Consider the following 57671-nt stretch of genomic DNA (forward strand, 5'->3'; position numbering starts at 1 on the left):
CTCGGGCTCGGGCTCGGGCTCGGCAGTCGGAGTCGCCGCGGCCGGCGAGACCGCAGACTGCCACTGCGGGTCGGCTGACTCGTCTCCCCCACCGGTGCCGCCCAGTGCCACGATGCCACCGAGCACCCCGCCGAGCAGCACGGCGGTGAGAATGACTATCGACAGGATCGGGCGGCCGGGGGCGGCTTCCTGCCGCCTGCGACCTCGCGGGGCGCGCTGGGCGTCGGTCACTGGCCCGACCCTACCGGCCACCCGGCCGTTGCGACGACCGCCATCCGGTTGGTTCGCCGCCGTGTCCGGTTGACGGCACCGGGGCACCGCCGACCGCACCATCGCGTACCGCTCGGTGGACCGCGCGGGCGAGCCTCGCGCCCCAGATCGATCGGGGTCCTCCGTACCGTTGCTCCGCCCCGTCCGGTGGACAGAGCAGGGCGACGGCGTCGGTGGCCGTGCCGGTTGCCCGTAGGCCCAGCTCGACAAGTGCCTGGGTCTTCGCCTCGGTCACGGTGGCCACCGCGTTCACCAACGCCGCCTCGCTGAGCCGTTCGGGCAGCACCGCGACGGTGTTGATCGTGCCGACCCGCTGCGGCGTCGCGCCGTCGCCGGCATCCCCCGCCGCCGGATCTCCCGCCGCCAGGATCGGGGTGCCCAGCCCGACGGTCGTCCAGACCCGCACGCCGGATTCGCTCCGATCGACCATCCGCCGCACGTCCACCCCGGTCAGCAGCCCGACGCCGGGTCCGCGCAGGTCGGCCTGGTCGGCCAGCTCGACCAGGTGGGTGTCCGGGTCGTCGCGTCGGTACGACATCGGCACGGTCGCGTTGATCACCCACCAGCGCAGGCCGATGCCGCCGCCGAACGGCGCGGAACTGATCGCCAACAGTGGCTCGGTCAGCGCCCAGCAGACGAACGGCAGCCACCGGCCGTCTTCGGCTCGGGAGGTGAACCAGGGGCGGGCGACGTCGGCGGGCACCGCTCGACGATACGGCGGCCCGACCCGCCCGATGGGATCCGCCAGCCGCACGGCAACGACCGGTCGGCAGATCGGGTGGGGCATATTAACGAGGGATCCACCCACTTGGGTTACGCTCCGGGATCAAGATTCGGAGGGTGCGCATCCGACTGGGGGCGGAGTGCACCTAGACTGGCTGCGCGCGGCAGGTCACGGCTGGGGTGCCGGGAGCAGACGCCGCGTAGGCGGAGGTGCGCGATGGACGAGGTGCTGGCCCGTAGCGGGATCTTTCAGGGCGTGGACCCGGAGGCAGCCGAGGCGCTCGCCAAGGAGATGGAGACGATCGAGGCGCGTAAGGGCGAGATCGTCTTCAACGAAGGCGAGCCCGGCGACAGCCTCTATATCGTGCTGACCGGGAAGATCAAGGTCGGCCGGCGGGCCGCCGACGGCCGGCAGAACCTGATCGCGGTGATGGGCCCTTCCGACATGGTCGGCGAACTGTCCCTGTTCGATCCCGGTCCGCGTACGGCTACCGCCACCGCGGTGACCGACACCCGCCTCGCCCGGCTACGCAAGCAGGCCCTACGCCCGTGGCTGAACAACCGGCCGGAGATCGCCGAGCAACTGCTGCGGGTGCTGGCCCGCCGGCTACGCCGGACCAACGATGCGCTCGCCGACCTGATCTTCACCGACGTGCCGGGCCGGGTGGCGAAGAACCTGCTGCAGATGGCAGGCCGGTTCGGCACCCGCGACGGCGGTGTGCTGCGGGTGACCCACGACCTGACGCAGGAGGAGATCGCGCAACTGGTCGGGGCGTCGCGGGAAACGGTGAACAAGGCCCTCGCCGACTTCGCGTCCCGGGGCTGGCTGCGGCTGGACGGCAAGAGCATCATCATCCTCGATCCGGAGCGCCTGGCCCGCCGCGCCCGCGTCTGACCAGGGGCACCGGCCGGTGCCCCTGGTCAGACCGGTCATCCCCTGGTCAGGAGGTTGTCGCCGGGCGAGCGGCGGTGGCCCGGCACACCGCGTCGACCCGAGTGATCGGCCGTACCTGCCGCCCCAGCGCCTGCAGGAGCGAATCCTCGACGTGAAATCCGTGCACCCACAACCGGTAACGCGGCAGGTCTTCCTCGCTCGGGCAGAGCACCCGGGACACGACGTCGTCGGTCGGCACGTACCGGACCCCGCCCTGTTCCTGCAGGATCACCACACTCACGTCGTCCACCGCGATCACGCTGCCCCGGATGTCCTCGGTGCCGCCGGTGGCCGTTTCCACGGCGGTCACCGTGCTGGGCAGCACCGGTGCGGTGGCCACCGAGTACGACGTCCAGATCATCATGACCATGATGGCGAGTTGTCCGGAGGCGACCAGTGGACGCACCGTCACCGAGAGCACCGGGCCGGTGACCGATAGGGCGAGCAACGGTGGTAGCGCCAGCACCAGCAGGGCGATCCACTCCCGCTGTCCGGCTGCGTCGGCGAGGGTGGACGCCACCAGCCAGTAGTAGCCGAGCAGCCCGCAGACCACGATGAGGGCCTGGACCCAACGCCGCTCATGCAGCCGTCGCGCCGTGAGCTGGAAGGTCGCCGCTACCGCGGGCAACAGCAGTGGCAGGTAGAGGATCTTCCAGGTCACCGCCGCGACCAGGATGGTGACGATGACGAACCAGACCGGGACCACCCGCTTCCAGCGGGCCAGCAGCGGATCTCGCCGTCGCTGCCAACGCCGTGGATCACTGTCGATGCTGACGGCCAGCACGGCGCTGATCGCGAACAGCGCCACCATCGCGCCGGAGACCATCCGACTGGCCGTGATGACGAAGGCCGCGACGAGGTTGACCGGGTTGACGTTGGCCGCCAGCAACAGGGTCGTCTGCAGCTCACCGCCGGATTCGACGACCAGCCGCATCACCGAGACGATGGCTGGCGCACCGACCACCATGCTCCAGAACTGCTGGGCGGCCCGGGTGGGCCGCTCGTCCTCCTCGCCTGGGCGCGGCGATCCGGTCACCGGGCGACTTTGTCGTCATGGTCGACCAGATCGGGTACGTCGAGCGGGGGCGGCTGTTCGGCCGGCCCCAGCCAGTTCCCGAGGTTGTTGTTGTACGCCGCCTGCCAGGCGGTGGACAGATTGTTCTCGGCCTGGTGGTAACTCTTGCCGAGGAAGTAGCTGACCAGGTCGCGCAGGTACTCGTCTTCGAGTGGTACGCCGATGCCGAGCGACTCGTCGATGCCGAACGGCATGTTGACCAGGGTCAGCTGATCGGGATGCTGGGAGCGGAAGCCGGCCAGGATGGTCGCGTCGGAAACCATCGCCTGGTACTGCCCGGACAGGACACCGTCGCGGCAGTCGGTGGGGCTGCTCGCCTCCTGGAACGGGATCGCACGGTCGATCAGCATGCGCTCGGTGGTGGAGCCGCCGGCGGCGCACACCACGTACTCCTCCCTGCGGAGATCCGGGATGGTCCTGATCTCGTCGACGTACTCCGCCGCGATGAGCACCTCGGGGGTGGTGACCAGGTACGGCCCGGCGAAGCTGACGTCCCGCGCGCGTTCGTCGGTGATCGAGAAGCTGGCCACCACGATGTCGACCCGGCCACGGCGCAATGCGGTGACCCGGTCCTCGGTGACAAGAGTTACCCACTCGATACGCTGGTCGTCCTCAAAGCCCAACGACCGTGCTATGTAGCGGGCGATCTCGATATCAAATCCTTTGCGGACGCCGTTCTCGGTGTAGGACATCAGCGGGAAGTCGTCGTAGATGCCGATCCGCAACTTGTCCCGGTTGCTGATGGTGGACAGCTCCCGCAGCTCCTGCACCGTACGCTGTTTGGGCTCCTCCTGGCCCTGGCAGGCCGCGGCGGTGGTCAGCACCAGGGTCAGCGCGACAGCCACTGTGGTCAGCAGCTGGCGCCGGCGGTTCGCGTGCGACGGGTACGACTGACTGACTGCTGCATCTGCCAAGGCAGCCTCCGCCCAACTGTGACCGTCAAGATCCGACGCGATTCCGCCGGCCGTCCACACTGCCGGCCGGCTTCAATGTAATCGGCACGGCCAAGCCGTGCGGGTCACCCATTCAGCCGATTGTCCCGCACGGCCCGCTCAGGCGGAATGCCCGCTGGCTCAGGCAATCTTGGTGTCCGGCGGGGTACGTGACCTCGTCCACGCCGGTGGCCGCCGAGCGAACAGCACGGCCAGCGCGGTGCCGGCGAGCGTCCAGCCGCCGAGCACCAGCCACTGGGGCAGCAACTGCGCCTGCGGAAAATAGGAGATGTTGCGGATCAGGGCGACCGACGCCCCGGGCGGGAAGAGCTGCCCTATTTCGCCCCACGGCCGGGGAAGGAACTCCACCGGCAGGGCGGCGGCGGAGATCGGGCTGCCGACCAGCATGATCAGCACGGTACCCACCCCGACGCCGTGCAGCCCGACGAGGTTACGCAGCCCGATGATGGTGGCCGCGATCGCCGCGATGGCCAGTCCGCTGGCCATCGCGTTGAGAACGAACGAGCCACCGAGAATCCGGAAAGCCACCTGGCCGACCCCGGCGACCGCGACTCCCGCTGTCGCCGCCAGCACGGCCAGGGTGAGCAATCGCCGGGCGGTGCCCTGGATGCCCAGGGCGATGAAGATCCCGCCCTTGAGGCCACCGAGCAACAGCGGAAAGAAGAACGCGCTGAGTCCGGCGCCGCGTTCGTCGTGCCGGGAGAGCGGCACCACGTCGGTCACCTCGACTCGGCCGCTCACGACCGGTCCCCCGTCCTCGCCCGGCGGACCACCAGCGACAGCCGGTGCCAGCGCGGTGATCAACTGGCTGGCCACCGTACTGGCGCCGGAAGCGACCAGCAGTTCTGGCGGATCTCCGGGCACCACCGCGCCATACACCTGCCGGTGCCGGATCGCGGCGATCGCCACCTCGCGGGTTTCGTACGGCCGGATGGTGAACTCGTGCGGGCGGGCCTGGGTGAGCAGCGCGGCCGCGGCGGCTCCCTCCGCCGGCGGGCCGACGAGTCCTACCGGCACACCACGCGGTTGCGCGTAGACAGCCGGCCAGGTGAAGGCGGCCATGATCAACGCAGCTACGAACGCGAGGGTCACTCCGGTGATCAGGCACCGATTGAGCCGGGTCGGCTGGTCTTGGCGCTGCCGATCCATCGGTCACCTCAGGATGTTCTGCCCAGGTCGATACCGTCGAAACTGCAAGCGTAGCTGTGATTAGTCGTATTAGTACCGCTTTTGACGGTTCAGCTCAGCGATCGGCCAGGGTCGGTCCGGTCAGCGCGCCCGGTCCCCTGCCAGCCAGGCAGCGGAAGGTCCGGTCGCCGGTGGCGAGCATGGCGGGATCCGGTGGCAGCACCTCGAACTCCCAGCCCCGGGTGTCCATCCACAGCGTGACGATGCGGAACATGTTTTCGCTGCAGGCGGTCTGGACCACCGGTGCGGCCCGCACCGCGACGTCGTCGGTCGGGTCGAGGCCGGTCGGCAGGTCGCCGACGACGAACGCCTCCCAGGTGTGCCGACCGGTACACACCGTCGGGGAGATGGTCGCGCTCCGGCCCCGCACCCGCGCGTCGAAACACTCCAGATCGTCCGGACAGCGCAACCCGGCCTGCCTCGGCAGGTGGCAGTTCAGCAGCATTCCCCCGCCCGGACCGCCGGTCGGCTCGGGCCCGGTAGAGCCGGTCGAGCCGGCGGCGCTGGCGCCGGTCGGGCCGGGTCGCACGGAGCCGGTCGAGGCAGCCGACGACGAGAGCCATCCCGGTGCCGAACCCTTGGCCACGAACCAGGTGCCGAGGCTCGTCATCACGAGCAGCGTGAGCACACCGATCCCGCTGAGCAGCATCCGCAGCCTGGGATGCGCGGCCAGTCCGGTGCCGGTGACACCTGGTGGAGGCGGGTGCGGCGCTGGTGTCCCACGCGACTGCGAACCGACGGCTTCCACCGGCGGCACCGGCACGCTCCAGGTGTTGTGGTTTCCGGTCGATGCCCCGCCGCTCTCGTGTGACGGGGTGGCGGGCCGGGCCTGTGGCGGCACCGGCGGCGAGCCGGTCGGCTGGCCACCCGCGATGGGCCGCCAGGTCGGTTGTCCGGTCGGCTGACCACCGGAAGCCGGCGCGATCGAGAACGGCGGGCGGTGTGGTGCCGCCGGGCTCCAGTGCGAGCCGAGCGGCACGGCGGCGAGCATGTCACGCAGAGCGACAGCACTCGGCCGTTGACCGGGATCGTTGGCCATGCCTTGGCGTAGCACCCTGGTGAGCGCCGGATGGACGCCGGGCAGATCCGGCACCGGCCGGTCGAAGAGTTCGAGCAGCATCATCAGGCTGGGGCTGCGTTCGTCGTCCCAGCGGGCCGGCTTGCCGTGCATGATCGCGTAAAGGGTGGCGCAGAGCGCGTACACGTCGGCCGCCGGCGAGGGCGGTCGGTGTTGGAACGATTCGAGCGGGGCGTACGCCGGGGTGAGTACCTCAAGGGTCACCGACGCGTCACGCGCCTCGACCAGTACGGCGAGCCCGAAGTCGGCCAGCGCCGGTTCGTTGAACCGGGAGTAGAGGATATTGGCCGGTTTGACGTCGCGGTGCAGCACGCCGAGGTGATGCGCGTCGGCGAGAGCATCGGCGATCTTCACGCCGACGTCCCGGGCCTCGAACGCGTCGAGCGGGGAGGTCTTCATCCGATCGGCGTACGAGCCGTCGCACATCTCCATGATCAGGTACGGATGGAGGTCGGGGGTGACCCCCACGTCGAACAGATCCACCACGTGCGGATGGGACGACATCCGCCCGGCTGCCCGCGCTTCCCGCATGAAGCGGCGCTGGTCCCGCTCGTTGTCGAGGGCGCGGTTTTCGACCTTGACGGCGACCTCGCGGCCGACGGACTCCTGAACGGCCCGGTAGACAGTGGCATAACCACCTCGGGCAAAGACCGATAAATCAGACAACCCAGGCACTAACGGGAACGGCAGCGCGCTCGGCGGTCTGTCGTTCACACCGTAAACGGTACCCAAGACCGCCGACGCGTGGCCCGACCCGGCGGGCCGGGTGTCGTGGCGCTAGCCGGACACCCGGCCCGCCGCTGTCACCGACGCCGCCCGCCGACGCTCGACCAGCAACGCGGCACCGGTCACCAACGCCCCGAAGCCCTCCCAGAGCGCGACCCCGAGAAAGCGGGTCGGCGCCACCTCACCGATGACGAGAGCGGTGAACACGATCGTGGTGACCAACCGGAAAAGCACACTGAACGTATAGAAAGAGCGCCATTGCGTAATCGCCGCCAGTAGGTAGTACACCCCCATGTTGAACGACGCCATCGACGACGCCGCCATGAACGTACGGGTGTAGTCCCCGGCGCCCCGCACGTCGGCCGGGACCACCTCGAATCCCAACATCGTCAGCAGGACGTCCGGTTGCACCAAGCCGACCGTACCCAGCAGCAACGCCATCGCGCCGAACACGGCGACCGTCCATCCGGATATCGAGCTGGGCAGCTTCATCACCATGCGTCCTTCCGCCCACAGTGGCGCCCGCCTGCGCCGCTGTCGGGATCAGGCTAGTGATCGCGCTGGCGTTCCGGCATCGTCGGGTCCGCCGATGGGCGCGACACCCGGCCCATCCACAGCAGACCGGATCGCTCGGGCCGTGGCCCGTTCGCTGACCTGCTCGGTAGCGGATGCCAGGGCCACCGCCCGGTCGGCAGCCCGTCGAGCCGACTGGAACTCCCCGTTGGCCGCCAGCGCGCTGGCCAGCACCTCGAAGCCGATCACCTGGCTACGTACGTCCTCGGCCGGTGCGTCCAACGCCCGCCGGGCCCAGTGCAGCGCCGGCGCCGCCTGCCCGTCACGCAGCAGCGCCGCAGCGTACCGGGCCAACGCCTGGCGCCGGGAGAACAGCAACGCATGGCTACCTGCTGCGGCGGCGATCGGCGCCAACAATCCGATCGCGGTCGCCGCGTCACCGGCCGCCACCCGGGCGGAGGCGAGCAGGACTCGCGGACCCACCTGTACCGCCGCCAGCGGGTTGTGCGGTTCCACCCAGGTCAGCACCGCCTGCGCCGCCCGCTCGGCACCGGCCACGTCGCCGCGTTCCAGCGCCACGAATCCGCGCAGCGTGCCGGCCATGCCGGTCAGCAACGGATGGCCGATCTGCTCCCCCTGCGTCAGAGCGGCGGCAAGCAGATCCTCGGCGTGGTCGAGCTGGCCCAGGCCACGGGCGACCGTGCCCCGGGCGAGCAGGGCGAACCCGCGCCCCCAGTCGTCGGCGGCAGTGTCGAAGTCCCGGTACGCCCGACGTGCCGACTGATCCGCCTCGGCAAGGTCTCCCAGCTCTGCGGCGGCGAACGCCTCGACCGCCCGCAGCGTACCGACCGCCCACGCCTCCCCGACCCGTTCCCCGAACGGCAGGAAGACCTGTGCCAGCCGACGGGCCTCGGTGAGCCGGCCGGACAGCAGTCGGGCAAAGGCCGTCGTGCCGCGCAACCAGGCCCGCCCCACCGGGTCGTCCAGCTCGGCGAAAAGCCGGGCGGCCCGGCCGAGTGCCGCATCCGCGCCGGCGAAGTCTCCCCGGGCAGTGGTCACCCAGGCCAGGCTCTGCAGCGACCACGCCTGTCCCCGGCGGTCACCGGCCTCCAGATTGACCTGGTAGGCGGCGGCGAACCGGCTACTGGCCCGGCCGAGCCGGCCGGCCAGGAAGTCGGCCATCCCGAGACGGCGCATCGCTTCCGCCCGCTCGGCGGCCAGACCGACGTCACCGGCGACCTGCAACGCCTCCCGCCAGACCGTCAACGCCCGGTCCGCGTCACCGAGCGCCCGGTGGGCGCGCCCGGCGACGAGCAGCGCGCCGGACCGGGCCGCCGCGTCGTCGCCGGCGTTGGCGAAGACCTTCTCGGCGGCGGCGAGGGCGTCCGCCGGGCGCCCGGTCTGCAACAACGCCCGGGCATGCACGAGACGGTCGACCTTGGGCACTGTTTCGCCGCCGAGCGCGGTGGCCCGTTCGGCTTGTTCCACGGCGAGTTCGGGCTCGCCGACCGCGATGGCCCGGCGGGCCGCGCGGCCAAGCGCCGCGGCCCCGAGCGGCGCGACCGCCCGGGCCGGCGAATCCGGCCGCAGCCCGACCGCCTCCGCCAGACCGACCGCCCGCTCGGCGTGCTCGGCGACGAAGGCGTCCCGCAGCGCCGGGGTCAGCCCGCCCGGCGCCGCCGTGGCCGGTGGGACGCCGCCGCCCGGCGACACGAGCCCGGTCGCCATTGGCCCGGTCCCGGCAGCCCACCTGGCCAGGCAGGCGTGGCGCTCGGCCAGATCGGCCTTGCCGATGCCGGCATAAGCTGCCTCCCGCATCAACGGTGTCGGGAACACGTAGCCGGTCCGGGTGCGGTGCAGCATCCGACGTTGCAACAGCTCTTCGACCGCGCGGTCGAACTCCACGGCGACCACCGCGCCCGGCCGGCCGTCGCGTCGTTCCCGCAGCGCTTCCAACGCACCGTCGGGCACGGTGTCACCGACCACCGCGGCATCGCGCAACGCCGAGCGGGCGTCCGCCGGAAGCGCATCGATCCGAGCGGCCAACACCGCCGCCAGATCCCGGGAGAGCAACCGGCTGCTGAGCGAGCCGGGCACCAACCGCCAGTTCGCGCCGTCGTCACCGGGCGGCCCGGTACGGGTCAGCGCCCCGCGCTCCATCAGCAGAGTGACCAGTTCGGCCAGGTAGAACGGATTGCCCTGAGCGGTGGCCAGCAGCCGGTCCGCGTCGGCCTGCGGCAACCGGCCACCGTCGAGGTAGGACGTCAGCAACCGCGCCGCGTCGGCGCCCCGCAGCGGCGGCAGCGGATACACCTCCGCGTCGGCGAGCCGGGTGAGTGCGCCGGCGGTACGCACCAGCTCCGGACGGCCCAGCAGCAGGACCAGCACCGGACCGACAAGCCGGGACAGAGCTTCGCCCAGCGCGTCGACCGTGTCGGTCGTGGCGTCGTGCAAGTCGTCCACGACTATCAGCAGCGGCGTCTCCCGGGCGAGCCCGCTGAGCAGGTCGGCCACCGCGCCGGGAATAGCCTCCGCGTCGAGCACCGGAGCGTCGGCGGTCAGCTCGGCCGGGCTCGCGGACGAATGCACAGCCGGCGCGTCGGCGTACCCGAGCAGGGTGAGTAGCAGGTCGACCGAGATCGGGAGCGGCTCCGGCCGTACCCGGGCCAGCCGCTGGCCGAGCCGGCGCAACCGTTCCTCGACGACCTGCCGGGTGACCGCGGTTGCGCTGTCGCGGGGCAGACCGGCCGCGATCCGCACCAGGTCGGCCAATGGGGCGAGCCGGCGTCGTTCGCCAAAGGCGGCGCAGCGTACGGAGAGCACCCGCGCGCCGGTCGGGGCCGCGTACCGCCCGGTGCCGACGTCGTAGCCGGCGGCGTAGCGCTCGACCTCGGCGGCGAACCGGCTCTTGCCGATGCCGGCCTCCGCGGTCAGCACCAACACCCGGGGTTCGCCGTGGTCGATCACCTCGGTGAGACGTCCGGCCAGCCGGCCGATCTCGGCTTCCCGGCCGATGAACGGCGCCTGGTCGCCGATGCCGGACCGGGTGCCGGGGGCGTCGTGCAGGCCGAGCAACTCGTACGCCTCCACCGGTGCCCGTTTGCCCTTGAGCCGTAACGGGCGCAGCTGCCGCCAGGCAGCCACGTGCCGGCTGGTGCCCGCGGTGCTCGCACCGGCGTAGACCGCGCCGATCGCGGCCGCATCGGCGAGCCGGGCGGCGGTGTTGACCGTGTCGCCGATGACCGTGTACTCGATGGCGGCCTGGATCCCGGCGACCACGTCACCGGTGTTGAGTCCGACCCGAAGGCCCAGCGGCGCGCCGCCGCCGCGTTCGTCGTCGAGCACCCGCCGCACCGCGCGCTGCATGCTCAGCGCGGCGCGCACCGCCCGCTCGGCGTCGTCCTCGTGCGCCACCGGTGCACCGAAGACCGCCATGATCCCGTCCCCGGTGAGTTTGTCGACGTGCCCACCGAACGTCTTGACCGCCCCGGCGAGGGCGGCGAGGACCCGGTCGGTGACCGCGCCGACCCGTTCCGGGTCGAGATCCTCGGACCAGGACGTGAAGTCGGACAGGTCACCGAAGAGCACGGTGACCACCCGGCGCTCGGCGGCCGGCAGGAACGCGGCAGCCGGCAGCGCGGCACCGCAGTTGTGGCAGAACCGCGCCCCGGGCACCGCGACGGTCCCACATACCGGGCAGGTCACTGAGGTTCCAACCCGGCTTGGTCAGGCGGGGATTCCCGGTCACGCAGGTAGGCCAACTGGGCCCGGACCGACCACTCGGCCGCCGGCCACAGCACGGGGTCGACGTCGGCGTAGACCGTCGCGACCACCTCCGCCGGCCCGGTGATGCCGCTGGCGACCACCTGGCGGACCTGGTCCAGCCTCGCCTGCCGGTGGGCCAGGTAGAACTCGGCGGCTGCGGCACAGTCGGCCAGCGCCGGGCCGTGTCCGGGCAGGGCGGGCACGCCATGATAGGCGGCCAGCCGCCGCAGACTCGTCAGGTAGTCGCCGAGGTCGCCGTCGGGCCAGGCGACGACGGTGGTCCCCCGGCCGAGAATGGTGTCACCGGTGAGCACCACCCGTTGCCCGTCCGGCCCGGTGGCTAGGAAACACGCCGAATCCCGGGTGTGGCCGGCGGTGGCGAGTACCGTGATGGTCAGGCCACCGGCACGCAGCTCGGCACCGTCGCGGATCGGCTCCACTGGCTGCTGACGCTCCTCGACCAAGGAGTGTTCCTCGGGCAACGAGTGCTCCTCGACCAACGAGTCGAGCGCGGCACCGGCCAGCAGACGCACCGGTGCGGCGAACCGGCGCGCCGCCTCCGGGGCGGCCTCGACGTGGTCGGGATGGCCGTGCGTGACCAGGATCATCGCGTACGGTCCGGATGCGGCGAGCCGGTCCAGGTGGTCGGCGTCCAGCGGACCGGGGTCGACGAGGACGCCGAATCGCTCGCCGGGCTCCCGCAACACCCACGTATTGGTCCCGTCCAGGGTCATCGGGCCGGGATTGGGTGCCCGCACGAGGGTCGCCCAGCTCGGCAACTGGCTGGCCAGGGCTGCGGCAGGGGCGGTGACGTGTGCGGTCATGGCTGCGATCGTACGACCGCGCCGTGACATCGCCGAGACATCTTCAGGTCGCCCCGGCCGGTGGTCGCCGGCCGGGACCCACACGTGGCGGCCTGGTCCGGACGACCGGTCGCCCTCGCCGCTCGTCAGGCGACCTCGACGACGACTTCCACCTCGACCGGGGCGCCCAACGGCAACTCGGCGACGCCCACCGCGCTGCGCGCGTGCCGGCCCGCTTCGCCGAACACCTCCCCGAACAGTTCGGACGCGCCGTTGAGCACTCCGGGCTGGCCGGTGAAGCCAGGTGCGGAGGCCACGAATCCGGTCACCTTGACCACCCTGGTCACCGCGTCCATACCGACCAGTTGATCAATCGCGGCCAAGGCGTTGAGCGCGCACCGCCGGGCAAGCGACTTGCCCTCGTCGGCGGAGACCTCAGCACCGAGCTTGCCGACCGCGGCCAACGCACCGTCGACCATCGGTAGCTGTCCGGAGACGTAGACGTACCGGCCAGAACGCACCGCAGGCACGTAGGCGGCCACCGGTGGGACCACCGACGGCAACGTGAGCCCGAGATCGGCCAGCCGGGCGCGGGCTGAGCCGCTCATGACTTCGGCCGCTTGAGGTACGCCACGAGCTGGTCCGGGTTGGGACCGGGCACTACCGCCACCAGCTCCCAGCCGTCGTCACCCCAGTTGTCGAGGATCTGCTTGGTGGCATGCACCAGCAACGGTACGGTGGCGTACTCCCATTTCTGCATCGCGGTACGGCTCCTAGATTCGGGTTGGCTACCGGCACAGCCTACGGCCCTGGGCGGGACGGTGAGGCGGGGGCGCCGGCCCGCTACCCTGACCGTCGGGGGACGGCTACGGTCCGCCAACGACGAGCCTGGGGACGAGGATGACGCAACCGCCGAGCGGCAGTGCTCAGCAGCCGGACGACCAGCAGCCAGGGCCGGCCACACCGCGGTTCCCAGCCGCACCGCAGTTCCCAGCCGCACCAGAGTTCCCAGCCGCACCGCACTTCCCGCCGCCGGGCCAGACCTCAGCGCCGGGCCAACCCGTCACACCCGGCCAACCTTTCTCACCGGGCCAACCCTTCCCGCCAGGCCAGCCGCTGCCCGGCTCGGCCCCGGAGCCCGGGCCGGCAACCGGCAAGCGACGCGGCTTGCTGATCACCTCGCTGGTGCTCGGGGTGGTCCTGCTGCTGTGCGGCGGCGGTGGCATCTCCGCGTTCCTCGTGATCAACAATCTGGAGACGGGCACCGGCGCCGGCGAGCCGGTGACCGCGGTCGACGAGTTCCTTCAGGCGATCTACACCAACCGGGACGTGGCCGCAGCCGCCGATCTGGTGTGCCGCGAGGCCCGGGACGAGACCGCGTTGATCGAGAAGGTCGAGGAGATCGAGGGCTACTCGTCGACGTACCGCAATCCCGAGTTCGAGTGGAACGTGCCGACGGTCGACGAGCAGGACGACGAACGCGCTGTCGTCTCAGTCACCGTACGCATGGTCACCGAGGACGAGCGCAGCGCCGAGCAGGATCTCACCTTCGTGGTGGTCCGCAAGTCGGGCTGGTTCGTCTGTGACGTCGACTGAGCCGGACTGACTAGTCTGGTTGGACGTGACGGCTACCGAACACACACCTGGATCGCCCGGCCCGGGCTGGCCGTCCCGGCTGCACGTGGTGACCGGCAAGGGCGGCACCGGCAAGACCACCGTCGCCGCGGCGCTGGCGCTGGCGCTGGCCGGCGTCGGTCAACGCACCCTGCTCGCCGAGGTCGAGGGACGCCAGGGCATCGCCCAGTTGTTCGGCATCGAGCCACTGCCGTACCAGGAACGCCGCATCGCCGCATCGCCCGCAGGGGGTGAGGTCCGGGCGCTGGCGGTGGATCCGGAGGAAGCACTGCTGGAGTATCTCGACATGTTCTACAAGCTCGGCGTGGCCGGCCGGGCGCTACGCCGGTTCGGGGCGATCGACTTCGCCACCACCATCGCTCCCGGTCTGCGGGACGTCCTACTCACCGGCAAGGTCAAGGAGGCCACCACCCGGATGGTGGACCGGCGCCGGGTCTATGACGCGGTGGTGCTGGACGCACCGCCGACCGGGCGGATCGGACGGTTTCTCAACGTCACGGCAGAGACCGCCCGGCTGGCCAAGGTCGGGCCGATCAAGACGCAGAGCGAGGGGGTGGCCGCCCTGCTGCGCTCGCCGATCACCGCGGTGCACGTGGTGACCCTGCTGGAGGAGATGCCGGTCCAGGAAACTCTCGACGCGGTGGGTGAACTGGCCGGCCTGGGCATCCCGGTCGGCAACGTGATCGTCAACGCGACCCAGACACCGCTGCTGGGCTCCGGTCCGGTCAGCCAGGCCGAACTGCGGCGTGGCCTGGCTGCCGCCGGGCTGCCGGCCGACCGTGCTCTGGTGGCCGGGCTTCGGACCGAGACGCAGGAGCATCTGACGCGCCGGGCGTTGGAGGAGTCGCTGCAGGCGGATCTGGTGGAGCTGGGCCGGCCGATCGTACGGCTGCCGCTGCTGCCCGACGGCGTCACCCGCGACGGGCTGGACCTGCTCGCCGGCGCGCTGCGCACCAACAGGGCGCCGGCCGGCTGACGGCCGGCAGGCTGCGGCTGGCACCTGGACAGACCTCACAGTCACTTGATCAGCGGATCGTGCTCCGGCACCGATACGCTCGACAGGTGCCTCCTGATCACGCAGCGCCACCACTGGACGTCGACCGGATCCTGGCCGATCCGGGCGTACGGACCGTGGTCTGCTGCGGCGCCGGCGGGGTAGGCAAGACCACCACCGCCGCAGCGCTGGCGCTGCGGGCCGCCGAGCGGCACGGCCGCCGCACCGTGGTGCTCACCATCGACCCGGCCCGACGACTCGCCCAGTCGCTGGGTCTGACCGAGTTGGACAACACTCCCCGGCAGGTCAAGGGGATCGACGCGGTCGGCAGCGGCGGGGAACTGCACGCCATGATGCTGGACATGAAGCGGACCTTCGACGAGGTGGTGCTCACCCACACCGACGCGCAGAAGGCCGCCGACATCTTCGCCAACCCGTTCTACCAGGCAATGAGCTCGACCTTCGCCGGGACGCAGGAGTACATGGCGATGGAGAAGCTCGGCCAGCTGCACGCCGGTGGCGAGTGGGACCTGATCGTGGTGGACACTCCGCCGTCACGGTCGGCGCTGGATTTCCTGGACGCGCCGGCCCGGCTGTCCCGCTTCCTGGACGGCCGGATGCTCCGGCTGTTGCTGGCGCCGGCCAGGGCGGGCGGGCGGAGCATGTTCAGCCTGGTCACGGCCTCGTTCGGGATGTTCTCCCGGGCGGTGCAGAAGGTCCTGGGCGCCCAGTTGCTCAGTGACCTGTCCGGGTTCGTGGCCGCGCTCGACTCGACCTTCGGCGGGTTCCGCCAGCGTGCCGAACAGACGTACCGGATCCTGCAGGCCGACGAGACGGCATTCCTGCTCGTCGCGGCGCCGGAGCCGGACGCGGTGCGGGAGGCCGCCTACTTCGCCGGCCGGCTCGGCGAGGAGCGGATGCCGCTGGCCGGCCTGGTGCTGAACCGGGTGCACCGGCCGGTGGCCCCGCAGCTGTCCGCGGAGCACGCCCTGGCCGCCGCCGGTCGGCTCGATGCCGACGGCGGGCACGGCGCGACGGCCGAGGCGTTGCGGGTGCATGCGGCGGTGGCCCAGCAGGCCGCCCGGGAGCGCCAGGTGGCCCAGCTGTTCACCGAGGCGTTCCCGCAGGTGCCGGTTGCCGCAGTCCGTGCGCAGCCCGCCGACGTGCACGACGTCGACGGGCTGCGGACCATCGGACAGGCGATGAGTCAGGTGGACTGACCGGTCGTCGCGGGCCGGCACCCGGATGGTCCCGGCCGCAGCCGACGACCGCGGGTCATTTCGAGGTGACGAGAACCTTTTCGCGCTCGCGCATCGCCGCTTCGAACATCTTCCGCCAGCTCGGCACCTGCGGGTGCCGGCGGAGCAGGGCCCGTCGTTCGCGTTCGGTCATCCCACCCCAGACCCCGAACTCGATACGGTTGTCGAGCGCGTCGGCCAGGCACTCGTACCGCACCGGGCAGCCCCGGCAGATGCGCTTGGCCACGTTCTGCTCGGCACCCTGCACGAAGAGTGCATCCGGGTCTCCGGTCTGGCATGCCGCCAGACTGGGCCAATCAGCGATCATGCCCATCGTTCCACGTCCCCCTAGCAAATCCGCTTCCGACCGGTGGAGTCAGTCGGCAAGCCTGGGCGACCGCGCCACTTTCCCCCTGTGGCGCAACGCCATACGATCCTCGCCGACCATCATCATCTGCAGTCGGATGATTACGCAACGTTATTGACGAAATCCGTTTATCCGGACACAACTCTCTTGTCGGGCGCACCGCCGGGCAGGGATACCCGAGGCGGAAACGGTGAAACACCACCGCCGTCTGCCCTCCCCGGAGGAAAGCGGACGCTGGAGACCACAACCGCGGGACGGGTGTCTGCGTTTAGCACAACGAGGCCGACGACGGTAGGAAATGCACGAGTACGCGACCAGCGACCTCACAAGTCCCTCGCGTACCCTGGCGGGGTGAGCTGGATGCGCAAGCGAGACCACAACCTCCTGACCAACGCCGCATCGCTGCTGATCTGCGGATTGCTGGCCGGCGTCGTGGTCGCCGCAGCGGCTTTCCCGGCGGTGGCGATGTCTGGTCTGGCGGCCAAGGCCGGAGCGGAAACCTTCGACAAGCTGCCGACCGAGCTGACCGTCAAGCGGGCGCCCCAGATCAGCTACCTCTACGCCTCCGACGGCAAGACGATGCTCGCCGCGATGTACGACGAGAACCGCCGGGACGTGCCCCTGGCGGACGTCTCGCCGATCATGCAGGCGGCGATCGTCGCCGCCGAGGACCACAACTTCTACTCGCACAACGGCGTCGACGTCAAAGGCGTCGCCCGGGCGTTCGTCGCCAACCAGAACGCCGGCCAGACCCAGCAGGGCGCCTCGACGCTGACCATGCAGTACGTCCGGCTGGCCATCGCCTACTCGGCGAACCACCCCGAGGACGTCATCGCCGCGACCGAGGACACCAGCGCCCGCAAGCTGCGCGAGATGAAGTACGCGATGCAGCTCACCAAGGAGATGTCCAAGGACGAGATCCTGGAGCGCTACCTCAACATCGCGCCGTTCGGCAACGGGGCGTACGGCGTCTTCGCCGCCAGCCAGGTCTACTTCGGCAAGCAGCCGGCCGACCTGACCATCGACGAGGCCGCCATGCTCGCCGGCCTGGTCAAGGCACCCACCGCGTTCGACCCGACCACACCGGGCGGCTACCCGATGGCGGTGGACCGGCGCAACTACGTGATCGACAACATGGTCAAGACCGGCGCGATCACCCAGCAGGAGGCGGACGAGGCCAAGGCGGTCGAACTCGTCGTCAAGGGCAAGCGGGCACCGAACGGCTGCGTCGCGGCCAACAAGAACCACTGGGGCTTCTTCTGCGACTTCTTCTACCGCTGGTGGATGGAACAGGAGACCTTCGGCGCCACCACCTACGACCGGGAGCGGCGGCTGAAGAGCGGCGGTTACCACATCGTCACCAGCCTCGACGTGCAGACCCAGGAGGGGGCCAAGAAGGCCGTCGAGCGGGCGCTCAAGACCGGCAGCAAGAACGCGCTGATGGTCGCGGCGATCGAGCCGGGCACCGGGTACGTACGCGGCATGGCGGTCAACCGCAACTTCAAGCTCGACGATCCGGACAACCCGCAGAACAAGGTCTCCACCGATCCGGCCAAGGCCAAGAAGGGCATCCGGGGCACCTATCCGAACACCACCAACCCGCTGCTCAGCGGCGGCGGTGACATCACCGGGTACCAGGCCGGCTCGACGTTCAAGATGTTCACGATGGTGGCAGCGCTGGAAAAGGGCTACCCGCTGGAGTACACCATCAACGCGAAGAGCCCGTACCAGTCGAAGTACATCGTCGAGCAGGGCAGCCCGGCAGCCTGTCCGGGCACCAACAAGTACTGCCCACGCAACGCCAGCCCCAGCATGAACGGCGTGCACAACATGTGGAGCGCGTTCGGCGGCTCGGTCAACACGTACTTCGTGCCGCTGCAGGAGCAGGTTGGCGCGGCCAACGCGATCGACGTGGCGCAGCGGCTCGGCATCACCTTCCGCGCCGCCAACGACGCCCGCTTCGCCGCCGATCCGGAGGGCGCCAACCAGTGGGGCGCCTTCACCCTCGGCGTCTCGGCCACCACCCCGCTGGAGCTGGCCAACGCGTACGCCACCCTCGCCGCGGACGGCAAGTACTGCACACCGCTGCCGGTACAGGAGATCCGCGACGCCGACGGCAACAGCCTGGACATCGCCAGCCCGCAGTGCAAGCAGGCGGTCTCGGTCGAGGTGGCCCGGGCAGCGATCGACGCCGCCCGCTGCCCGGTCGGCGACAACTCGTCGACCTCGCGGTGCACCGGTCGCACCGCCGGCATCGTGCGGTCGGTGGTCGGTCACCCGGTGGCCGGCAAGACCGGCACCACCGACGGCGAGAAGACCGCCTCGCTGGCGGTCACCACCAAGCAGCTCGCCGTCGCCGGTATCCTGGCCGACCCCGACTGGGCCGACACCAACGTCGCGATGAAGCACTACATTGTCAACCCGGCGGTCTACGAAACGCTGCGGGACGGGATGAAGGGCAAGGAGAAAAAGCAGTTCACCCCGCCCAGCGGCAAGCTGGTCCGCGGCGAGCAACGCTCGATCCCTGGGGTGGAGTGCCAGTCGATCGACAACGCCCGGTCCCGGCTCAGCGGTGCCGGCTTCCAGGTCGAGGTCGACCGCTCCGGCCCGATCACCTCGGCCTGCCCGGCCGGCACCGCCGCCGGCACCACGCCCAGCGGGCGGACCATCAAGGGCGGCGTGGTGATCATCAAGGTCAGCAATGGTCAGGGTGCCCAGCCAAGCCCGGACGAGTCGCCCGGCGACGGGGGCCCCGGCGACGGGGGGACCCCGGGTCGCCCAGGCAACGGTGGCAACCCAGGCGGCGACGGCGACGACGGCGACTGACCCGAGAGATCCACGATGAGGCGGTCCCGGCGCGGAGCCGGAGACCTGCGGGCGATGTCATGTCACGGGTGTGGGATCAGATGCCGAGCTGGCGCCGTACCTCGGCGGCGACCCGCCCGCCCTCGGCCTGCCCGGCCACCGCAGCCTGGACCGCCTTCATCGCCGGACCCATCTGGCCCTTGCCGGTGAACCCGCCCTCGATCAGCGTCCGAGATACGATCTTGGTCAGCGCGGCGTCGTCGAGCTGACGCGGCAGGTAACGGTCCAGCACCTCGCCCTCGGCGCGCTCTTTCGCCGCCTGGTCCACCCGACCGGCCTCGGCGAACGCCGTCGCCGCCTCGCGGCGCTTCTTCGCCTCCTTGGTCAACACGGCCAGCACCTCATCGTCGGACAGCGCGCGTTTGGCCTTGCCGGCGACCTCGGCGTTGCCGATCGCAGCCAGCGCCATCCGCAGGGTGGAGGTGGTCAGCTCGTCACGGGCCTTCAACGCGGCCCGCATGTCAGCGGTCAGGCGGTCCTTCACGGAACTCATGGATCGTCAAACTACCCTGGGCGGCATGCGAAAGCGCACCGTATTCCGGCTCGCCGCCGGCACCGCCGCACTCGGCGCGGCCACCTTGGCGTACGCCTCGCTCATCGAGCGCAACATGTTCACCCTGCGCCGGTTCGACGTACCGGTGCTCGCGCCGGACTCGGAGCCGCTGCGCATCCTGCACCTGTCCGACCTGCACATGATGCCGGAGCAGCGGCGCAAGCAGGGCTGGGTGGCGGCGCTGGCCGGACTGGACCCGGATCTGGTCGTGGTCACCGGGGACAACCTGGCCCACCCGGAGGCCGTACCAGGCGCCTTGCGTGCCCTGCAGCCGCTGCTCGACCTGCCCGGCGCGTTCGTGTTCGGTTCCAACGACTACACCGGCCCGATCTGGAAGAACCCGTTCAGCTACCTGCTGCCGGAACGGGAGTACCAGCCCGGCACCGACCTGCCGTTCGAGGAGCTGCGGGAGGTGCTGGTCGGAGCGGGCTGGCACGATCTGAACAACCGGCGCGCCACGTTCAAGGCCGGTGGCCGGCTGATCGACGCGGCCGGCGTGGACGATCCGCACATCGAACGCGACGACTACGCGACGGTCGCCGGTGCCCCGGTCGCCGACGCGGATCTCAGCCTCGGGCTGACCCACTCCCCCGAGCCCCGGGTGCTCGACGAGATGGCCGCCGACGGGCTCGATCTGCTGCTCGCCGGGCACACTCACGGCGGGCAGGTCTGCGTGCCGTTCGTCGGTGCCCTGGTGACCAACTGCGAGCTGCCCCGCTCGATGGCCAAGGGCCTGCACCGCTGGCCAGGCACCGACTCGTGGCTGCACGTCTCCGCCGGCCTCGGCACCCACCCCACGGCACCGGTCCGGTTCGCCTGTCCACCAGAGGCGAGCCTGCTCACATTGATCTCCCGCTGAGTGGGCTCCGCCGCGCGGCGTGCGCCACGCGGGACGGGGGGATACCGAATTTGCCCCGGGCGGCAGGTGGGCTAGTATTGCCCAGCATGCCTCGGGGTGTGGCGCAGCTTGGTAGCGCGCTTCGTTCGGGACGAAGAGGTCGTCGGTTCAAATCCGGCCACCCCGACAGGGACGACGCCCTGACCAGCAGTGATGCTGATCAGGGCGTTTCTCGTTTCAAGAAGTGCGTATGGCCAGGGATATCGCCCCGATAGGCGGATCTGACCGCCCACTTGCGTCGGACACAGTGGCCGGTGAGTTCCCTGGGCAGCGGATCCGGCGGGTGTCAGGCCGGTCGGCGTGTTGTCCGCAGCGGACGGCGGCACGATTCGTGGCGATTGCGCGCCCGGCCGAACCGCTAGGCTGATCACCGCCGGGCGCCCCGTCCCGGTAAGTCCGGATGCGGGAGTCACTGGTTGGCATGCGGGATCAGGCACGGCGATCAGCTGCTGAGCCGCCCCCCGCTGAGCGGCCGGATGAGCAGCCCGCCACCGGTCACCTCGTCGCACTGACGTCCGATTGGGGCGTGTGGCGTTGGTTCTGCCTACGAGCCGCCGGATTCCCGTTCGAGCTGCTGGACGAGCTGGCCGATCCGCAACTCGCCGTGCTCGCCGATCAGCTCAACGTGGCTCCTGACACGGCGGGCCAGGACGGTTACCTCGACCGGGTGCGGACCGCCGGGCGGGCGGTGAGCGTGGCGCTGCACCGGGCCGCCGCCGATCCCCGGGTACGGGAGGCCGTGTCGTGGCAGAACCCGGCGGCACTCACCAGTGGCTTCGACACCCTGCTGCGTCGGGATCCGCGGGTCGTCGCACGCACCGGCCGGCACCGCCGGACCGAGGCGCTGGTCACCAGTTACCTGCACCGCTACTGCGCCAAGAACGACACCATCGGATTCTTCGGACCACTGCGCTGGGGCCGGATCGACCTGCGGCAGACCGCACCGATCGTCCGCACCGACGACGGCACGCGCGGCGCACGTGCGCTCTACCTGGAAGGGTGGGCGGTCGCCGCGCTCGGCCGGGCGCTCGCCGAACCGTTGCGGCCCTGGCTCGTCCCCCGGCTGTTGCCGCAGTTCGACGTGGCGGGCGGCATGCTACATCCGCCGCCGGGCGAACCGGTGCCGCTGGATGCCGCGGAAGCCGCCGTACTCGACGCACTGCGGCCCGGCCGCAGTGCCCGTGACGTGGTTGCGGTGGCGAAGCCGACCGGCGACCGGCGACCGCTGTGGGCCGCGCTCGACCGGCTGCACCGCGACGGACGGATCGAGTGGACGCTCGAGGTGCCGGCCGACGACCTCGACGGGCTGGCCGCCCTGCGGGCACTGGTCCGACAGGTGGATGCTGTGCCGGTGCGGAACGACGCACTCGGCCGGATCGACGAGTTGTCGGCCGCGGTCGGTGCGGTGGCCGCGGCGCGTGGCGACGCGGAGGCGGTCCGGCGGGCCGGCACCGAGCTGGCGGACACTTTCACCAAGCTGACCGGGTCCGGCGCGACCCGCCGACCGGGCGAGCTGTACGCCGGGCGGACGCTGGTGTTCGAGGAATGCCGCCAGCCCGACTCGGTGGCCCTCGGTCCCGCCGCGCTGGAGCCGCTGCGGGCGCCGCTCGCCCTCGTGCTCGACAGCGCCCGATGGTTCACCGCCGCCGGCGCGGCGCTGTACCGCCGGGCTCTGGGCGAGATTTTCACCGAGCTGACCGGCCGGCCCGGCCGACAGTCCGACGAGCAACCCGGCCCGGAACTGCCGTTCATCGAGTTCTGGCTGGCCAGCCGGGACCTGCTGATCACCGCTCCACAGCGGGTGGTCGACCCGCTGACCCGGGTCCTGCAGCAGCGCTGGGGCAAGTTGCTCGCGGCCGAGCCCGCCGTGCGCCGGGTCCGGCGTACCGCCGCCGAGTTGGCACCCGGCGTGGCCAGCGCCTTCGCCGCCACCGGGCCGGGCTGGCCGGCAGCGGTGCATCACAGCCCCGACCTGATGATCGCCGCACCGGACGTCGACGCGGTCGCCGCCGGGCGGGCCGACTGGGTGCTGGGTGAAATTCACCCTGGGTATCACACGATGCGGTACGCGAGTTGGGTCGACTGCCATCCCGCCCCGCAGGAGTTGGCGACGGCGTTCGCCGCCGACCTACCGGACGGGGTGATCCGGGTGGGCGCCACCGGTGAGCAGGGTGGCAGCGCCACCCGGTTCTCGCCCCGGCTGCGTAGCGCCGGCCAGCGCCGATTCGTGCTGGCGGTGGACACCTGTGACGCCGATCCGCGGTGGGATGTGCTGCTCGGCCGGTGCGTGGTGGTCCGGCGCGGCGACGACCTGCGGGTCCGCCGCCGCTGCGACGGCGCCGAGTTCGACCTGACAGAGGTGGTGGCGGATCTGATCGCCGGCAGCCTGATGCCGCACTTCCGGTTGCTTGCGCCCGCCGCCCACCAGCCACGGGTCAGCATCGACCGGCTGGTGGTCAACCGCGAGTCGTGGACGGTGCCGGCCCGGGAGCCGACGGTCGTCGGCTTCGCCGACGAGCCGGACGAAGCTCGGCGTTTCCTCGCGCTGCGCCGCTGGGCCACCCGGCTCGGCCTGCCCCGGCACGTGTTCGTCCGGGCCAGCGGCGAGGCCAAGCCGGTGCACGTGGACCTGACCAGCCTGGCATCGGCGGAGGTGTTGGCCCGGTTGGCCCGCAGGGCGGGCGGCGCGGGCAACGGTGCCGAGCCCCGGCTGGTTGTCTCCGAGATGCTGCCGGCACCGGACCAGCTGTGGCTGGTCGATGCGCGCGGCCGCCGCTACAGCTGCGAGTTCCGGCTGGTCGCCACGTCGACGTCACCGGCGGGGGGTACGGCGGCTACCGCGGACCACGGGCGATGAGTTCGGCGATCTGGATGGTGTTGAGCGCCGCGCCTTTGCGCAGGTTGTCGCCGGTGACGAAGAAGTCGATGGCGCGCGGGTCGTCCATCGCCCGGCGGACCCGGCCGACCCAGGTGGGTTCGGTGCCGACGGCGTCGATCGGCATCGGGAACTCGGCGTTGCCGGGTTCGTCGACCACGATCACGCTGGGAGCGTTACGCAGCACCTCGCGCGCCCGCTCGGCGGTCACCTCGCTGCCGAAGACCGCGTGTACGGCTACCGAGTGCCCGGTCACCACCGGCACGCGTACACAGGTGGCCGAGACCTTCAGGTCCGGCAGGCCGAGGATCTTGCGCGACTCGTCACGCAGCTTCAGCTCCTCTGTCGACCAGCCCGCCCCGGCCAGTTCCCCGGTGAACGGCACGACGTTGAGCACCAGCGGGGCCGGGAACGGGCCGAGCTCGTCGCCGACCGCCCGACGTACGTCGCCGGGCCGGGAGCCGAGGGTGCGGTCACTGGCTACCCGGGTGAGCTGGTTGTGCAGCAGGTCGACTCCGAACCGGCCGACGCTGGAGACCGACTGATAGCTGGCCAGGACCAGTTCCCGCAGGCCGTACTCGTGATGCAGCGGAGCGATCGCCATGATCATTGCCAGCACGGTGCAGTTGGCATTGGCGACGATGCCACGGGGCCGGTACCGGACCTGCCCGGCGTTGATCTCAGGGACCACCAGCGGCACGTCCCGGTCCATCCGGAACGCGCTGGAGTTGTCGACGACGACCGCGCCGGCGGCGACCGCGACCGGCGCCCACTGCCGCGACACCTCGTCAGGTACGTCGAACATGGCGACGTCGACGCCGTCGAAAGCGTCCGGTCCGACGGCCTGGACGGTCAGGTCCTCACCCCGGCAACGGGCCAGCTTGCCGGCCGAGCGGGGCGAGGCCAGCAGCTTGATCTCCCCCCAGACGTTGGCCCGGGAGGTGAGCAGCTCACACATGACGGTGCCGACCACTCCGGTCGCGCCGAACACCGCGAGGGTGGGCAGCGGGCGTGCCTTGGGGTCAGGCACGGGGCGTCACCGCCCGGTGCCCGCGTAGACCACCGCCTCCTCGGTGCCGCCGAGGTCGAAGGCCGCGTGCACCGCGCGTACCGCCACGTCCAGATCGGCGTCCCGGCACACGACCGAGACCCGGATCTCCGACGTGGAGATCATCTCGATGTTGACGCCAGCCTCGGCCAGGGCGGCGAAGAAGCTGGCCGCGACCCCTGGGTGCGAGCGCATGCCGGCGCCGATCAGCGAAACCTTGCCGACGTGGTCGTCGTAGAGCAGGCTGCGAAAGGCGATTCGCTCCTGCACCTTGCCGAGCGCGGCCATCGCGGTCGGGCCGTCCGCCTTCGGCAAGGTGAACGAGATGTCGGTGCGGCCGGTGCCCTCGGTCGAGACGTTCTGCACGATCATGTCGATGTTCGTCTCGGCGTTGGCCACCGTTTCGAAGATCCGGGCCGCCGCTCCCGGCTCGTCGGGCACACCGACAATGGTGATCTTCGCCTCGCTCCGGTCGTGGGCGACTCCGGTGATGAGTGCTTGCTCCACGGAAAGATCCTCCATCGATCCGGTGACCAGGGTGCCGGTGTTGGTCGAGTACGACGAGCGGACGTGGATCGGCAGGTCGGCCCGGCGGGCGTACTCGACACTGCGCAGATGCAGCACCTTCGCCCCGCAGGCGGCCAGCTCCAGCATCTCCTCGTAGGTGATCTGCCTGATGTGCCGGGCGTTGGGCACGATCCGCGGGTCCGCGGTGAACACCCCGTCCACGTCGGTGTAGATCTCGCACACGTCGGCCCGCAGCGCGGCGGCGAGCGCCACCGCGGTGGTGTCCGAGCCGCCCCGGCCGAGCGTGGTGATGTCCTTCGTGTCCTGCGACACGCCCTGGAAACCGGCCACGATCGCGATCGCCCCCTCGTCCAGAGCGATCTGCAGTCGGCCCGGTGTCACGTCGATGATGCGGGCCTTGCCGTGCGCGGAGGTGGTCAGCACCCCGGCCTGTGAACCGGTGTAGGACCGGGCCTCGTAACCCAGGTTGTGGATGGCCATCGCGAGCAGCGCCATGGAGATTCGTTCGCCGGAGGTGAGCAGCATGTCCAGCTCGCGGCCTGGCGGCAGCGGGCTGATCTGGCCGGCGAGATCGAGCAGCTCGTCGGTGGTGTCGCCCATGGCGGAGACGACCGCGACGACGTCGTCACCGGACTTGCGGGCCGCGACGATCCGCTCGGCGACACGCTTGATGCGTTCGGCGTCGGCGACCGAGGATCCGCCGTACTTCTGCACCACCAGTGCCACGGCGGTCCACTCCTTTCACCCGTACCCGGCTCCGCTCCTACCACGTGCTCTGTCACGTGTCGGCGCGATGCCGGCCGGACAGGGTAGGCCGGCATGCCGACGCCGCCGGTGCACGCCGGCGGCGCGATGAGCCCCATCGCGGCGCGATGAGCCCCATCAGGGTACCGGCGTGGGCGGACGCGGTAGACAGCCGTTCCCACGATCCGGCCTATCTGGTTACTGCGGGTAGCCGTTGATCCCGGTCGCCCCGACGGCGGGTCGGGCAGTGCGGCCCGCGCTCGATGACGTAAGTCCGCAGTCGACACCGTGGGCGGTGGCGGAAATCGGCGTGTCCGTGCCCGGCGGGGCCGCAAAACCGTTACGGGTACGGAGAATGGCCCGATGCGTTGCCGACCCGTTGCGCCGTTCCGGACGTCACCTGCCGTACTGCTCTGCGTGGCGTTCATCACCCTGTCCGTGGCGGGTTGCGGGTCACCCGATCCGGTGACGGACGGGTCGACGCCCACGCCGACATCGCAGGCCAGCGGTACCGACCCGGGTGCGGCGACGCCCACGGCAGCGGTCGGCACCGTGCCGGTCGACGCGCGGATGCAGCTGGCGGCGGCCGCCGCCACCGCGAGCGACCTGCACGCCACCACGCTCTACACGCTGAGTACGACGGACCGGGTGGACCGCACCGTGACGGTTGTCACCGCGACCGACGGCAGTTGGCGGGTGGACATCCCCGGTGGCGCGCTCGCCGGCGCCGTCGACATCGCCATGGCCGGCAACGCCGACGGCCTCTTCCAGTGCCGGCTCGCGTCGGCACAGCAACCGGCGGCGCCGTCGTGCGTACGGCTGGGCGACCCCGACGTCGACGTCGACCCGGCGGTCGACCCGCGGCTACAGCATCTGTTCACCGACTGGCTGTCCGTGCTGACCGACCGGCGGGCGCCGCTGGCGGTGTCGGTCGCCGACCCGCTGGCCGGCGCGGACGGCACCTGCTTCTCGGTCGAGTCGACCACCGCCTCGCTGCAGCCGCCACTGGACGTCGGCATCTACTGCTACCGGGCCGACGGCACGCTGACCGCCGCTCGGCTCGCGGTCGGCGGGCTGGTCCTGGCCGGCACGCCCGGGGCGGCGCCGCAGTCGATCACACTGCCGGGACCGGTGACGGCCGGAGCCGCGATGCGGACCGGCGGCCCTCCGGCCGCACCGACCAGCGAGTGAACGATCTTCACGGTATGCGCCCTGTCCGATACATCGGGTGATCCCACCGGTCGCGTCTGATGTCCGGTACGGCACACTTCACCTATGGCCGACTTGCACTACCTGCTTGCGGACCGGTGGAGCCCCCGGGCCTTCTCGAACACCCGACACGTCGACGAACACGAACTCGACTCGTTGCTCGACGCGGCGCGGTGGGCCCCGTCGGCGGCGGACTCGCAGCCCTGGCGGTTCGTCATCGGCCGGCGCGACGACGAGACCCACAAGCGGATCCTGACCAACCTCACCGCCGCCGACCAGCGCTGGGCCGGCCGGCCGGCGCTGTTGATCGTCGCCGCCCGGCTAAGTCAGGGACGGTTCGGCGAAGCGCTGCCGTACGCCGACTACGACCTCGGTCAGGCGGTGGCGCAGCTCACCGTGCAGGCCACCGCACTCGGCCTGCACGTGCGGCAGGTCACCGACATCGACGAACCCGGGCTGCGGGCCGACCTGGACCTGCCCGGCGGCGTCACCCCGCGGGTCGTGGCGGCGGTCGGACATGCCGGCGAGCCCGAGTTGCTGCCGCTCGACCTACGCGCGGCCGAGATACGGCTACGCCGCCGCCAGCCGGTCGCCGATCTCGTACTGGGTTGAATCCCGCCATCACGACCACTATCGTGGCTCTGTCATGTGGCATGCGCTGCTCCTTCGCTGCCGCGACGAGGCCCCTCAGGCCGGCACCTCGTCGCGGAGTTGATCCGCGCCGCCTTGACATCTGCCGTGGCCACAGCGCGAGCCAGCTAGCCGCGCTGCCCAGGTCGGCACCACTTGAGTGCCAGCACCGTTCAGCGTCAGCACCATCGAGGCCAGCCAGGCCGCCATCCTTACGGAACCGCGCCTGCGACGCAGGTTCTGATCCGTCCTAAATTTTGCGGAGTGCGCACTATGTCACAACCAGCCGGCCCAGATCCGATCGCCCGTCAGCGGCCGAGCCACATGCCGTACCGGCGGTACCAGCCCTACCATCAGCAGTTCACCGTTGACCTGCCGGACCGGCAGTGGCCGGGTCGACGGATCGAGCAGGCCCCGCGTTGGTGTGCGGTCGATCTGCGCGACGGCAACCAGGCACTGATCGATCCGATGTCCCCGGAACGCAAACGCCGCATGTTCCAGCTGCTGGTGCAGATGGGCTACAAGGAGATCGAGGTCGGTTTCCCGGCGGCCAGCCAGGCCGACTACGAATTCGTCCGGCAACTGGTCGAGCAGGACCTGATCCCCGACGACGTCACCATCCAGGTGCTGACCCAGTGCCGGGAGCATCTGATCGACCGGACCTTCGAGTCGCTGCGCGGTGCCCGACGGGCGATCGTCCACTTCTACAACTCCACCTCGGTACTGCAGCGACGGGTCGTCTTCGGCCTGGACAAGGCCGGAATCACCGACATCGCCACCACCGGTGCGCGGCTGTGCCAGAAGTACGCCGAGATCCACACCCCGGACACGGACATCTTCTACGAGTATTCGCCCGAGTCGTACACCGGCACCGAGCTGGAATACGCCCTGGAGGTATGCGGTGCGGTCATCGACGTGATCTCGCCTACTCCGGACCGGCCGCTGATCATCAACCTGCCGGCCACGGTGGAGATGGCCACCCCGAACGTGTACGCCGACTCCATCGAGTGGATGCACCGCCGGCTGCCCCGCCGGCAGAGCGTGGTGCTGTCGCTGCACCCGCACAACGATCGCGGCACCGCGGTCGCCGCCGCCGAACTGGGCATGCTGGCCGGCGCGGACCGGGTCGAGGGATGCCTGTTCGGCAACGGCGAACGCACCGGCAACGTGGACCTGGTCACGCTGGGACTGAACCTGTTCAGCCAGGGCGTCGATCCACAGATCGATTTCACCGGGATCGACGAGATCAAGCGGACCGTGGAGTACTGCAACCAGCTGCCGGTGCACGAACGGCACCCGTACGCCGGGGACCTCGTCTACACGGCGTTCTCCGGCTCCCACCAGGACGCCATCAACAAGGGCTTCGACGCGCTGGCTGCCGACGCCACCGCCGCCGGGGTCGCCGTCGACGACCATAAGTGGGGGGTGCCCTACCTGCCGATCGACCCGCGCGACGTAGGCCGCACCTACGAGGCCGTGATCCGGGTCAACTCCCAGTCCGGCAAAGGCGGCGTGGCGTACGTGATGCGCCAGGAACACAACCTGGAGCTGCCCCGCCGACTGCAGATCGAGTTCTCCGGCGTGGTGCAGGCGTTCACCGACAACGAGGGCGGCGAGATCGAGCCACGCCGGATGTGGGAGATCTTCGCTGCCGAGTACCTCGCCGGCAGGCAGACCGATCCAGCGGTGGTGCTGCGGTCATACTCCACCGCGACCGTCGACGGCAAGGTGGAGGCGACCGCGACCGTCGAGGTCGGGGGGACCCGGCACACGCTGAACTCGGTGGGCAACGGGCCGATCGACGCGTACGTCAACGCGCTACAGACGGTCAACGTCGGCGTGCGGGTGCTCGACTACCACGAGCACGCGCTGTCCGCCGGTGGCGACGCTCAGGCGGCGGCGTACGTCGAGTGCGAAGTCGGTGACCGTACGGTGTGGGGGGTCGGCCTGGACTCCAACATCGTCACCGCTTCGGTCAAGGCGGTGACCAGCGCGGTCAACCGCGGCCGGCGGACCGGCCCGACCACCGCCAGCTGACCGGGCGCTGACCGGGCCTGTCGACTGGCGCGGTGCGGCGCGGACCAGCAAGCTGGACGGGTGCAGAACATTCAGCGCGACCACCAGCACCGCACCGTCCGCGACCGCTGGCGCCGCGCCGCCGCAGCCGCCGCAGCCGTGCTGGCCCTGGCCGCTGTCGCCGGTTGCGAGGCCGTCGACATCGAAATCACCTCGCCGACCGCTGATCCGCCCTCCGGTACGCCGGGCGGCGGATCAGCGGGCGATGCCGCCGCGCTGCTCGACCAGCTGGCGGTGGCCGAACCCGGCAGCATGAGCGGGTACAGCCGGGACCGCTTTCCGCACTGGAGCCGCACCGGCGACAACTGTGACGTACGAGACACCGTTCTGGAGCGCGACGGCACCGGGATCGAAGTGGACGGCTGCAACGTCGTCGGCGGGCAGTGGCTCAGCGCGTACGACGGGCGGGCCTTCACCGATCCGCGCGAGCTCGACATCGACCACATGGTGCCGCTGGCCAACGCCTGGCGTTCCGGTGCCGACGGCTGGGATGACGACCGGCGCAGGGAGTTCGCCAACGATCTGGACCGCCCGCAGCTGTTCGCGGTTTCAGCCTCCTCCAACCGGGCAAAAGGGGACCAGGACCCGGCCCAGTGGCAGCCTCCGAACCGGGACTACTGGTGCACGTACGCGCAGGACTGGATCACGGTGAAACACTACTGGGAGCTGACGGTGACCACCGAGGAGAGGTCGGCGCTGGGCGACATGCTGGCCACCTGCCCGTGACGCCACGCCCGCCCATGCCGCCGACACAACCAGGCGAGACCTGCCGAGACGGGAGGCAGCGAGTGGACGACACGGCACAGCGCAGCCTGGTCCAGGACATCGTCCCCGGGCCGGGCGGGGTGATGACCGACGAGGTCGGGGTGGTGACCGGGCCGCTGACCCTACGCACCGAACTCACCGCCGGCGAGGTCACCCTGCGTGTGCAGTACCAGGAGGCCGACGAGTGGTACGTGGTCACCGGCGGTCGGGCACGCCTCGCCGACCCGGCCGACCTGGACGCCGTACACGCTGTCGCCGTCGGTCTGCTGCACCGCCCGGACGGCTGACCGGCGGTCCGGCGGTCCGGCGGTCCGGCGCACGGACTGAGCGTTGCCGATGTGTACCCGTGCCAGGTTGTCGCTAGGCTGCCGGGCACGACAACCACGTCGGTAAGGAGTCCACTGTGTCGCAGAATGGGGACGTCGGGGATCAACCGAGCCCGAGCCCTGCCCGGCTCAACACCGCCGTCGCCCACAACGCGCGGGTCTGGGACTACTGGCTGGGTGGCAAAGACAACTTCGCGGTCGACCGCGAGGTCGGAGAACGCATCCGAGCGATGTTTCCACACATCGGCGAGGTGGCGCGGGCGGACCGCCGGTTCCTGCACCGGGCAGTACGGTACCTGGCCGAGGAATGCGGGATCCGTCAGTTCCTCGACATCGGTACCGGCCTGCCCACGGCCGACAACACCCACGAGGTGGCGCAGGTCGTCGCACCGCGATCGCGGGTGGTCTACGTGGACAACGATCCGCTCGTCCTGGTACACGCCCGGGCCCTGCTCACCAGCAGAGCCGAGGGCGCCACCGACTACATCGAGGCGGATGCCCGTGACCCGGACGCGATTTTGGCCCGGGCCGCCCGGACGTTGGACCTCGCACAGCCCACCGCGATCATGCTGCTCGGGATCCTGAACTTCATCGAGGACACCACGCAGGCCCAAGCGATCGTTGACCGACTGCTGGACGCCGTACCGGCCGACAGCTATCTGGTGCTCACCCACCCCACGCTGGAACTCGGCGGCGAAGCCAACGTCGAGGCGATGGCGTTCTGGAACGAGCACGCCACCCCGCCGATCCGGGCCCGTACGGGTGCCGAGATCGCCCGCTTCTGTGCTCGGCTGGAGTTGGTCGACCCGGGCCTGGTGTCGTGCTCGCGGTGGCGCGCCGAGGCCGGGCCAACCGGCGAGCCACCGGCGCAGGTTCCGCAGTACGGTGTGGTCGCCCGCAAACGTTAAACGTAGGTTTCCGGCTCGCTCGGTGCCGAAACCGCCCCCGGGCCGATCCCGCCCCGCGCCGGATGCACCACCTCCGGCGTCACCTCGTGCGGGCGCAGTGCCCCGGACGCGATCTGCTCCGCCCAGTGGCAGGCCACCCGGGAACCGTCCACCTCCCGCAGCGCCGGCCGTTCGTCGGCGCAGCGGGTCGGCTGCGCCCACGGGCAGCGGGTGTGGAACCGGCAGCCGGTCGGCGGGTTCGCCGGGGACGGCAGATCCCCGGCCAGCAGGATTCGCTCTCGGCGGTCTTCGACGTCGGGATCCGGCACCGGCACCGCGGACAGCAGAGCCCGGGTGTACGGATGCAGTGGCTCGCGGTAGAGGCGGTCACTTGCCGCTTCCTCGACCAACGCGCCGAGATACATCACCCCGATCGTGTCGGAGATGTGCCGGACCACCGCCAGGTCGTGCGCGATCACCAGGTAGGTGAGGCCCCGCTCGGTTTGCAGTTCGTCAAGCAGGTTGATCACCTGTGCCTGGATGGACACGTCCAGGGCGGAGACCGGCTCGTCGGCCACGATCAGCTCCGGGCTGAAAACCAGCGCCCGGGCGATTCCGATGCGCTGACGCTGGCCACCGGAAAACTCGTGCGGGTAGCGCGACAGCGCCCATCGGGGCAGGCCTACCGCGTCGAGCGCGTCGGCGATGATCTTTCGTCGCTCGTCCCGGCCGGTGCCGATCCCGTGCGCCTGTAGTCCTTCGACGAGGATCGACTCGACGTTCTGCCGCGGATCCAGGCTGGACATCGGATCCTGGAAAATCATCTGGAACCGCTGCCGCATGCTGCGCAACTTGCCTGACGGCAACTGGTTGAGGGCGACCCCGTCGAAGACGACCTCACCCGAGGTCGGCGGAGTCAACTGCAGGATCGCCCGGCCGAGTGTCGACTTGCCGCAGCCGGACTCACCGACCAGACCGTACGTCGCGCCCCGCGCGATCCTCAGGTCCACTCCGTCGACCGCCTTGACGTGGCCGATCACCCGGTCGAACACCACCCCCCGGGTGATCGGGAAGTGCACCTTGAGGTCCCGGACCTCGACCAGGGTCTCACTCACCGCCGGCCTCCCCGCTGTCGTGCACGGCGCTGCCCGCAGCAGCCTGGACCGGCGTCACCGGCACCGGATCGACACATCGGAACGCATGTCCGGTCGGCTCTCGCCGTAGATGAGGCGGACCACCGAGGCAGGCGTCGACTCGGCGGGCGCAACGCGGCGCGAACGCACAACCGTCCGGCCACGGCAACAGGTCGCGTACCGAGCCGGGAATCGGTTGCAGCCGCCGGCCGTGGCCGGAGTCCAACCGTGGGATGGAGCCCAGCAGACCCACCGTGTACGGATGCCGTGGAGTGGCGAACAGTGGCCGGCGGCGGGCGGTTTCGACCACCCGCCCGGCGTACAGCACGTTTATCGTGTCGCACATGCCGGCCACCACTCCCAGATCGTGAGTGATCATGATCAGGGCGGTACCCGACTCGTGCACCAGATCCTTGAGTAGTTCCAGGATCTGTGCCTGGATCGTCACGTCCAGCGCGGTGGTCGGTTCGTCGGCGATCAGCAGCCGGGGCCGGCAGGCGACCGCCATCGCGATCAACGCCCGCTGGCGCATGCCACCGGAGAGCTGATGCGGATACTCCTTCAGCCGGCGGGTCGGATCCGGGATACCGACCCGGTCGAGCAGGTGTGCGGCCTCGGCACGGGCCGCCTCGCCGCGCATCCCCCGGTGGCGGACCAGTACCTCGGTGACCTGCACCCCGATCGGCACCACCGGATTCAACGAGGAGAGCGGGTCTTGAAAGATCATCGCTACGTCGCGGCCCCGGACGTCACGCATCGCCCGCTGGCCGAGCCGCAGCAGGTCCGTACCGTCGAAGGCGGCCTTACCCCGCACCTCGACGCCCTTGCCGGCGGGCAACAGACCCATGATCGCCAGCGAGGTGACGCTTTTGCCGCAACCGGACTCGCCCACCAGACCGGTCACCTCACCGGCGTCCACCGAGAAGGACACCCCGTCGACCGCATGCACCGTGCGCTGGCCACGCCGGGCGAAGGCGACCGCCAAATCATCAACGTCGAGCAGCGCCATGGGTCACTTCCGCAGTTTCGGATCGAGGGCTTCCCGCATGGCCTCACCCAGCAGGGTGAAGCCCAGCGCGGTGATGATGATGCCCAGCGCGGGCAGGATCGCCAGCCGGGGTGCCGCGTCCAGATAGCGCTGAGCGTCGGCCAGCATCACTCCCCACTCCGGGATCGACGCGTCCGGATTGCCTAGACCGAGGAAGGACAGCGCCGCCACCTCGATGATCGCCGTCGCCAGGGTGAGGGTCGACTGCACGATCACCGGGGCGAGCGAGTTGGGCAGGATGTGGGTGATCGCCACCTTGGATCGACGTACCCCCAGCGAAGTGGCCGCCACCACGTAGTCGCTGCCGGACTGGGCGAGCATCGACCCACGCAGCAGCCGGGCGAAGATCGGCACCGACACCACCCCGACCGCCACCATGACGGTGGTCAGACTGGCACCGAGCAGCGCCGCGATGCTGATCGCCAGCAGCAGGCTGGGCAGGGCCAGCAACATGTCCACGATCCGCATCAGCACCGTGTCCACCCAGCGGCCCCACTTCCCGCCGAGCCCGGCCGCCGCACCGGCGATGCCACCGATGAGCGCGCCCACGGTCAGCCCGATCAGCGTCGCCACCACGCCCACCACGAGCGTCTGCCGAGCGCCGACCACCATCCGGCTGAACTCGTCACGGCCGAGATGGTCCACGCCGAACCAGTTCCCCGCCCGCGGACCGGGATAGTAGGCCTGCGACTCGCGGATCTCGTCCTTCCACAACTGCGCCACCGGATCGTATGGCACCAGGAACGGGCCGACCAACGCGACCAGCACGAAGATGCCGAGGATGATGGCGCCCACGATCGCCGCCGGGTTACGCCGCAGCCGGCGGAACGCCTCCTGCCACAGACTGACGCCGCGCTCGTCGTCGTGCGCGGCCGACAACTCGGCGAGCCGATCGAGCTTTTCCTTCTTACGTCCCGGGCTCAACACGTTGCTCATCGCCGGGCCTCCCACCCGCTCGCTGACGCTCGCTCACTCCTCGCGCTCACCCGGCCCACCATCCGCTCGCGACTGCGGGGCTCGCTCGCTGACGCTCGCTCACTCCTCGCGCTCACCGGACCCGGACCCTTGGGTCGATGAATGTGTACGAGATGTCCACCACCAGGTTCACCATCACATAGACCAACGCGATGATCAGGATGAAGCCCTGCAGGACGGGATAGTCCCGTTGGCTGATCGCGTCGGCAACGAACGCGCCGATCCCGCCGAAGGCGAACACCGTCTCGGTCAGTACGGCTCCTGAGAGCAGACCACCGGTGAGCAGGCCGATGCTGGTCGCCACCGGCAACATCGCGTTGCGCAGCACGTGCCGGCGGCGGATCACCTGCTCGGTCAGACCCTTTGCCTGGGCGGTACGGACGAAGTCCTCGCCGAGGACCTCCAGCACGCTGGCCCGGGTGATCCGGACGATGATCGCCAGCGGGATGCTGGCCAGTGCCAGGCCGGGCAGCACCAGGTGCCACAACGCGTCCAGAGATGCGTCCCATTCCCTGGTCAGTAGCCCGTCGAGGACGAAGAAGTTGGTGACCCGGGTAGCGTCGATCCGCGGGTCCTGCCGCCCGCTGGACGGGAACCAGCCGAACGTCTCGGCGAAGATCGCCTTCAGCACGTACGCCAGGAAGAAGACCGGAATGCAGATCCCGATCAGCGAGCCGACCACTGAGCCGTGGTCGATCAGGGTGCCACGCCGGCGGGCGGCCAGGTAACCGAGTGGGATGCCGATTCCGATGGCGATCAGCATCGCGGCCACGGTCAGTTCCACGGTTCCCGGGAAGCGCTGCAGGAACTCGGTGGTGACCTCGCGCTTGGTGGAGATCGAGGTGCCCAAGTCGAGTTGGAGCAGCCGCTTCATGAAGCGGCCGTACTGGAACAGGATCGGCTCGTCCAGGCCGAGATTGCGGCGGATCGCCGCCCGCATCTCGGGGGTGCCCCGCTCGCCGAGAATCGCGGTTTCCGGACCGCCGGGCAGGCGGTGCAGCCAGATGAACAACAGCAGGGAGAGCCCGAACAGGGCGGGAACGAGCTGGAGCAGGCGTCTGATGATGAAGCGGAACACGGTGCCTCGGCAAGGGGGTGTGGAGGGTCACGTGAGCGGACGCCGCCGCCACCCTGGCTGGTGGCCAGGGTGGCGGCGGGGCGTCCGCCCGCGTTCCGTTCGCTAGCTCAGGACTTGAATTCGGCGGTGGCGAACCGCTCGTCGGTGAGCGGGCTCGCCTGGACACCGATCACGTCCTCGGCGAAGACGATCGCCGGTGGCGAGTGCGAGACCGGCACGCCCGGCAGGAACTCCATGATGTCGGCGTTGAGCTCCTGGTAGAGCTCGTACCGGGCCTCGGCGTCGGCGGTGGTGTCGGCGGCGGTGAACTTCTCGAACAGCGCCGGGTTGTCGTAGCCCCACTCGTCCTTGGGGCGGTCGAAGAACGTACCGATGAAGTTGTACGCGTCACCGTAGTCACCGGTCCATCCGAGCAGATGCAGGTCGTGCGCGTTGCCCGAGGTGGTGGCGTTGAGGTAGTCCGGCGACCACTTCAGCGGGATGGGCTCCACGGTGATGCCGGCGGCTCGCAGGTCGGCGGCGAGCAACTCGAAGATGTCCTTCGGGTTCGGCATGTACGGCCGGGTGACCTCGGTCGGGTAGTGGAACCGCAGGGTCAGGTCGGAGTGACCGGCCTCGGCCAGCAGCTCCTTGGCCTTTTCTACATCGTAGTCGTAGGTGGTGACATCGGGGTTCCAGCCCTCGATCGTCGACGGGACGAACTGGGTGGCGACCTCCGCCCCAGGCGGCATCTTCGAGTCGACCAGGGCCTGGCGGTTGAGTGCGTGGGCGATCGCCTGGCGGACCCGGATGTCGGCCAGCGCCGGGTTGCCCTGCTGGTTCATGGCCAGGTAGAGGACGTTGAACGCCGGGCGGGTGAGCACGTTGAAGCCGTCGTCCTTCAGCGGCTGCACATCGGCCGGGCCGACCAGGTCGTAGCCCTGGATACCGCCGGTACGCAGCTCCTGCTTGCGGGCGTTCTCGTCCGAGATCGTCTTGAAGATCAGGCTCTTGACCTTGGCCTTCTCCCCCGCGTACTCCTCGTTACGGACCAGGGTGAGGGTCTTGTTGGCGATGTCCCAGCTGTCGAACCTGAACGGTCCGGTGCCGGTCGGGTGCTCCATCGCGTAGGCCGGGTAGGTGATGTCGTCAGCGCTGCCGGTGACGTCGCTGGCGCTGTACTCCTCCAGCGCGGCCGGCGAGTGGATCGAGAACGACGGCAGCATCAGCGCGGCCGGGATCTTGCTGGAGACCCGGGTGAAGGCCAGGTCGACGGTGGTGTCGTCGACCGCCGTACATGATTTGAACAGACTTTCCGGCAGGTCTTCACTCTCGTTGCTGGCGAAGCCGCCCATGACGTCCTGCCAGTAGGCGGTGACGTCCGGGCTCTGCATCAGCCCGGTCGCGTTGAACCAGCGGTCGAAGTTGACGCAGACGGCCTCGGCGTTGAAGTCGGTGCCGTCGTGGAACTTGACGTCGGAGCGGAGCTTGAACGTCCACACCGTGCCGGTCTCGTCGGGGGTCCAGCTCTCTGCCAGACCGGGCGATACGGCGGTGCCGCCCTCCTCGGGGCGGACCAGGGTCTCGAAGATCTGCCGCGCCACCCGCAGCGACTCGCCGTCGCTGGCGAAGCTGGGGTCGAGGACCTTCGGGTCGCCGGCTACGCCGAAGACCAGAGTGGCATCACTGGAATCGCCGGAGTCGTCGCGCTCGCTCTCGGCGCAGCCGGCAAGGGCCAGCGCCGTGACCGCGACGGCCGCGATGGCGGCCTTCGGCCTGGGTGCACGCATGGGTGCTTCACCTCGTCCTTTGGGTACGGACAACGTAGTGACGGGGGTCACCGATGGCGAGACATTAGCGGGCGTTCGGCGCGCCCGGAAACCAGCCGGAACGCGGTTGGTACCGGATCGTGTCTTAACTGTCCCGACAGCGGCCATCAGGCCCTACAGCACTGATGATAGGCGAGATTTGTCGGCATTTGGGCTATACCAAGTTGTTACATGTTTCGCGTGTTTCGCCGCCCCACTGTCAGAGGCGACCCAGCCGTGCCGGAGCAGCCCGGCACACCCGTCGGCGCGATCGCGACAGGTGGACCAGATCGGTCGATGACCGTCCGATCGACTCAGACCGATCGACGACCCTCGAAGGCGCGACCGAGAGTAATCTCGTCGGCGTACTCCAGATCGCCCCCGACCGGCAGGCCACTGGCCAACCGGGACACCGCGATCCCCATCGGCTTGACCATCAGCGCGAGATAGGTGGCGGTGGCCTCGCCCTCGGTGTTCGGATCGGTGGCCAGGATCAACTCCTTGATTTCGCCGGAGCCCAGCCGCAGCATCAACTCGCGAATCCTCAGGTTGTCCGGGCCGATGCCTTCAAGCGGGTTGATCGCCCCGCCGAGCACGTGGTAGCGGCCGCGGAACTCGCCGGTCCGTTCGATGGCGACGACGTCCTTCGGCTCTTCGACCACGCAGAGCACGTCGTCGCCGCGCCGCGGGTCGCGGCAGATCCGGCACTGTTCGGTCTCGGCGACGTTGAAGCACACGGTGCAGAACCGGACCAGGTCCTTGACTCGGCGAAGCGCGGTGGCGAGCCGGGTGACGTCGGCCGGATCGGCGGACAGGATGTGAAACGCGATCCGCTGGGCGCTCTTCGGCCCGACTCCGGGCAACCGACCCAGTTCGTCGATCAGGTCCTGGATGGCACCTTCGTACATACGCGGTGGCTACTTCTGCGGCTTCGTCTTCGTCCGGGCTCAGAGACCGGGCAGCCCGAGGCCGCCGAGGCCGCCGGTGACCGGGCCCATCTTCTCCTCGGTCAGCTTGCGGACCTCGTCGTTGGCGCTACGCACGGCAACCAGGATCAGATCCTCCAGGGTCTCCACGTCATCCGGATCAACCGCCTTGGGATCGATCTTCACCGACCGGATCTCGCCGACGCCGGACAGGCTCACCGTGACCAGTCCACCGCCGGCGGTGCCGATCACCTCCGCCTCGGCGAGCTCGGCCTGCGCGGTAGCCATCTGCTGCTGCATCTTCTGTGCCTGCTTCATCATCTGCTGCAGGTTGGGCTGTCCACCGGGGCGCACGCACGGCTCCTTCGCTGAGATCTGGCTGGTTCGATCGAGCCAGGCCGGTTCGATCGAGCCGAATCCAGTTGGTTCGAGCTGGGTCGGACTTGTCTGATCGGTATGGCTGGGGCCGCCGCCCAGCCTAGCCCCAACGCGGGGCCGACGCCGGCCGGCACGGCGATGCCTAGCGTGCGTCGATCTCGCCGATCTTCTCCGCACCGAGCGCCTGCCGCAGCAACTGCATCGCCTGTTCCTCGCTGGTCTGCCGAGCGGTCTGTTCGTCCACCACTTCGTCCAGCGGCTCGTCGCCCGGATCGAAACCCTCGTAGGTCGGTTTCGGTGATGCGACCGCCACCGGAGTCCGGGCCGGACCGTCGAACTCCGGATCGTACGGCGGCTCCTCCGCCAGCGACCCGTCCGGCCAACGGCCGGTAGCGCCGGTCGGCGGTGCCTGCCGTGGCACGGTCACCGGCCGGACACCGGCGCCCGGACGGCTGACAGCGGTTTCGGCAGCAGCCTGGGCCGTCGGCCACCCGCCCGGAGACGGCGCACCGACCTTGGCGCCCGGCCCGATCGTGCCGCCCGGCCCGCCATCGCCGGCAGGGCCGCCGCCGGCCGAGTTGCCGTTGGCCAGGTTACCGCCGCCGGGCTGAGCTGTTTCCGGCCAATCGCCCTCGTCGTCGCTGGCCGGTTGGCGGGCGCCGGTCCGACTCGCCCCTGACTGGCCTGCCGTGCCGTTCACGCCCGGTGGCCGGCCGGTGTCCCGTGGGGTCGCCGGGCTGGCCGGTCGTCGCTCGGCCGGGGCGGCGGGTAGCGCGCCGGTCGGCCGCCCGGCACTGGGACGCGGGGCCGGGCCGGTCGCGCCGCCAGCGGTCTCACAACGGATCTGCCACCGTACGCCGAGGGTCTCGTAGACCGCTTCCAACAGCAGATCCGGCGACGCGGAAAGCATGGTGGCGTGCACGTTGTGCCGGAAGGTGAGCACCAGCACGTCGCCTTCAACGTCGCGCACCGTCGCCTCGCGTACCACCGCTGCGGCCCGTTTGCTCCTGTTGCCGACCATGGCGAGGATCTGGTCCCAGACCCGGCGTACCCCGGCCGCGTCCAGTGTGTCGCCAGCGGTTGGTGCCGGCTGCGGGTCGGGAGTCGCCGGGTCCGGCATGACCGCGGCCGGTGGCACCGGCCGCCGGGCAACGGCGGGAGCTGGGGCAGAGCTGGTCGGCGGTGCGGCGGACGCTTGCGGTGCGGACGCGGTGGTGGCCGGTCCCGACGCTGCGGTGGCGGCCGGTGGCAGGCCGGTGGCGGCCGGCGCCGCGACGGCCGGGATGCCGGCGGCGATCCGGCGTTCCATGCGTTCCAGCCGCTGCAGCAACCCACTGGTCGAGTCGTCCGCCCCGGGTAGCAGCATCCGGGCGCAGACCAGTTCGAGTAATAGCCGGGGGGCGGTGGTGCCACGCATCTCCACCAGGCCGTTGTGCACGATGTCGGCGCACCGGGACAGCGCCGCCGGGCCGAGCCGTTCGGCTTGGGCGGACATCCGCTCGATCTGGTCGGTCGGGCCGTCGATCAGGCCCTTGGTCACGGCGTCGGGCACCTGCTGCAACACGATCAGGTCCCGCAACCGTTCGAGCAGGTCGGAGGCGAACCGACGCGGATCGTGCCCGGCCTCGGCCACCCGGTCGACGGTGGCGTACGCGGCGGCACCGTCCCCGGCGGCGAGCGCGTCACACATCTCGTCGAGCAGCGCGCTGTCGGTGACCCCGAGCAGCGCGACGGCGCGGGCGTAGCTGACGCCTTCCGGGCCGGCCCCGGCGATCAGCTGGTCGAGCACCGACAGGCTGTCCCGGGCGCTGCCGCCGCCGGCCCGGACGACCAGCGGGAAGACCGCCGGGTCGACCTTGACCCCTTCGGCGGAGCAGAGCTGCTCCAGGTACGGCCGCAGAATGCCCGGTGGGATCAACCGGAACGGGTAGTGGTGGGTCCTGGACTTGATGGTGCCGAGGACCTTCTCCGGCTCCGTGGTGGCGAAGATGAACTTGACGTACTCCGGCGGCTCCTCGACCAGCTTGAGCAGGGCGTTGAAGCCGGCTGACGAGACCATGTGCGCCTCGTCGATGACGTAGATCTTGAACCGGCTGCTGGCCGGGGCGAAGAACGCCCGTTCGCGTAGCTCACGGGCGTCGTCGACGCCACCGTGGCTGGCCGCGTCAATTTCGATGACATCGATCGATCCAGCCCCGTCGGCGGCAAGCGCGCGGCACGAGTCACACCTACCGCACGGCTCCGGGGTGGGGCCCTGCTCGCAGTTGAGCGAGCGGGCCAGGATCCGGGCGCTGGAGGTCTTGCCGCATCCGCGCGGCCCGGAGAAGAGGTACGCGTGGTTGAGCCGACCGGTGCGCAGCGCCTGCGACAGCGGCTCGGTGACGTGTTCCTGACCGATGACCTCCGCGAACGTCCTCGGCCGGTACTTGCGGTAGAGCGCCAGGGCCACTCTCCCCGCCTCCTTTCGACCGAGCGATTTCCGCGCCGGGGGCCATTCTGCGCGGACCGTCCGGCTGCCGCCACCCCGGGCCCGACCCACACCCGTGCGCCGGGCCGTCTGCCAGGCTGTCACGACGGCCCGACGTTTCCAGCCGGAGCCGGGCGGTCGGCCCGGACGCCTGGGCTGCGGGATCGCGACCACTGCGTGGACGACCGGAGACGAAAGGGCCCCCCGTGCACCCGTCAGAGCTCGCTTATCCTTGCTGCCTTCCGGCCCTGGGGAGGTTCACGAGATGCACGCCGCACGAGGGGTTGGGCCCACTGTACCCCGGTCCCTGAACGGTCTCGGCCGGACCCGGGTGGTGGTGGCCGGACCGGCCGGAGCCTGTATCCTGTCGGGCGGAGGATTCGCCTAGAGGCCTAGGGCGCACGCTTGGAAAGCGTGTTGGGTTCACACCCTCACGAGTTCGAATCTCGTATCCTCCGCTCTGAAGAGCAGCCACGACGACAGGGCCGGCCCCAACGGGGACCGGCCCTGATTCGTCGCGTTCACAGGTGCGCTTCGTCCGGGCGTCCGCCCGAGAATCAGCGTGTCCCAGCGGGTTCCACCTGGGCCTGCGGGTCAGCCGATGGCGACGCCTCGACCACCACTTCAGGCGATGCGGAGGCTGGCACGGGGGGCGCCACGGGCGGCGCGGAGCTCTCGATCGGCGGAGTGTCCAGCGCGGGTGTGGGTATAGGTGCCGGGCTCGGAGTCGGGCCCGGGATGGGGGGCTCCGGTGAGACGGTGGGTGACGAGTGACCAGGATCGATCGGAGCCGGTTGCGGGTTGGATGACGACGCGCTGACCACACCGATGCCCAACGTCACGACCACGAGTACGGCCAACCCGCTGCCGGCCGTCGCGGCGATCCGACGGCGGCGGCGTGCCCGCCGGCCGGCCGCGATCAGGGACTGCGGGGTCAACCGGTGCGGTGGCGCGCCGGTCGCCCGGATCTCTGCAAACGCCGAAGTCAAGTCGGACTCGTTCACCGGTCTCGCCCCCCTATCGCCACGTCGTCGGGCAGAAGTTCGCGCATCCGTTGCAGGCCACGGGCGCACTGGCTCTTCACGGTGCCGACCGAACAACCCAGCACTTCGGCGGCCTCGACCAGGCTCAGGTCCTCCCAGTACCGCAGCACCAACGCGGCCCGCTGCCGTCGTGGCACCTGGGAGAGCGCCCGCATGATCAGCATCCGTTGCTCCGGAGCCGGCGGCGATTCGGCCGGTGTCTCCGGTGGCGCGCTGGTCAGCCGTTCCAGCTTCCGCCAGAGCCTGCGCCGCTCGTTCAGATAGGTACGCGTGACGATCTTCCGTACGTATGCGTCGATCGGCTCCGTCCGGTCGACGCGTTCCCAGGCCAGATAGAGGCGGACGAACGCCGTCTGCGCCAGGTCTTCCGCCTCGTGCCAGTCGCCGCAGAGCAGGTACGCGGTGAAGCGCACCTGCTCGGCGTGGGCTGCGACGTACTCGCTGAACCCGGCGTCCTTGTCATGCGAACCGTTCGTCAACGGCAGCACTTCTCCTCAGGAACAGGGGGCTTGCGACGGATCCGGCCGCTATGGCTCCCCGACACGGGACGTGACCGGGCTACTTGGCGGGGCTTTCCGCCGGCGCGGCCGAAGCCTCGATCGGAGGCACCGGCACCGGAGACACCGCCGACGGAGCGGAGGCCTCGATCGGGGGTACCGGCGCGGCAGACACCGTCGGCGCCCCAGGTACATCCTCCCTCGGCACCGGAGACGCTTCCGCCGGAGCCGAAGCTTCAATGGGAGGCACCGGCACGGGAGACACCGCCGGCGCCCCCGGCGCGTCCTCCCTCGGCACCGGAGACGCCAGCGGCGGAGCGGGAGCCGGGGCCGTGACGGATGGTGTGGGCTCGCTCGGTGGCTCGTCGGAGGACATCGCGGCGATCGCCGGCACCGCGAAGGCCAGCGCGGCCGCTACCCCCAGCAGCGCGAACACGACAGGCTTTTTCGACAACGTGACCTCCTCGGCGGTCGGACCGGCGGTTGCCGGTCCCTTTCCACCTGTTCCCCACACCGATCAGCGCTGGGAGGTTGCACGCCGGACGCCACGATCATTGAGGATCGCGGTCTGCCGCCGCGCCGCCTGGAGGCGTCCGTCCGACGCTGCCGGGTCAGATCACAATCCCGCCGGTACGCGGTAGCCGAGCAACTGGCCGTACGTCAGCAGCGGTCGCAGCGTCGGTACGAGTGTCGTCGGCTGCGACGACCAGCGATGCCCCCGGTTGCCGTCCAACCGCCGATGCCGGGCCGCCGAACGCTCCTGGTCGAGCCGGGCCAGCCGCTTCGACGCCGCCGACCGCCCGTCCCGCCACTCCCGCCACCGCAACACCAACTCACGAACCATCTCGACGATCACCGCAATCTCCCTCTCACTATCGTTTGTCACGCCGGGGCAGCCGATACAGCCCACGGCGGCGGACGAATATCTCCCGCCGTTCGGCGGCGTCCCCGGAACTGTCGATCACATACCCCGCGACCCAGACCCAGCCTTCGTACGTCGGCTTGGGATCCACCGAGATCACCCGGAACGTCAACCGCCGTTCACCAGCGAACTGGACGCTGGCCGCGCGGCCGACCACCAGGACGTCGCCCGGCTTCGGCTCCGGCGTGTGCAACAGCCGACTACCCACCACGCCGATCCGCCAACGGGTACGTCGTACGCCCACACGCCGGACACCATCTCGACTTCACCTTGAACGACCACAGCCCGGCGCAGAAGCCAAGCAGCGCCACCCCGAACAGCGCCCCGATGTTCCACATCGATGTTGTTCCTCTCTCGAAAGACGGCTCCGGGCGATCACGGGTCGTCGAGCGACACCGGCTCACCGCCGTTGGCATCCCACCGGGCCAGGATCTCGGCGAGGATCCGCCGGGCACCCGCCTCACCGTGCTCAGCCTTCAAGTCCTCGAAGCTCCACCGCAGCGTCAGCACCATGTCGCCCGCCTCGTCGGTCACGCACTCCCTGGTGACGTCGGTGTCGTCTGCGCTCGGCTCCGACTCAGCCCGGCGATCCTCATCCATCGACGTCACGCCTCCAAGGCTGACTGGGCACCAGCTGTACCACGTAGGCTTGTACTGATGACTGACGCTGTTCTCGGTTCCCGTCTGCGACGGCACTTTGTTTGCCTGCCGATGAGATTGCCCTGCCTGCGGCGATCCGGGCAGGTACTACGCACGGACACGAAGGACACGCCCGATGTCCGCTGAAGTCCCTCGGCAGTTCAAGCCCAACCTTGTGCTGGTCAACCGCCGGAAGGCAGTCGGCTGGGAGTCACGCAAGCGCGCAGCACGCGAGCTGCACCGCGTAGGCCAACAGCACGGCATCCGCGAAACGCCGACGGTCGAGGCCATCGAGAAAGCGATGTACCGACACGAGACCGGGCGCGTATCAGTCACCGACCCCATCTACCGCCAGCTCTACTGCCTGGCATACGACGCAAAGCCCCATGATCTGTTCGGCGAGCTGACCGGCAACACCGAGGATCGGCCGTACTTCACGGCACGATCCCACAAGTTCCTTACAGCGTTCGTCGGCGCTGAAGGCGCTGCCCGGCTACGCGAGGCCACCGGCTGCAGGCCAGCCGAGGAGCAGTTGCACACCTGCTACTCGACTCCCGTCGAGCACTCGGAGGGCGACTGCACGCTGTACGTCTGGCCGTGCGGATCAGCGATCTTTCACCTTGTCGAGCACGTCGAGTTGTCCACGATCGCGGCACTCGCCGCGTGGCGGGAGGTCTCGTACGGCGACAACATCAGATGGGCTTCCGACTACCTAGCGCCCATCGCACCTGCCGAGGACGAGTCCGCGATTTACGTCCTTGGCGCTCACTGGGTTACCGATCCAGCCTGGCCGGCGGAGTTGCTAGACACCGCACTACGCATCATGTCGACTCCGAAAGTACTGCTGCACCGTGATCGCGCCTTGGACGACGGTGACTGGATAGGTTCCTGATCCCGGTGATGCTGTCTGCTGTGGAGGCTGGTAGGTTGACCAGCCATGCCCGCCGATCCGCCGCCGTCGTATGACGAGCTGCTGGCGTTGAACGCCGGGCTGGCCGCACGGCTGGAGCAGGCGCTGACGCGGATCGCTGAGCTCGAGGCCCGGTTGAAGCAGTCGTCGAGCAACTCGTCGAAACCGCCGTCGAGTGACGGGCTGGCCAAGCCGGCGCCGAAGTCGCTGCGGGGTCGTTCGGGTCGCCGGCCGGGCCGCCCCACCGGGGGCGAGGGCACCACCCTGTCCCAGGTGACTGATCCGGACGTGATCGTCCGGCATGTGCCGGACATCTGTGGCGGCTGCGGTGACGGCCTGACCGACGCCGCCGAGGTGACGGTCACCCGCCGGCAGGTGTTCGACATTCCCCAGCCCCGGGTGGTGGTGACCGAGCATCAGATCGTCACCGTCGCCTGCCGGTGCGGGCACCACACCACCGCTGCGACACCCGTCGGGGCCACCGCGCCCGCCATCTACGGACCTCGGATCGCCGCGATCGGCGTCTACCTGCTCCACGGACAGTTCCTGTCCATCGGCCGCACCGCCGACGCGATCCGTGACCTGTTCGGCCTGCCCGTCGCGGCGGTCACGGTCACCGCCTGGGTCACCCGCACCGCCCTCGGCGTGATCGACACGGTGCTCCCCGTCATCCGTGACCGCGTCCGACACGCCCCGGTCGCGCACTTCGACGAGACCGGCATGCGCGTCGACGGCCGCCTCGCCTGGCTGCACTCCGCCTCCACACCCACCGACGTGCTCCTCACCGTGCACCGCCGGCGCGGCACCGCCGGAATGGACGACGCCGGCGTGCTACCCGGATACACCGGCACCGCCGTGCACGACGCGTGGGCCCCGTACGACACCTACACCGACGCGGTCCACGCCCTGTGCAACGCCCACGTGCTGCGGGAACTGGTCTACGTGGTCGACACCGCCACCGGACAGGTCGCCGACCTCGCCGGCCAGGCCATCGACGCCCTGCGGCAACTGAACCACCTGACGGTCACGGCCCGCGCCGACGGCGGTGAACCCGATTCGGCCGACCTGGCCGAACAGACCCACCTGCTGCGCTCGGCCGTCGTGCTCGGCGCCGAGGCCACCGCCGACCGAACCGACAAGCTGCACCGCAAGTACCACGCCCTGTTCGTGCGGCTACGGGACCGACGCGCCGACTACCTGCGGTTCCTCACCGACCCGGCCGTGCCGTTCGACAACAACCCGGCCGAGCGGACCATCCGCATGCCGAAACTCCGGATCAAGGTCTCGGGCAGTATGCGCACCATGACCGGAGCCGAACACTTCGCCGCGATCCGCAGCTACACCGCCACCGCCACCCGACACGGCATCAACATGCTCGACGCACTCACCCGAGCCGCCGCCGGCAGCCCCTGGATTCCCACAACCGCCTGACCCACCTCGCGCGCTTGCGGTATTCCAAGGTCCCACGCACCTATCCAGTCACGGACGACGAACACCTCGCTCACGCCGAACTGGTCGAGCAATCGCTGCTTTCCGAGGCGTACGATCACGTAGGCATCGAATCGTTCGGCGTACCTGGGATTTCGGCGGGCTACGCCTCGTGGTCCGGGGTCGTGTACCACCCGATCTCGGCCGAGCGTTCCTTGACGGAAGCCGAGATGGTCGCCTGCGAGCTTGGGATTCAATCCATGTGGGCGTATAGCGACGCGATCGCCCGTCAGGTAGAGCAGGGACGAGACCCACAGGTACCGCCAGAGCATGGATGGCGCTACCTTCGGGGAGTACGCTCCCGGCTTACAGTTTCTCGCCTAAGAGAGACCGGACAGCATCAGGCGATGCGCCGAGCAATACTGCGGACCTGTGATCTGATGCCGGCTCTCGACCAAGCCATCGAAACCCTCCGCGATACGGATCGAGGCTGAGCCAATGACGACGGGTCGCCCGGTACTAGTAGTCACCGACATGCAGAACGGCTTCGTACGCGAACAGTCAGCGCACATCGTTCCTGTCGTTGTCGACTTGGTACGCCGCTGGCAGGAAGCCGGCGGCGACACACTCTTCACCCGGTACCTAAACTACCCCGGCAGCCCTTTCGAGCGCTTCTTTGACTGGCAACGGCTCCAGTCTCCCCCCGACATTGACTTAGTATCGGAGTTGCATCCCCATTTAAACCAAGGAGCAATGCTCGACAAGAGGATCTACAGCCCATTCACGCCTGAGGGGATAGCGCTATTCCAAGAGCGCGGATGGGAAGAGTTCTACTTCTGTGGCATCGCCACAGAAAGCTGCGTCTTGAAGGGCGCCGTGGACGCATTCGAACACAACTTCACACCCTGGCTGATCGCGGATGCGTCGGCAAGCCACGCAGGTGCCGAGGCTCATAATGCCGGCCTCTTGGTAGCTCGGCGTTTTATTGGCCCCCGCCAAGTCATTAGCCGAGACCAGATACCAGCGAAATTAGTGTTGGGACGCACCAAGCGTTAGATAGAGACTTAGGCACTGACCAGAGGCGACAGTGCCCCTATTGCAGCCAGCTGCCAAGAATTGTGCCGCACCCGCTGGGAGTCGGATCGCGTGGGATTAGACTCGGTCAGCCAGGCTACTCTTCCGATATCAACCAGACCGCTCGTGGATCACGAGGACTCTTACCACTCCATCGTACGAATCCTTCGGATTCCAACGCCTTAAGTCGCACCAAAACATAGGGGCGACTAAGACCGAGTAGCTCGACCAGCTCACCAGTTCCTAAGGGTGCGCCAGCAGCCCGGAGTGCGTTAAGAACCTGCTGACTCCCGTTGGGCATTCTTGATGCCGTACGAGGGTCAATTCGCGGCACATCAGAGAGAACCAATCTTACACCGGCTTGCGTCTGGGTATAAACGGGGTCCGTCAATCCGGTTCGGCGCATTTCATCGAAAATGCGCCGAATCCCTTCTCCCAATTCCTGTCCGATCATTAGGTCGGCACATACCCGAGCAATGCGTGGATTGCGGGCAAACCGACTAATCTTTAGTGGTTCCTGTGGATTAGCCAGACCTGGGAATCGTCCCGGGCTTTCGATCTGAATTCGATTTAGGTAAATTTCGACTCGAATGTGATCCGAAAGACTATAAGAACGGTGAACTACTGCATTGACAAGGCCTTCTAGCCAAGCATCGCGGGGGACAATCGGACGAGGCTCAAATTTTCCACTTGGGCCTAGTGCACGACGACGGGGCATGAGTTCCTCTATATGCCCCTGTGCTTCATGGATAACTCGAGGTATCGGACCCTCGATTCGAGCATCTGCGCCTTCCTCAAGCCCTAGGCGGGCACCGGTCCCTCGTTTGACGTCGAGAAATCGCAGCACTCGAACATGGGCTTGTGGAAACTCATCTTGCGGGTGCCTACCAAAAAGGAGGTAGCCAGCCGTCGTGAGTTCATTATTTCTGGTCAGTAGACTGCGCGCGCGAAAGACTTGCTCGGTGGCACCCCTCGCACCCACACTTCGCCTGAAATCAGATACAAGCCCTTTATCCAGGTCTCTAATCGGAATTTCTCCAACAGGAACTGCCTCATACTGGCTCTGTCCACGGTCATACTCCAGCTCCTGCCTCTGCGCGAAAGTTAATTTCCTTGATTCATCACCAACACGCAAAAAGCAATCGCCATTTTTGGTCTCATGAACACGATCGCCCGGATCTATCCTGACAATGAGCAACTTGTCGGAATTACCCTTTGCGTTAATGCAGTCGATTTCAGTGAACTTACTTCTGACCGGAGGGGACGTAAAGTCGAACGGCACCTGGCGGAGTTCATTCAATTTGTTGGGCGAGTTGCTAAACCCTTCTACCCTGCCGCCACTTAGGCCGATTGCGATCGTTCCGCCCTCGGCATTGGCAAACGCAACAAGGGCTGGCCCCAAGTCTCTGGGGTGAATCCGAGAACTCTTGCGGTCGAACCACTGGTCCTCAGGCAGGGCAAGTAGCCTTGGTCCGATCTCCACCAAGGGTGCTGTAAGTGCAGCGTCGACGTCATTGGAACTCATATGGCCTACTGTAAACGGTTTATAGTTCATCCGCTCCCTACACGCCCAACTCCCAGGGAGGTATCTCGATCACTCTCAGTAACCAACAAGGCCTCACGGCGCCTGGCGGTGGCTGGCAGCGTCTTCGTTTAGAGTCTGTTTAGAGTAGCCAGCTTGCGTACCGGTTTTGGCAGGTCAGAGCCGTCCGTCGGAGCTACAGGGGGTTTAGAGCTCTAACGCAGCGGTGCGTAGGCACGCCGAGACCGGGTGCGTTGGCACCTAGCGCCCCGCGTGCCTCGGCGTCTACCGGAGGGCTTGAGTACAGCCAGCCGAAGCACGCAGAGCGCGCAAGCGAGGAGCGAGGTACCGGCTGAGGCCGGTGACGATTGACGCAAACTGGGACAGTGCTGGTCTCGGTTTCAGTCTCATTCACCGGCACCCGGGGGTGCCCGTGCGAGAACGGTCAGGACCATAGCAGCAGCTCACGAACCTGGTCGAACTCAGCAGAACGCGGGTGCACAGACTTGAAAAGCGTTTCGGGTTCACACCCTCACGAATTCGATTCCCGTACCCCCAGCTCACTGAGCAGCCACAACGCCGGCTGGCCGGTCCCGTTGTGGGACCGGCCAGCCAGCGGCTCTGCGCCGTACGGCTATCGGGCGACGGTGAGTTGTTGGACGATCGTCGGGTCGGTGATCTGGTCATCCTTGGCCAGCAACAGCGCCTTGCTCAGCACGACGGCCAGGACAGCGTCACCTTCGAACGGCAGGAAGCCCGGCTCCGGGCCACGTGACGCGGACCGGCTGGGCACGATGCAGAGATAGGTGTCGTTCGGGCTCATCAGGATGTTCCCCGAACCAAGATGGATCTTGTACGTACGCAGCTCGCCTCGTACCACCAGGAACCGACCATCGACGGTGGCCCGCTGACCGATCGCCAGCCGGGGCAGCAGCCGGACCAGCAGATCCCGCCGGGTCTGCGCCGTCGCCGACAACTCCCCGAAGCTGTACGACGTCCAATAGTCCCGGTAGCGGCCCTGCGGACCCCCGTCCGACCAGGTCGGATCGTTGCCGACGCTGGCCACCCCGACGAACAGGTCGACGTCGCGCATCACCTCGCTGAACACCAGCGGTGGGACCTGATCCAGCGGCAACGGCGCGACCGGTGCCGCATCAGCACCGCCGTACCACCGGTCGTGGGTGTATCCGCCGCCCGAGGCGTGAGCCGAGTTGCCGGCGGCGGCGATCGGATAGAACCGCACCTGGTCGGTGACCAGCCGCAGGTAGGACCCGCTTTCGGTGGTGTCGACGCCGTACTCGTCGCCGATCCCCTCCACCCAGTATTCGGCGCGCAGCCCCCAGCGGGGCAGTTCACGGGTCGTCGGCGGGTACACGTCGTCGACCATCAGCCGCAGCCGGTCGGTCCAGCCCCGGGCGGCGGTCAGCGCCCGGTATTGGTGCTGGCGCAGGATGTGTCCGGCGAACCGGTTCGAGTACGTGCCGGTGGTCTCCTCGGCCGGGGTGAGCAGATACACCTCCCGGTGGGCCTGCTTGAACGGCTGGACGATCCGATGCCGTTCCAGCCAGTCCCGCCAGGCCACCACCTCCGGCACCGGCCGGCCGATCGGATGCCAGAGCTGGACCGGCGCGTCGTCGGCGGCGGCCACCGGGGCGTCGTCGACCGTACGCAGCGTGTCGCCCGCCCAGCCGCACGGCACCCCGTCGACCAGCCAGATCAGCCGTCGGGCCAGCGCCCCGACCAGCGGATGGTCGAGGTAGCGTTCCCGCCACCCGGTCAGCGTCCAGCCGCGCTGGGCGAGGAACATCCGGTCCAGCCGGGCCGACTGGGCGACCAGCATCCCGGTGATCTCCTTGGCCAGCGCCTTCAGGTCCGCGACGGCCTGCGGGTGGTCCCGCCGTACGGCCGCCGGTGGGCTCTTCACCGGCCGACCGGACTCGTTGTGCCAGGCCAGAGCAGCTGCGCTGGGGCCGAAGGTCAGCTCGACCCGGCAGCCGCCGACCGTCACCTCGTGCCGGCCGACGCCGGACAGGCCGTAGTCGGGGACGGCCAGCTCCTCGATCTCGTCGCGGCCGACGCCGAGCGCCGTGGCCCGTACGTCGAGCGCCTTGTCGATCTCGTTGAGCGTGCCCTTGTAGGTGACCCGCGCCGACAGCCGAGCCAGCTGGGCCAGCGCCACCTCGCTGTCGACGCGCCCGAGGACACCGACCGCCGCGTTGGCCACCTTCGGGCAGGCCGGGCCGACGTCGGGCAGCCGGCGCAGCATCGTCTCGACCAGCGCGCCGACCTGGCGGATCTGCTGCGGCGTCGGCCCGATCAGTTCGACCAGCCAGAGCAGACCCCGCAGCGCGTCGGCGTTGGCGGCGACCGGCACCTGCTGCGGCGTACGAGACGCGGCGGCCAGCCACCGGTCGAACACCGCGGCGGCCTGCGTCGGGTCGACCGAGGCGAGCAGGTCCCGTGCCGCGTTCACCCAGGCCGCTGACGGGCGGGCGGTGGTGGCGGTGCTGGCGTGCGCGATCAGCCGCCGCCACACCGCGTCGAGCGTGGACAGCTCGGCCAGGATCTCGCCGGCCCAGGGATCCTGGTCGGACACGGGTGAGTTGCCCAGCTCGGCGAGGAGCTGCCGCAGCCGTGGGCTCTCCCCGGAGCGGCTGGTGATCAACTCGGCCAGGTCGGCGGGGAGTTGGCCGAGGGTGGCGTACCGGCGGCGGGCGACGACCTCCAACGCGGTGGGCGGCAACCCGAACGGCTCCCGGACAGCGAACGTGGCGAGGGCCTGCGCGTCGTCGTCGGGCAGCTCGGCGGGCAGCCGGCGGGCCAGCTGGGAAATCAGCTCGGTCGCCGCCCACGGCCGGTGTCGGTCGGCCATCCGTACGTCCACCAGGGTGCGCACCAGCCGTACCAGATCGGGTCGGGACAGCGGGCGCAGCGCGGCCCGCATCTCCGCGCTGTCGACGGCCTGCTGGGCGTGTGTGTAAAGGTAGCGGGCCAGATCGGCGAGCGCGTTCGTGCCGACAAGTTCGTGAATCCGCTCAACCTGCCAGGCAGGCTTGGCGGCGGTCCGGGCCATCAGCCACCCACCAGGGCGACGAGTTTGAGGAAGGTGACCTCGGTGTCGCGCCGCAGGTCGACCTCGTCGTCGAGGTTCTCGACCTGCCGGTCACCGACGAGCACCACGAAGCCGTTGCGGCCGAACGCCTCCTCGGCGAGGGCGATCTGCCGCTCCGGGTCGACCCGGGGGCGGGGTCGGACGGTCCGGTCGCCGTTGAGGGCCCGTTCCGTCGACGTCGGCGTCACCAGCGGCCGAGCCGGGGCTGACGCCTCGGCGGCGTGGTACTCGGCCACCTCCTGGTGGATCCGCCGTCGGATCAGCTCCCGCAGCGTCAACCGCTCCTCGAATATCCGCAGCGCCCATGCGGGCGTACGGGCACCGGCCGTGCTCTCGTCAACGAAGGTCACCATCGCCATGGCGCCGGAGTCTAGGAGCATCCACCGACACCGGCGGGTCCCGCCGTCGCGGCCAGGCGGGGTCACCGACGCACGACAATCGACTTACGTCCATGCAGTAGGCAACGTCGGAGGTGCCCGACGGGCGGATCCGGCTTACGGTCGGAACGTGTTGGTGTACGACATGGTGGTACGCGAGCGGCGGGCACTGGCGGAAACCCTGAGCCGGCTCACCGCCGACGAGCTACGACAGCCCAGTCTCTGTGCCGGGTGGACGATGCACGACATCGCCGCGCACCTGACGACCTATCTGACCTTCGGCCAGGTCAAGCTCTACCTGGGCATCATGGCGACCGCCGCCGACATCGACCGGATCAACGTGGTGCTCACCCGCCGGGCCGCCCGCCGGCCCACCGCCGAGTTGATCGACACGTTGCGCCGGCACGCCGACGCCCGCACGACGATCCCCCGGTCCGGGTTCGACCCGGTCCTCACCGACGCGATCCTGCACGACCTGGACATCCGGCGTCCGCTGGGCATCGTGCGCGAGGTGGCCGAGGAGCCGCGTTGGGTCGCCTTCAACCACCTGGCCCGCAACCCGGCGCTGGGCTACGCGAAAGGGCCACGGCTCGGCCAGCTCGAACTGATCGCGACCGACACCGGCTGGCGGTACGGCAGCGGTGTCCCGGTCCGGGGCACCGCCGAAGCGCTGCTGCTGGCGATGAGCGGACGCGACGACGGCTGGGACGAACTCGACGGCGACGGTGTGCCGCTCCTGCGCGAACGGGTCCGCGACCGTCCACAGTTTCATCCGGTACGGCGGCTGGCGATGGCGGCCAACGTACTGATCAATCCGCCGCCGGCCGACCGCAGGTCACGGACGGCGACCGCACCACCGATGAACCCGATCACGCCGGGCTGAGCAGGGCAGGGTCATGCCGGGCTGAACCGGGCGAGCGGTTCGACGAGTTCCCGCTCCTCGTAGGACAGATGCGACAGCAGGGCGTCGGTGAGCAGGTCGACCGCGGCCTGCACCTCGCCGATCCGATCCGGCTCGCTGACCAGGGCAACCAGCGCCCGGTCCACCCGTTCGAGCACGTCGTGGATGACATGGTGCTCCTCCGACAGCCGGTCGATCACCGGGGCGAGCCCCGGGTCGGCGCGGCGTAGCTGCGGCAGCATGCTGATGTCTTCGATCGTGTGGTGGGTGGTCACCACCCGGCAGTACGACTCGCAGTAGGCACCGAGCGTCCAGTTGTTCTGCCGCATGGCCATCGTGTTGATGTGTGCCCGGGCACCACCGGCGCTCATGGTGCCTGCCGCGACCTGGCCGACGAGGTCGCGCACCGTCCGCAGCTCACTGCGCAGATGATCGTGTACGTCGATCAGGTGCTGGCCGGCAGCCCGCTGGGCTGGACGGTAGATCAGCGACGGGTCGGGCGGCGGCGCGCTCGGCCGGGCCGACTCGTCCCAGACACGTTCGCTGCTGCGCCGTACCCCGTCGTCCGGGGTCGGGGTGATGCCGGCCGCGGCGGCGGCCGATGCCGCCGGCCCCGCCGGAGTAGCCAAAGCAGCCGGGGTCGCCGGAGTAGCGGTTGCGGATCGGCCGGTCGACACCAGATCACGCACTACCGGGACCACGTCGGCGGCGAATCGGCGGATCGTGTCCGGGTCGTCGCTGGACAGGATGTAGCCGCTGAATCCCTGTCGCAGGGTCAGCTCGGCCAGCTGCTCCGCCCACTGGGCGGGCGGCCCGGCGAGGAATCCGTCGCCTCGCCCGGAGGTGCCGCTGATGTTGTAGAGCCGGCGGACCGCGGCCGGGTCCCGGCCGGCCTCGGCGGCGGCCGTGTCGATCGTCGCGTTCATCGCCGGCAACTGCTCCGGCGACGCGTACGGGCTGCTGGGCAACCAGCCGTCGGCGAGCCGGCCGGTGACCCCGAGCATCCGCTTCTTGTAGGCGCCGAGCCAGATGCCGATGTCGTGCGCGGGCGCCGGCCCGGGGTGCACACCCCGCACCCGGTGGTACTGTCCGTCGACCTTGACGGTGCCGCCGTCGACGTTCCAGACGGCGCGGATGACGGCGATCGCCTCCGTCAGAGCCTGTACGCTCTCCGCCGGCCGGCGCCGGGCACCGCCCATCGCCGCTATGGCGTCCCAGAACGCCCCGGCGCCCAGGCCGAGTTCGACCCGCCCCCCGGTGAGCAGGTCGAGGCTGGCTGCGCTGCGGGCCAGCACGGCCGGCGGCCGTAACGGAAGGTTGGCCACGTTCGGCGACACCCGGACCCGGCTGGTGCTGGCGGCGATGACCGACAGCAGGGTCCAGGTGTCCAGGAAACGGGCCTGGTACGGATGGTCCTGCACGGTGACCAGATCGAGCCCGACATCCTCGGTGAGCTGTGCCAGGGCCACCACCCGGTCGGGTTGCTCGGCGATCGGGGTGATGAAGGTGCCGAACAGCAGATCGTGGCCGTAGTCCGTCATGTCTCGCTCCTGCATCCGCCGCCAAAGGTTCGGGTTCGGTCAAAGATAGTCTGCCTGGCAGACAATCTGCCTGTGAGCTTGTCCTCAACCGAGACGATCGTCTGACCGTACGACCGGGTCTAGACTCGGACGCATGCCCAGTTCGGTCGAGCCCGCCCAGCCGGCGTCGGCGAGCGCCGCCGACGGTGGTGACCTCGGCTGGGCGCTCGGCGTGGTGTTCCGGGCGTATCTCAAGGCCGCCGATCGCATCCTCGACGACCTGCCCGGCGGGCCGCGGGGCCACCAGGTGTTGGCCGCGGCCGTGCAGGGTGCGCCGCAGAGCCAGATCGCGCTCGCCCGCCGGCTCGGCATCGACAAGACCGTCATGACCTACCTGATCGACGACCTGGAAAAGGTTGGACTCGTCGAACGGCGAGCGCATCCGGACGACCGGCGACACAAGCAGGTGGTCGCCACCGAGCAGGGCAGCAGGATCTGGGCGGCGACCCGGCAGCGGCTCGATCACGCCGAGGACCAGCTACTCGGCCCGCTGAGCCCGGCCGACCGCACCGAGTTGCGTTCCCTGCTGCACCGGCTGGCCGAGCGGGCCCAACGCATCGACCCGGTCGCCGACACCTGCCAGATCGTCTCCGACATCACGGCCGACCAACACTGAACCCGCCGTCGCCGGACACCGGCGAGGGCTGCCGGTCCCAGCAGGGCAAGCGCGCCGGTCGCGGCACCCACAGCCACCGGCTGCCGACTGACTGTCCGTCAGGGGACGACACGGGTCATCCAGCGCCCGGGTCGTCCGTACCTGGCGGATCGACAGCTCACCGGCGGCAGGGAGCTCAGCTGTGGTTGGAGTGGACATTCAGTCCCGGATAGTAGAAGTACTGGACGGGCGTCGGAGCCAGCAGCCGTTCGTCGACGAACTCGCGCTCACCTGGGCCGCGATGATCGACGCCTTCGACCGGCTCCGCCATGTACTGGTGGATTTCGACAAGACCGTCGCGGCCAATCCGAACGTGCCCGGCGTGACAAGGTTCCACGACGCTGTCGCAGCCCTGGTCGGCCGCGACGGCGCTACCCGATCCTCGCGTGCCGACCTGCTCCGCGGCCAGATCGACGCGGCGTCCCGGCAGCTCGCCGCCGCCCGTACGCGGATCCACCGGAGCACCGTCAACATCGGTGTCATCGGCGGGACCAAGGCCGGCAAGAGCACCTTTCTCCGGACCGTCACGAATCTGCCGGATTCGGTGATCCCGACCACCCGGTTCAACCCGACCACGGCGGCGGCCAGTCGGATCTACCACACCACCGGGTCTCCCGGCGCCACCCTGTTCCTGCACACCTGGCAGTCGTTCCGCGAGCACTACCTGGCCCCGTTGCACGAGTCAGCCGAACTCGGGCCCGCTCCCACCACTGCCGAGGAGTTTCGGCAGTACTACTATCCCCACCCCGGCAGCGCGGACGTCGGCCGCACCAGAGCCGACGACTACCTGCGCAAGCTCCGGTCGGCCCAGCGTTCCCTGGCCAGCTACGCGCAGCTGCTGCAAGGGTCCGACCGGACGATCAGTGTCGACTTCGCCGATCTGCGCCCCTTCGTCGCATATCCCGATCTCGACCGCGGTGATTCGGATGAGCACCAGCCGTTCCACGCGGTACGCAGTGTCCGGATCGAACAGGAATTCCCGGACGTCACCGCCACCGGACTCGGACTTGTCGACCTTCCAGGTGCCGGCGAGGCGGGCCTCGACGTCGACCGGCAGTTTCTTCAGCAGGTACGCGACGAGATCGATCTGCTGTTGATGATCAAACGCGGTGACCGCAAAGGGGCCTCCTTCGTGGGCGAGGACGCCTACGCACGCGACCTGGCCGACTCGGCCCGGGCCGGTGTCCCGCTCTCCGACTTCTACCTGGTGGTGGTCAACCGCGATGCGGAGAACGATCCCGACGGTGAGTATTTCGCGAACACCGTCAAGCGGGTCGCCGCGGTAGCCCAGGAGCGGAGCATCCGGGTGCTCACCGCCGACGTCATCGACCGCGAGGACGTCTTCGTCAACGTCGTACGCCCGGTGTTGGACCACCTCGCGACTCGGCTCACCGAGATGGACCGGGTCGTGCTCCAGCAGGCCCGGGCCCTCGCCGCCAGGGTCGCCGCGGAGATCGCTGAATACGCCGACGAGGCGCTGGCCCTGGCCGGGCACCTGTCCCGCCTGCTGCCCAACCAGGAGGACGAATTCCGCAACCTGGCCGAGCAGCTTC

The 57671-nt window shown here is 69.5% G+C and carries 50 protein-coding genes, 2 tRNA genes and 1 other RNA gene (2 of these 53 running past the window's edge); 21 read left to right on the forward strand and 32 right to left on the reverse strand.

Annotation, left to right across the window (positions count from 1 at the left end; translation table 11 throughout):
• Positions 1–168 carry the beginning of a CapA family protein gene (locus ACN27F_RS15685; RefSeq protein ID WP_421440238.1) on the reverse strand. 972 nt of this gene lie to the left of the window's left edge, so 168 of the gene's 1140 nt are visible here — the first part of the coding sequence; the start codon lies at positions 166–168; the stop codon falls past the left edge of the window.
• 73 nt (positions 169–241) lie between these two features.
• Positions 242–973 carry an adenosylcobinamide amidohydrolase gene (locus ACN27F_RS15690; RefSeq protein ID WP_421434270.1) on the reverse strand — a complete coding sequence of 244 codons (732 nt, stop codon included), beginning with the start codon at positions 971–973 and terminating at the stop codon, positions 242–244.
• A 237-nt stretch (positions 974–1210) separates the two neighbouring features.
• On the opposite strand from ACN27F_RS15690, the gene ACN27F_RS15695 reads away from it, so the two are divergent.
• On the forward strand, positions 1211–1888 hold the full coding sequence (locus ACN27F_RS15695) for a Crp/Fnr family transcriptional regulator (protein ID WP_278119492.1): 678 nt from the start codon (positions 1211–1213) through the stop codon (positions 1886–1888).
• Positions 1889–1934: 46 nt separating this feature from the next.
• Here ACN27F_RS15695 and ACN27F_RS15700 read toward each other — a convergent pair whose 3' ends face one another.
• From ACN27F_RS15700 to ACN27F_RS15740, 9 genes are all read right to left on the reverse strand, one after another.
• Complete coding sequence (locus ACN27F_RS15700) at positions 1935–2963, reverse strand: hypothetical protein (RefSeq protein WP_421434271.1); 1029 nt, start codon at positions 2961–2963, stop codon at positions 1935–1937.
• On the reverse strand, positions 2960–3916 hold the full coding sequence (locus ACN27F_RS15705) for a transporter substrate-binding domain-containing protein (RefSeq protein ID WP_421434272.1): 957 nt from the start codon (positions 3914–3916) through the stop codon (positions 2960–2962). The genes ACN27F_RS15700 and ACN27F_RS15705 overlap by 4 nt, the downstream gene beginning before the upstream one ends.
• A 159-nt stretch (positions 3917–4075) precedes the next feature.
• A complete protein-coding gene (locus tag ACN27F_RS15710) occupies positions 4076–5104 on the reverse strand; it encodes a hypothetical protein (RefSeq protein WP_421434273.1) in 1029 nt (342 codons plus the stop codon).
• Between the two features lie 94 nt (positions 5105–5198).
• Complete coding sequence (locus ACN27F_RS15715; protein WP_421434274.1) at positions 5199–6935, reverse strand: protein kinase domain-containing protein; 1737 nt, start codon at positions 6933–6935, stop codon at positions 5199–5201.
• 63 nt (positions 6936–6998) lie between these two features.
• The gene (locus ACN27F_RS15720) at positions 6999–7439 is read right to left on the reverse strand and encodes a hypothetical protein (RefSeq protein ID WP_421434275.1); all 441 of its coding nucleotides are present in this window, start codon (positions 7437–7439) and stop codon (positions 6999–7001) included.
• 51 nt (positions 7440–7490) lie between these two features.
• A complete protein-coding gene (locus ACN27F_RS15725) occupies positions 7491–11165 on the reverse strand; it encodes an AAA family ATPase (RefSeq protein WP_421434276.1) in 3675 nt (1224 codons plus the stop codon).
• On the reverse strand, positions 11162–12049 hold the full coding sequence (locus ACN27F_RS15730) for an MBL fold metallo-hydrolase (protein ID WP_421434277.1): 888 nt from the start codon (positions 12047–12049) through the stop codon (positions 11162–11164). Before ACN27F_RS15730 ends, ACN27F_RS15725 begins: the two co-directional genes overlap by 4 nt.
• 125 nt (positions 12050–12174) lie before the next feature.
• Positions 12175–12636 (reverse strand): RidA family protein, encoded by a 462-nt coding sequence (locus ACN27F_RS15735; protein ID WP_421434278.1) that lies wholly within the window; start codon positions 12634–12636, stop codon positions 12175–12177.
• Complete coding sequence (locus tag ACN27F_RS15740; protein ID WP_421434279.1) at positions 12633–12788, reverse strand: hypothetical protein; 156 nt, start codon at positions 12786–12788, stop codon at positions 12633–12635. Before ACN27F_RS15740 ends, ACN27F_RS15735 begins: the two co-directional genes overlap by 4 nt.
• Positions 12789–13195: 407 nt before the next feature.
• Here ACN27F_RS15740 and ACN27F_RS15745 point away from each other — a divergent pair, with 407 nt between their 5' ends.
• The 3 genes from ACN27F_RS15745 to ACN27F_RS15755 all read left to right on the forward strand — a co-directional run bounded on the left by ACN27F_RS15745 (position 13196) and on the right by ACN27F_RS15755 (position 15877).
• Positions 13196–13624, forward strand: a complete 429-nt coding sequence (locus ACN27F_RS15745; RefSeq protein ID WP_421434280.1) for a hypothetical protein — start codon at positions 13196–13198, stop codon at positions 13622–13624.
• A gap of 25 nt (positions 13625–13649) precedes the next feature.
• Positions 13650–14639, forward strand: coding sequence for an ArsA-related P-loop ATPase (locus ACN27F_RS15750; RefSeq protein WP_421434281.1), 990 nt, complete (start codon positions 13650–13652; stop codon positions 14637–14639).
• A gap of 86 nt (positions 14640–14725) precedes the next feature.
• The gene (locus tag ACN27F_RS15755) at positions 14726–15877 is read left to right on the forward strand and encodes an ArsA family ATPase (RefSeq protein ID WP_421434282.1); all 1152 of its coding nucleotides are present in this window, start codon (positions 14726–14728) and stop codon (positions 15875–15877) included.
• 55 nt (positions 15878–15932) lie between these two features.
• Here the strand turns inward: ACN27F_RS15755 and ACN27F_RS15760 are convergent, their stop codons facing one another.
• A complete protein-coding gene (locus ACN27F_RS15760; RefSeq protein ID WP_421434283.1) occupies positions 15933–16229 on the reverse strand; it encodes a WhiB family transcriptional regulator in 297 nt (98 codons plus the stop codon).
• A gap of 393 nt (positions 16230–16622) precedes the next feature.
• Between ACN27F_RS15760 and ACN27F_RS15765 the strand changes: the two genes are divergently transcribed.
• On the forward strand, positions 16623–19088 hold the full coding sequence (locus tag ACN27F_RS15765; protein WP_421434284.1) for a transglycosylase domain-containing protein: 2466 nt from the start codon (positions 16623–16625) through the stop codon (positions 19086–19088).
• Positions 19089–19164: 76 nt separating this feature from the next.
• Here the strand turns inward: ACN27F_RS15765 and ACN27F_RS15770 are convergent, their stop codons facing one another.
• Positions 19165–19620, reverse strand: coding sequence for a GatB/YqeY domain-containing protein (locus tag ACN27F_RS15770; protein WP_421434285.1), 456 nt, complete (start codon positions 19618–19620; stop codon positions 19165–19167).
• A gap of 25 nt (positions 19621–19645) precedes the next feature.
• Here ACN27F_RS15770 and ACN27F_RS15775 point away from each other — a divergent pair, with 25 nt between their 5' ends.
• From ACN27F_RS15775 to ACN27F_RS15785, 3 genes are all read left to right on the forward strand, one after another.
• On the forward strand, positions 19646–20539 hold the full coding sequence (locus ACN27F_RS15775) for a metallophosphoesterase (protein ID WP_421434286.1): 894 nt from the start codon (positions 19646–19648) through the stop codon (positions 20537–20539).
• 92 nt (positions 20540–20631) lie between these two features.
• A tRNA-Pro gene (locus tag ACN27F_RS15780) sits at positions 20632–20705 on the forward strand.
• 399 nt (positions 20706–21104) lie between these two features.
• A complete protein-coding gene (locus ACN27F_RS15785; RefSeq protein ID WP_421434287.1) occupies positions 21105–23435 on the forward strand; it encodes a lantibiotic dehydratase in 2331 nt (776 codons plus the stop codon).
• On the opposite strand, the gene ACN27F_RS15790 is transcribed toward ACN27F_RS15785, so the two are convergent.
• The gene (locus ACN27F_RS15790) at positions 23413–24483 is read right to left on the reverse strand and encodes an aspartate-semialdehyde dehydrogenase (RefSeq protein ID WP_421434288.1); all 1071 of its coding nucleotides are present in this window, start codon (positions 24481–24483) and stop codon (positions 23413–23415) included. The genes ACN27F_RS15785 and ACN27F_RS15790 overlap by 23 nt on opposite strands.
• Before the next feature lie 6 nt (positions 24484–24489).
• Positions 24490–25755, reverse strand: a complete 1266-nt coding sequence (locus ACN27F_RS15795) for an aspartate kinase (protein ID WP_421434289.1) — start codon at positions 25753–25755, stop codon at positions 24490–24492.
• 381 nt (positions 25756–26136) lie between these two features.
• On the opposite strand from ACN27F_RS15795, the gene ACN27F_RS15800 reads away from it, so the two are divergent.
• The 6 genes from ACN27F_RS15800 (at position 26137) to ACN27F_RS15825 (ending at position 31687) form a co-directional block, all read left to right on the forward strand.
• A complete protein-coding gene (locus ACN27F_RS15800; protein ID WP_421434290.1) occupies positions 26137–26964 on the forward strand; it encodes a hypothetical protein in 828 nt (275 codons plus the stop codon).
• 84 nt (positions 26965–27048) lie between these two features.
• Entirely contained in the window at positions 27049–27594 is a 546-nt protein-coding gene (locus tag ACN27F_RS15805; RefSeq protein WP_421434291.1) for a nitroreductase family protein, read from the forward strand.
• A gap of 291 nt (positions 27595–27885) precedes the next feature.
• On the forward strand, positions 27886–29649 hold the full coding sequence (gene leuA, locus ACN27F_RS15810; RefSeq protein ID WP_421434292.1) for a 2-isopropylmalate synthase: 1764 nt from the start codon (positions 27886–27888) through the stop codon (positions 29647–29649).
• A 60-nt stretch (positions 29650–29709) separates the two neighbouring features.
• Positions 29710–30414, forward strand: coding sequence for an HNH endonuclease family protein (locus ACN27F_RS15815; RefSeq protein ID WP_421434293.1), 705 nt, complete (start codon positions 29710–29712; stop codon positions 30412–30414).
• Positions 30306–30740: a hypothetical protein gene (locus ACN27F_RS15820; protein WP_421440240.1), complete on the forward strand. Its 435-nt coding sequence runs from the start codon at positions 30306–30308 to the stop codon at positions 30738–30740. The genes ACN27F_RS15815 and ACN27F_RS15820 overlap by 109 nt, the downstream gene beginning before the upstream one ends.
• A 116-nt stretch (positions 30741–30856) precedes the next feature.
• Positions 30857–31687, forward strand: coding sequence for an SAM-dependent methyltransferase (locus ACN27F_RS15825; RefSeq protein ID WP_421434294.1), 831 nt, complete (start codon positions 30857–30859; stop codon positions 31685–31687).
• Here the strand turns inward: ACN27F_RS15825 and ACN27F_RS15830 are convergent.
• The 9 genes from ACN27F_RS15830 to ffs all read right to left on the reverse strand — a co-directional run bounded on the left by ACN27F_RS15830 (position 31684) and on the right by ffs (position 41744).
• Positions 31684–32781, reverse strand: a complete 1098-nt coding sequence (locus ACN27F_RS15830; protein WP_421434295.1) for an ABC transporter ATP-binding protein — start codon at positions 32779–32781, stop codon at positions 31684–31686. The two genes, ACN27F_RS15825 and ACN27F_RS15830, sit on opposite strands and share 4 nt — an antisense overlap.
• Positions 32774–33808 carry an ABC transporter ATP-binding protein gene (locus ACN27F_RS15835; RefSeq protein ID WP_421434296.1) on the reverse strand — a complete coding sequence of 345 codons (1035 nt, stop codon included), beginning with the start codon at positions 33806–33808 and terminating at the stop codon, positions 32774–32776. The genes ACN27F_RS15830 and ACN27F_RS15835 overlap by 8 nt, the downstream gene beginning before the upstream one ends.
• Positions 33809–33811: 3 nt before the next feature.
• Positions 33812–34783 (reverse strand): ABC transporter permease, encoded by a 972-nt coding sequence (locus tag ACN27F_RS15840; protein ID WP_421434297.1) that lies wholly within the window; start codon positions 34781–34783, stop codon positions 33812–33814.
• Between the two features lie 112 nt (positions 34784–34895).
• A complete protein-coding gene (locus tag ACN27F_RS15845; protein ID WP_421434298.1) occupies positions 34896–35900 on the reverse strand; it encodes an ABC transporter permease in 1005 nt (334 codons plus the stop codon).
• Positions 35901–36007: 107 nt separating this feature from the next.
• Entirely contained in the window at positions 36008–37669 is a 1662-nt protein-coding gene (locus tag ACN27F_RS15850) for an ABC transporter substrate-binding protein (RefSeq protein WP_421434299.1), read from the reverse strand.
• Between the two features lie 332 nt (positions 37670–38001).
• Complete coding sequence (recR, locus tag ACN27F_RS15855) at positions 38002–38595, reverse strand: recombination mediator RecR (protein ID WP_421434300.1); 594 nt, start codon at positions 38593–38595, stop codon at positions 38002–38004.
• 39 nt (positions 38596–38634) lie between these two features.
• Positions 38635–38988: a YbaB/EbfC family nucleoid-associated protein gene (locus tag ACN27F_RS15860; RefSeq protein ID WP_421440242.1), complete on the reverse strand. Its 354-nt coding sequence runs from the start codon at positions 38986–38988 to the stop codon at positions 38635–38637.
• A 145-nt stretch (positions 38989–39133) separates the two neighbouring features.
• Positions 39134–41440, reverse strand: a complete 2307-nt coding sequence (locus ACN27F_RS15865) for a DNA polymerase III subunit gamma and tau (protein ID WP_421434301.1) — start codon at positions 41438–41440, stop codon at positions 39134–39136.
• Between the two features lie 213 nt (positions 41441–41653).
• Positions 41654–41744, reverse strand: an RNA gene (ffs, locus tag ACN27F_RS15870) — signal recognition particle sRNA small type.
• A gap of 87 nt (positions 41745–41831) precedes the next feature.
• On the opposite strand from ffs, the gene ACN27F_RS15875 reads away from it, so the two are divergent.
• A tRNA-Ser gene (locus ACN27F_RS15875) sits at positions 41832–41916 on the forward strand.
• A 542-nt stretch (positions 41917–42458) separates the two neighbouring features.
• Here ACN27F_RS15875 and ACN27F_RS15880 read toward each other — a convergent pair.
• The 4 genes from ACN27F_RS15880 to ACN27F_RS15895 all read right to left on the reverse strand — a co-directional run bounded on the left by ACN27F_RS15880 (position 42459) and on the right by ACN27F_RS15895 (position 44529).
• Complete coding sequence (locus ACN27F_RS15880; protein WP_421434302.1) at positions 42459–42989, reverse strand: SigE family RNA polymerase sigma factor; 531 nt, start codon at positions 42987–42989, stop codon at positions 42459–42461.
• A gap of 625 nt (positions 42990–43614) precedes the next feature.
• On the reverse strand, positions 43615–43854 hold the full coding sequence (locus tag ACN27F_RS15885) for a hypothetical protein (protein ID WP_278119604.1): 240 nt from the start codon (positions 43852–43854) through the stop codon (positions 43615–43617).
• A gap of 16 nt (positions 43855–43870) precedes the next feature.
• On the reverse strand, positions 43871–44116 hold the full coding sequence (locus tag ACN27F_RS15890) for a hypothetical protein (RefSeq protein WP_421440244.1): 246 nt from the start codon (positions 44114–44116) through the stop codon (positions 43871–43873).
• Between the two features lie 179 nt (positions 44117–44295).
• Positions 44296–44529: a hypothetical protein gene (locus ACN27F_RS15895; protein ID WP_421434303.1), complete on the reverse strand. Its 234-nt coding sequence runs from the start codon at positions 44527–44529 to the stop codon at positions 44296–44298.
• A 166-nt stretch (positions 44530–44695) separates the two neighbouring features.
• On the opposite strand from ACN27F_RS15895, the gene ACN27F_RS15900 reads away from it, so the two are divergent.
• The 3 genes from ACN27F_RS15900 (at position 44696) to ACN27F_RS15910 (ending at position 47953) form a co-directional block, all read left to right on the forward strand.
• The gene (locus ACN27F_RS15900) at positions 44696–45451 is read left to right on the forward strand and encodes a hypothetical protein (protein WP_421434304.1); all 756 of its coding nucleotides are present in this window, start codon (positions 44696–44698) and stop codon (positions 45449–45451) included.
• A 45-nt stretch (positions 45452–45496) separates the two neighbouring features.
• Positions 45497–46900 carry an IS66 family transposase gene (tnpC, locus tag ACN27F_RS15905; RefSeq protein WP_421434305.1) on the forward strand — a complete coding sequence of 468 codons (1404 nt, stop codon included), beginning with the start codon at positions 45497–45499 and terminating at the stop codon, positions 46898–46900.
• A gap of 495 nt (positions 46901–47395) precedes the next feature.
• Positions 47396–47953 (forward strand): cysteine hydrolase, encoded by a 558-nt coding sequence (locus ACN27F_RS15910; RefSeq protein ID WP_421434306.1) that lies wholly within the window; start codon positions 47396–47398, stop codon positions 47951–47953.
• A 115-nt stretch (positions 47954–48068) separates the two neighbouring features.
• Here ACN27F_RS15910 and ACN27F_RS15915 read toward each other — a convergent pair whose 3' ends face one another.
• From ACN27F_RS15915 to ACN27F_RS15925, 3 genes are all read right to left on the reverse strand, one after another.
• Positions 48069–49496, reverse strand: coding sequence for an ATP-binding protein (locus ACN27F_RS15915; protein WP_421434307.1), 1428 nt, complete (start codon positions 49494–49496; stop codon positions 48069–48071).
• A 631-nt stretch (positions 49497–50127) separates the two neighbouring features.
• Positions 50128–52566: a DUF4132 domain-containing protein gene (locus ACN27F_RS15920; RefSeq protein ID WP_421434308.1), complete on the reverse strand. Its 2439-nt coding sequence runs from the start codon at positions 52564–52566 to the stop codon at positions 50128–50130.
• Positions 52566–52964: a hypothetical protein gene (locus tag ACN27F_RS15925; RefSeq protein ID WP_421434309.1), complete on the reverse strand. Its 399-nt coding sequence runs from the start codon at positions 52962–52964 to the stop codon at positions 52566–52568. The genes ACN27F_RS15920 and ACN27F_RS15925 overlap by 1 nt, the downstream gene beginning before the upstream one ends.
• A gap of 148 nt (positions 52965–53112) precedes the next feature.
• Between ACN27F_RS15925 and ACN27F_RS15930 the strand changes: the two genes are divergently transcribed.
• Positions 53113–53865, forward strand: a complete 753-nt coding sequence (locus ACN27F_RS15930; protein ID WP_421434310.1) for a maleylpyruvate isomerase family mycothiol-dependent enzyme — start codon at positions 53113–53115, stop codon at positions 53863–53865.
• A gap of 11 nt (positions 53866–53876) precedes the next feature.
• On the opposite strand, the gene ACN27F_RS15935 is transcribed toward ACN27F_RS15930, so the two are convergent.
• Positions 53877–55424: an LLM class flavin-dependent oxidoreductase gene (locus ACN27F_RS15935; protein WP_421434311.1), complete on the reverse strand. Its 1548-nt coding sequence runs from the start codon at positions 55422–55424 to the stop codon at positions 53877–53879.
• Positions 55425–55557: 133 nt separating this feature from the next.
• Here ACN27F_RS15935 and ACN27F_RS15940 point away from each other — a divergent pair, with 133 nt between their 5' ends.
• Both ACN27F_RS15940 and ACN27F_RS15945 read left to right on the forward strand, forming a co-directional pair.
• Complete coding sequence (locus ACN27F_RS15940; RefSeq protein ID WP_421434312.1) at positions 55558–56079, forward strand: MarR family winged helix-turn-helix transcriptional regulator; 522 nt, start codon at positions 55558–55560, stop codon at positions 56077–56079.
• Positions 56080–56260: 181 nt separating this feature from the next.
• Positions 56261–57671 carry the 5' portion of a hypothetical protein gene (locus ACN27F_RS15945; RefSeq protein WP_421434313.1) on the forward strand. Its footprint extends 1217 nt past the window's final position, so 1411 of the gene's 2628 nt are visible here — the first part of the coding sequence; its start codon is at positions 56261–56263; its stop codon lies beyond the right edge, outside the window.

The sequence above is a fragment of the Solwaraspora sp. WMMB335 genome (assembly GCF_049179075.1).
GTDB lineage: Bacteria > Actinomycetota > Actinomycetes > Mycobacteriales > Micromonosporaceae > Micromonospora_E.

Bases quoted from the DNA above. Each gene is read 5' to 3' on its own strand.
- ACN27F_RS15695 (WP_278119492.1), top strand. From the start codon at position 1,211: ATGGACGAGGTGCTGGCCCGTAGCGGGATCTTTCAGGGCGTGGACCCG.
- ACN27F_RS15710 (WP_421434273.1), bottom strand. From the start codon at position 5,104: ATGGATCGGCAGCGCCAAGACCAGCCGACCCGGCTCAATCGGTGCCTG.
- ACN27F_RS15720 (WP_421434275.1), bottom strand. From the start codon at position 7,439: ATGAAGCTGCCCAGCTCGATATCCGGATGGACGGTCGCCGTGTTCGGC.
- ACN27F_RS15730 (WP_421434277.1), bottom strand. From the start codon at position 12,049: ATGACCGCACACGTCACCGCCCCTGCCGCAGCCCTGGCCAGCCAGTTG.
- ACN27F_RS15735 (WP_421434278.1), bottom strand. From the start codon at position 12,636: ATGAGCGGCTCAGCCCGCGCCCGGCTGGCCGATCTCGGGCTCACGTTG.
- ACN27F_RS15740 (WP_421434279.1), bottom strand. From the start codon at position 12,788: ATGCAGAAATGGGAGTACGCCACCGTACCGTTGCTGGTGCATGCCACC.
- ACN27F_RS15760 (WP_421434283.1), bottom strand. From the start codon at position 16,229: ATGGGCATGATCGCTGATTGGCCCAGTCTGGCGGCATGCCAGACCGGA.
- ACN27F_RS15765 (WP_421434284.1), top strand. From the start codon at position 16,623: ATGCGCAAGCGAGACCACAACCTCCTGACCAACGCCGCATCGCTGCTG.
- ACN27F_RS15770 (WP_421434285.1), bottom strand. From the start codon at position 19,620: ATGAGTTCCGTGAAGGACCGCCTGACCGCTGACATGCGGGCCGCGTTG.
- ACN27F_RS15775 (WP_421434286.1), top strand. From the start codon at position 19,646: ATGCGAAAGCGCACCGTATTCCGGCTCGCCGCCGGCACCGCCGCACTC.
- ACN27F_RS15800 (WP_421434290.1), top strand. From the start codon at position 26,137: ATGCGTTGCCGACCCGTTGCGCCGTTCCGGACGTCACCTGCCGTACTG.
- ACN27F_RS15805 (WP_421434291.1), top strand. From the start codon at position 27,049: ATGGCCGACTTGCACTACCTGCTTGCGGACCGGTGGAGCCCCCGGGCC.
- leuA (WP_421434292.1), top strand. From the start codon at position 27,886: ATGTCACAACCAGCCGGCCCAGATCCGATCGCCCGTCAGCGGCCGAGC.
- ACN27F_RS15835 (WP_421434296.1), bottom strand. From the start codon at position 33,808: ATGGCGCTGCTCGACGTTGATGATTTGGCGGTCGCCTTCGCCCGGCGT.
- ACN27F_RS15840 (WP_421434297.1), bottom strand. From the start codon at position 34,783: ATGAGCAACGTGTTGAGCCCGGGACGTAAGAAGGAAAAGCTCGATCGG.
- ACN27F_RS15850 (WP_421434299.1), bottom strand. From the start codon at position 37,669: ATGCGTGCACCCAGGCCGAAGGCCGCCATCGCGGCCGTCGCGGTCACG.
- recR (WP_421434300.1), bottom strand. From the start codon at position 38,595: ATGTACGAAGGTGCCATCCAGGACCTGATCGACGAACTGGGTCGGTTG.
- ACN27F_RS15900 (WP_421434304.1), top strand. From the start codon at position 44,696: ATGTCCGCTGAAGTCCCTCGGCAGTTCAAGCCCAACCTTGTGCTGGTC.
- tnpC (WP_421434305.1), top strand. From the start codon at position 45,497: ATGCCCGCCGATCCGCCGCCGTCGTATGACGAGCTGCTGGCGTTGAAC.
- ACN27F_RS15910 (WP_421434306.1), top strand. From the start codon at position 47,396: ATGACGACGGGTCGCCCGGTACTAGTAGTCACCGACATGCAGAACGGC.
- ACN27F_RS15915 (WP_421434307.1), bottom strand. From the start codon at position 49,496: ATGAGTTCCAATGACGTCGACGCTGCACTTACAGCACCCTTGGTGGAG.
- ACN27F_RS15920 (WP_421434308.1), bottom strand. From the start codon at position 52,566: ATGGCCCGGACCGCCGCCAAGCCTGCCTGGCAGGTTGAGCGGATTCAC.
- ACN27F_RS15925 (WP_421434309.1), bottom strand. From the start codon at position 52,964: ATGGCGATGGTGACCTTCGTTGACGAGAGCACGGCCGGTGCCCGTACG.
- ACN27F_RS15935 (WP_421434311.1), bottom strand. From the start codon at position 55,424: ATGACGGACTACGGCCACGATCTGCTGTTCGGCACCTTCATCACCCCG.
- ACN27F_RS15940 (WP_421434312.1), top strand. From the start codon at position 55,558: ATGCCCAGTTCGGTCGAGCCCGCCCAGCCGGCGTCGGCGAGCGCCGCC.